The sequence below is a fragment of the Prosthecobacter sp. genome, from assembly GCF_020439865.1.
GTDB lineage: Bacteria > Verrucomicrobiota > Verrucomicrobiia > Verrucomicrobiales > Verrucomicrobiaceae > Prosthecobacter.
In genome coordinates, this window is sequence record NZ_JAGRPF010000051.1 from 1 (window position 1) to 57671 (window position 57671).

41 protein-coding genes and 1 tRNA gene (1 of these 42 running past the window's edge) are annotated in these 57671 nt (G+C 60.4%); 19 read left to right on the plus strand and 23 right to left on the minus strand.

What is annotated here, in order from left to right; translation table 11 throughout:
- On the minus strand, positions 1 to 502 hold a 502-nt coding region (locus KDL09_RS04685; RefSeq protein ID WP_345781071.1), incomplete at its 3' end, for a radical SAM protein.
- 46 nt (positions 503 to 548) lie between these two features.
- Positions 549 to 896 carry a VOC family protein gene (locus tag KDL09_RS04690; RefSeq protein WP_294382009.1) on the minus strand — a complete coding sequence of 116 codons (348 nt, stop codon included), beginning with the start codon at positions 894 to 896 and terminating at the stop codon, positions 549 to 551.
- Positions 897 to 985: 89 nt separating this feature from the next.
- On the opposite strand from KDL09_RS04690, the gene dacB reads away from it, so the two are divergent.
- On the plus strand, positions 986 to 2371 hold the full coding sequence (gene dacB, locus KDL09_RS04695) for a D-alanyl-D-alanine carboxypeptidase/D-alanyl-D-alanine-endopeptidase (protein WP_294382012.1): 1386 nt from the start codon (positions 986 to 988) through the stop codon (positions 2369 to 2371).
- A gap of 3 nt (positions 2372 to 2374) precedes the next feature.
- On the opposite strand, the gene KDL09_RS04700 is transcribed toward dacB, so the two are convergent.
- The 5 genes from KDL09_RS04700 to KDL09_RS04720 form a co-directional block, all read right to left on the minus strand.
- Entirely contained in the window at positions 2375 to 3007 is a 633-nt protein-coding gene (locus KDL09_RS04700) for a DUF1080 domain-containing protein (RefSeq protein ID WP_294382015.1), read from the minus strand.
- A 70-nt stretch (positions 3008 to 3077) separates the two neighbouring features.
- Complete coding sequence (locus tag KDL09_RS04705; RefSeq protein ID WP_294382017.1) at positions 3078 to 4586, minus strand: efflux transporter outer membrane subunit; 1509 nt, start codon at positions 4584 to 4586, stop codon at positions 3078 to 3080.
- A gap of 24 nt (positions 4587 to 4610) precedes the next feature.
- On the minus strand, positions 4611 to 7775 hold the full coding sequence (locus KDL09_RS04710; protein ID WP_294382019.1) for an efflux RND transporter permease subunit: 3165 nt from the start codon (positions 7773 to 7775) through the stop codon (positions 4611 to 4613).
- Between the two features lie 15 nt (positions 7776 to 7790).
- Positions 7791 to 8918 carry an efflux RND transporter periplasmic adaptor subunit gene (locus KDL09_RS04715; RefSeq protein ID WP_294382022.1) on the minus strand — a complete coding sequence of 376 codons (1128 nt, stop codon included), beginning with the start codon at positions 8916 to 8918 and terminating at the stop codon, positions 7791 to 7793.
- A gap of 701 nt (positions 8919 to 9619) precedes the next feature.
- Positions 9620 to 10618 carry a LacI family DNA-binding transcriptional regulator gene (locus KDL09_RS04720; protein ID WP_294382024.1) on the minus strand — a complete coding sequence of 333 codons (999 nt, stop codon included), beginning with the start codon at positions 10616 to 10618 and terminating at the stop codon, positions 9620 to 9622.
- An 85-nt stretch (positions 10619 to 10703) separates the two neighbouring features.
- Between KDL09_RS04720 and KDL09_RS04725 the strand changes: the two genes are divergently transcribed.
- Positions 10704 to 13037: an FAD-dependent oxidoreductase gene (locus KDL09_RS04725; protein ID WP_294382025.1), complete on the plus strand. Its 2334-nt coding sequence runs from the start codon at positions 10704 to 10706 to the stop codon at positions 13035 to 13037.
- A 70-nt stretch (positions 13038 to 13107) separates the two neighbouring features.
- Here the strand turns inward: KDL09_RS04725 and KDL09_RS04730 are convergent, their stop codons facing one another.
- The 5 genes from KDL09_RS04730 to KDL09_RS04750 all read right to left on the minus strand — a co-directional run bounded on the left by KDL09_RS04730 (position 13108) and on the right by KDL09_RS04750 (position 16692).
- Positions 13108 to 13962, minus strand: coding sequence for a metal ABC transporter permease (locus KDL09_RS04730; protein WP_294382027.1), 855 nt, complete (start codon positions 13960 to 13962; stop codon positions 13108 to 13110).
- Positions 13963 to 13968: 6 nt separating this feature from the next.
- Positions 13969 to 14766 carry a metal ABC transporter ATP-binding protein gene (locus KDL09_RS04735; protein ID WP_294382029.1) on the minus strand — a complete coding sequence of 266 codons (798 nt, stop codon included), beginning with the start codon at positions 14764 to 14766 and terminating at the stop codon, positions 13969 to 13971.
- On the minus strand, positions 14763 to 15188 hold the full coding sequence (locus tag KDL09_RS04740) for a hypothetical protein (RefSeq protein ID WP_294382032.1): 426 nt from the start codon (positions 15186 to 15188) through the stop codon (positions 14763 to 14765). Before KDL09_RS04740 ends, KDL09_RS04735 begins: the two co-directional genes overlap by 4 nt.
- A gap of 3 nt (positions 15189 to 15191) precedes the next feature.
- A complete protein-coding gene (locus tag KDL09_RS04745; RefSeq protein ID WP_294382035.1) occupies positions 15192 to 16106 on the minus strand; it encodes a metal ABC transporter substrate-binding protein in 915 nt (304 codons plus the stop codon).
- Between the two features lie 76 nt (positions 16107 to 16182).
- Positions 16183 to 16692 (minus strand): hypothetical protein, encoded by a 510-nt coding sequence (locus KDL09_RS04750; protein ID WP_294382038.1) that lies wholly within the window; start codon positions 16690 to 16692, stop codon positions 16183 to 16185.
- A 61-nt stretch (positions 16693 to 16753) separates the two neighbouring features.
- Here KDL09_RS04750 and KDL09_RS04755 point away from each other — a divergent pair, with 61 nt between their 5' ends.
- Entirely contained in the window at positions 16754 to 18187 is a 1434-nt protein-coding gene (locus KDL09_RS04755) for a protein adenylyltransferase SelO (RefSeq protein ID WP_294382041.1), read from the plus strand.
- 9 nt (positions 18188 to 18196) lie between these two features.
- Here the strand turns inward: KDL09_RS04755 and KDL09_RS04760 are convergent, their stop codons facing one another.
- From KDL09_RS04760 to KDL09_RS04770, 3 genes are read right to left on the minus strand one after another with little or no spacing between them, the layout of a single operon-like run.
- Entirely contained in the window at positions 18197 to 21274 is a 3078-nt protein-coding gene (locus tag KDL09_RS04760) for an error-prone DNA polymerase (RefSeq protein ID WP_294382044.1), read from the minus strand.
- Positions 21267 to 22715 (minus strand): DNA polymerase Y family protein, encoded by a 1449-nt coding sequence (locus KDL09_RS04765; RefSeq protein WP_294382046.1) that lies wholly within the window; start codon positions 22713 to 22715, stop codon positions 21267 to 21269. Before KDL09_RS04765 ends, KDL09_RS04760 begins: the two co-directional genes overlap by 8 nt.
- A 24-nt stretch (positions 22716 to 22739) precedes the next feature.
- Entirely contained in the window at positions 22740 to 23165 is a 426-nt protein-coding gene (locus KDL09_RS04770) for a hypothetical protein (protein WP_294382049.1), read from the minus strand.
- A 383-nt stretch (positions 23166 to 23548) separates the two neighbouring features.
- On the opposite strand from KDL09_RS04770, the gene KDL09_RS04775 reads away from it, so the two are divergent.
- From KDL09_RS04775 to KDL09_RS04785, 3 genes are all read left to right on the plus strand, one after another.
- Positions 23549 to 25465: a TonB-dependent receptor gene (locus KDL09_RS04775; protein ID WP_294382052.1), complete on the plus strand. Its 1917-nt coding sequence runs from the start codon at positions 23549 to 23551 to the stop codon at positions 25463 to 25465.
- 314 nt (positions 25466 to 25779) lie between these two features.
- Positions 25780 to 27177, plus strand: coding sequence for a sugar transferase (locus KDL09_RS04780; protein ID WP_294382056.1), 1398 nt, complete (start codon positions 25780 to 25782; stop codon positions 27175 to 27177).
- A gap of 64 nt (positions 27178 to 27241) precedes the next feature.
- Positions 27242 to 28159, plus strand: coding sequence for a glycosyltransferase family 2 protein (locus tag KDL09_RS04785; protein WP_294382058.1), 918 nt, complete (start codon positions 27242 to 27244; stop codon positions 28157 to 28159).
- Positions 28160 to 28165: 6 nt separating this feature from the next.
- On the opposite strand, the gene KDL09_RS04790 is transcribed toward KDL09_RS04785, so the two are convergent.
- From KDL09_RS04790 to KDL09_RS04800, 3 genes are all read right to left on the minus strand, one after another.
- Positions 28166 to 29326: a KamA family radical SAM protein gene (locus KDL09_RS04790; RefSeq protein ID WP_294382059.1), complete on the minus strand. Its 1161-nt coding sequence runs from the start codon at positions 29324 to 29326 to the stop codon at positions 28166 to 28168.
- Between the two features lie 183 nt (positions 29327 to 29509).
- Complete coding sequence (locus KDL09_RS04795; RefSeq protein ID WP_294382060.1) at positions 29510 to 30016, minus strand: hypothetical protein; 507 nt, start codon at positions 30014 to 30016, stop codon at positions 29510 to 29512.
- 88 nt (positions 30017 to 30104) lie between these two features.
- Positions 30105 to 31025 carry a fibronectin type III domain-containing protein gene (locus KDL09_RS04800; protein ID WP_294382063.1) on the minus strand — a complete coding sequence of 307 codons (921 nt, stop codon included), beginning with the start codon at positions 31023 to 31025 and terminating at the stop codon, positions 30105 to 30107.
- Between the two features lie 949 nt (positions 31026 to 31974).
- Here KDL09_RS04800 and KDL09_RS04805 point away from each other — a divergent pair.
- The gene (locus KDL09_RS04805) at positions 31975 to 32184 is read left to right on the plus strand and encodes a hypothetical protein (RefSeq protein ID WP_294382065.1); all 210 of its coding nucleotides are present in this window, start codon (positions 31975 to 31977) and stop codon (positions 32182 to 32184) included.
- 73 nt (positions 32185 to 32257) lie between these two features.
- Here KDL09_RS04805 and KDL09_RS04810 read toward each other — a convergent pair whose 3' ends face one another.
- Positions 32258 to 35899 carry a DNA methyltransferase gene (locus KDL09_RS04810; RefSeq protein WP_294382068.1) on the minus strand — a complete coding sequence of 1214 codons (3642 nt, stop codon included), beginning with the start codon at positions 35897 to 35899 and terminating at the stop codon, positions 32258 to 32260.
- A gap of 128 nt (positions 35900 to 36027) precedes the next feature.
- On the opposite strand from KDL09_RS04810, the gene KDL09_RS04815 reads away from it, so the two are divergent.
- The 6 genes from KDL09_RS04815 to nagB all read left to right on the plus strand — a co-directional run bounded on the left by KDL09_RS04815 (position 36028) and on the right by nagB (position 43639).
- A complete protein-coding gene (locus KDL09_RS04815) occupies positions 36028 to 36672 on the plus strand; it encodes a hypothetical protein (protein WP_294382072.1) in 645 nt (214 codons plus the stop codon).
- On the plus strand, positions 36669 to 37415 hold the full coding sequence (locus KDL09_RS04820) for a hypothetical protein (RefSeq protein ID WP_294382075.1): 747 nt from the start codon (positions 36669 to 36671) through the stop codon (positions 37413 to 37415). Before KDL09_RS04815 ends, KDL09_RS04820 begins: the two co-directional genes overlap by 4 nt.
- Positions 37416 to 37549: 134 nt before the next feature.
- Entirely contained in the window at positions 37550 to 40237 is a 2688-nt protein-coding gene (locus KDL09_RS04825; RefSeq protein ID WP_294382078.1) for an AsmA-like C-terminal region-containing protein, read from the plus strand.
- A 69-nt stretch (positions 40238 to 40306) separates the two neighbouring features.
- The gene (locus KDL09_RS04830; protein WP_294382082.1) at positions 40307 to 40657 is read left to right on the plus strand and encodes a VOC family protein; all 351 of its coding nucleotides are present in this window, start codon (positions 40307 to 40309) and stop codon (positions 40655 to 40657) included.
- Positions 40658 to 40714: 57 nt separating this feature from the next.
- Positions 40715 to 41617, plus strand: a complete 903-nt coding sequence (lipA, locus tag KDL09_RS04835) for a lipoyl synthase (RefSeq protein WP_294382085.1) — start codon at positions 40715 to 40717, stop codon at positions 41615 to 41617.
- A 135-nt stretch (positions 41618 to 41752) separates the two neighbouring features.
- Positions 41753 to 43639 (plus strand): glucosamine-6-phosphate deaminase, encoded by a 1887-nt coding sequence (gene nagB / locus KDL09_RS04840; protein ID WP_294382087.1) that lies wholly within the window; start codon positions 41753 to 41755, stop codon positions 43637 to 43639.
- A gap of 20 nt (positions 43640 to 43659) precedes the next feature.
- On the opposite strand, the gene KDL09_RS04845 is transcribed toward nagB, so the two are convergent.
- Positions 43660 to 44139: a transcriptional repressor gene (locus KDL09_RS04845; protein WP_294382090.1), complete on the minus strand. Its 480-nt coding sequence runs from the start codon at positions 44137 to 44139 to the stop codon at positions 43660 to 43662.
- Between the two features lie 295 nt (positions 44140 to 44434).
- Between KDL09_RS04845 and KDL09_RS04850 the strand changes: the two genes are divergently transcribed.
- The 4 genes from KDL09_RS04850 to KDL09_RS04865 all read left to right on the plus strand — a co-directional run bounded on the left by KDL09_RS04850 (position 44435) and on the right by KDL09_RS04865 (position 49254).
- Entirely contained in the window at positions 44435 to 45037 is a 603-nt protein-coding gene (locus KDL09_RS04850; protein ID WP_294382092.1) for a hypothetical protein, read from the plus strand.
- A gap of 33 nt (positions 45038 to 45070) precedes the next feature.
- Positions 45071 to 47074: an ATP-binding protein gene (locus tag KDL09_RS04855; protein WP_294382095.1), complete on the plus strand. Its 2004-nt coding sequence runs from the start codon at positions 45071 to 45073 to the stop codon at positions 47072 to 47074.
- Positions 47075 to 47173: 99 nt separating this feature from the next.
- Positions 47174 to 48532 carry a 30S ribosomal protein S12 methylthiotransferase RimO gene (gene rimO, locus KDL09_RS04860; protein WP_294382097.1) on the plus strand — a complete coding sequence of 453 codons (1359 nt, stop codon included), beginning with the start codon at positions 47174 to 47176 and terminating at the stop codon, positions 48530 to 48532.
- A gap of 32 nt (positions 48533 to 48564) precedes the next feature.
- Positions 48565 to 49254, plus strand: a complete 690-nt coding sequence (locus KDL09_RS04865) for a PIG-L family deacetylase (RefSeq protein ID WP_294382099.1) — start codon at positions 48565 to 48567, stop codon at positions 49252 to 49254.
- Positions 49255 to 49276: 22 nt separating this feature from the next.
- Here the strand turns inward: KDL09_RS04865 and KDL09_RS04870 are convergent.
- The 3 genes from KDL09_RS04870 to KDL09_RS04880 form a co-directional block, all read right to left on the minus strand.
- Positions 49277 to 49352: transfer RNA gene (locus tag KDL09_RS04870), tRNA-Lys, on the minus strand.
- Between the two features lie 75 nt (positions 49353 to 49427).
- Positions 49428 to 50474, minus strand: a complete 1047-nt coding sequence (locus tag KDL09_RS04875; RefSeq protein WP_294382101.1) for an alpha/beta hydrolase fold domain-containing protein — start codon at positions 50472 to 50474, stop codon at positions 49428 to 49430.
- Between the two features lie 32 nt (positions 50475 to 50506).
- Complete coding sequence (locus KDL09_RS04880) at positions 50507 to 53584, minus strand: hypothetical protein (protein ID WP_294382103.1); 3078 nt, start codon at positions 53582 to 53584, stop codon at positions 50507 to 50509.
- Between the two features lie 618 nt (positions 53585 to 54202).
- Between KDL09_RS04880 and KDL09_RS04885 the strand changes: the two genes are divergently transcribed.
- Complete coding sequence (locus KDL09_RS04885; RefSeq protein WP_294382105.1) at positions 54203 to 56590, plus strand: hypothetical protein; 2388 nt, start codon at positions 54203 to 54205, stop codon at positions 56588 to 56590.
- A protein-coding gene (locus KDL09_RS04890; protein WP_294382107.1) for an autotransporter-associated beta strand repeat-containing protein crosses the window boundary here: on the plus strand, positions 56547 to 57671 show its 5' portion. Its footprint extends 10530 nt past the window's final position; only the first 1125 of its 11655 coding nucleotides appear in the window; the start codon lies at positions 56547 to 56549; the stop codon falls past the right edge of the window. The genes KDL09_RS04885 and KDL09_RS04890 overlap by 44 nt, the downstream gene beginning before the upstream one ends.

A 57671-nucleotide genomic window follows, 5' to 3' on the forward strand; every position in this document is an offset into this window, starting at 1 on the left:
CGTAGGTCTCCTGATAGACGACGAGGCCTTCTGCACCCGCCTTGACCATACGCTCATACTCCGGCGCCTCCATGGGTCCGACCTCGATGCCGATCGTCGGCACCAAGTCACGCAGCGCACGGATGCACTCCTCGAGATAACCTTCGCTGACAAAGCGCGGATGCTCGCCCGCCACGAGCAGGATGTTGCGGAAGCCCTGCTCGACGAGATGCTTTGCCTCGGCGATGACCTGATCCACCGTCAGCGTCACGCGCAGGATCGCGTTGTTGTCGCGCGAGAAGCCGCAGTAGCTGCAGTTGTTCACGCATTCGTTCGAGACATACAGCGGCGCGAACAGCCGCATCGTCTTCCCAAAATTTCGCCGCGTGATGATCTGCGACTCGCGCGCCATCGCCTCGATCTGCGCCGGTGCCTTGGGCTCCAGCAACGCCGCAAACCGCTCCATCAGCGGCGATTTGCGCGCCGGGAGGGCATCAAGCGTGGGAATGAAGGAGGTTTGCATCGGGGCTGCTTTGAATAATCCGCAATCCGGCCTCTGCAATCCACAATCACCCAACATACTGAGTGATGAACACCTCGTTCCCCTCGGCATCGCGGAAGACACCCAGCAGGATCGGTTCGCCTTCGCGCTGCTGGGGGGATTGCAGGATCTTGGCGCCTGCCCTGGCGATCTTGTCCGCCATCGCCAGCACGTCCCCGTATTGAAAGCTGAGTCCCGTCGGATTTCGCGAGCCGTCGTGGCCTCCATGCAGGGCGATGATGGCATCGCCGTGACGAAGTTCAGTCCAGAAATCGCTCACAAAAATCTCGTCGAGGCCGATCACATCACGGTAAAAAGCCACGGCACGCTTCATGTCGGCGGCCATCAGCATGAACTTCACTTTCTCGGGTTTCATGGCGGCGAATTAGAGCCGTTCACCGAAGTTCCGCAATTCCCGGCTTTCGCCGGGCTTGGTCCTATGTCGTTTCCGGTTACAATCAGCCCATGCTGAAAAACATCATTCTCATGCTGCTGGCCTCCGCCCTGGCCGCTTTGCTGCTGCTGCGTCGCGAGGTTGTGCCCGTGCCTGCGCCCCCGGAGCCACCAGCACCGCGTTTTCCTGAACTGGCGTCGTTGCTGAACGAAGCGCGTGCGAATCCGGCGCTCGCCGGAGCTGCCGTCGGCTTCTGCCTCATCGACTCGAAAGGCGAGGTGGTGGAGGAGGACCATGCGGAGACGGCCTTCATCCCTGCGTCCAGTCTCAAAACACTCACCACCGCCACCGCACTTGAGATCCTTGGCCCGGACTTTCATTTCTCGACCACGCTCAAAGCCACCGCGCCCATCGAAGCGGGTGTTCTCCGTGGTGATCTCGTCATCGTTGGTGGAGGTGATCCGATGCTGTCGATGGAAGACTTGGAGACGTGGGCGAAAGAACTGAAGAAGCGCGGCCTGCGCATGGTCACCGGTCGTGTGCGTGGTGATGCCCGCATCTTCTCCGGCAGTCTCTACGGCGACTTTTGGAACTGGGGCGATATCGGCAACGGCTACGGCAGCGGCGTGGCCGGTCTCAATCTGAATCACAACCGATACGCGCTCGCTTTTCGCGCAGGCGAAACAGTCGGCTCACCGGCAACACTGCTGGGCATCAGTGTCGACGTGCCGGAGGTCGATTGGAGCAACGAAGTCACCACCGGCGCCAAGGATTCCGGTGATGGTGTCGTCATTCATGGCGGTGAGAAAACGAACGCGATTCACCTGCGCGGCACCGTGCCGCTGGGTGCGGAGAAGTTTGGGGTGAACGGCGCCGTGCCTGATCCCGTGCGCTTTGCCACGCATCAGTTCAGTCAAATACTGGCTGCCCAAGGTGTTCAAATCGGCGGGGGCAAGGTCAGCGAGGCCGAACCCAAGCACGAACTCATCAAACACGATTCGCCGCCGCTGATTGAAATCATCAAAAGCATCCACGCCACTTCCGACAACCAAGAAACCGAATGCGTCTATCGCATGCTCGGCGTGAAGGCTGGCAAAGCGCCCGATGTGGTGATTCGTGAGCATTGGAAACCTCGCGGCCTCGATTTCATCGGGCTGCGCATGGAAGACGGCTGCGGCCTCGCACGTGCCGATTTCATTCGCCCGCTCGATCTCGCCCGTCTGCAGTTTCTCGCCGGAACCGGGCCGCAGGGTGCTGCGTACAAGGACTCGCTGCTCGCGAAAGACGGCCTGCGCTGGAAAGGCGGTGCCATGTCCGGCATCCGCACCTACACCGGCTTCGCGCAGAGCAAATCCGGTGGGGAATTCTGCTACGCGCTCATGGTGAACCATTACCTTGATGGCAAGACAGTCTCCGAATTTAGCCAGCGCGTGATGGATGCGATGACGGGGCTGTGAGGACTACTTCAGTTCCTGAATTCGCAGGTTGCGGAACTTGTAGGTCTGCCCTTTCTCGCCGTGATGCTGGATGGCGATCACGCCGCTGGCGTCGACGTCGTCTTCCACGCCGGTCGTCAGCACGCCGTTGACGAAAATCTTGAGGCTCTTGCCGCGGCACTCGATGCGGTAGGTGTTCCAGTCATTGCGCTTGAATGCATCGCCCGCACGGGCACGGAAGGCGTCTTCGCTCTCCTTGTTGCCCTTGATCGGGCTGATGAACCACATGCGGCGGCCTTCATCATACAAACCGCCGCTCCACTTGCGCTTCGGGTCGCCGTCCACCTCGGCCTGATAGCCGAAGACCTTGTTCTTCTCAACATGCGCACGGAACATGAAGCCGCTGTTCGCCTGGCCTTCGGGCAGCAGGATGTCGGCTTCAAAAATGAAGTCGCCGTAGGTCTTCTCGGTCACGACAAAGAACTTCTTCTCGCCCGTTAGGTGAATCTCGCCGTTCACGACTTCGATTTGTCCCCAGTCATACGGATTCTTCCAGCCTGCCATCGTCTTGCCATCAAACAATGACACCCAGTCCTCCGCGAGGGCAGGAATGGAAACGGCGAGGGCGAGAGCGGCGAGGAGGAGATGCTTTTTCATGTTGGAAGCTGGATCAAAGCCACACATGAGGCTGCGTCAATGTATCCTGTGTCGCTTGCTTTACTTGATCCTAGGTTCCGCCACGAAGGGTTCCGGCAACCTTCGGGATGGCCATTTTGGTGGAGTTTCCTGAGCCGCTGTCACGATTGTAGCCGCCGCCCAGAGCTTTGTATGCCTTCACATAGGCGCTGAGCTGCTGCTGCTTGAGTTCAATGAGATCGAGTTTCGATTCGAGCGCGTCACGCTGGGTGAACAGCACTTCGGTGTAGTCCGCCCGGGCGTTGTTGAAGAGCTGCCCGGCGATCGAGATGGAGTCATAGAGCGCCTGCACCTGCTGGCTCTTGAGGTTGAAGCTCTGGCTGTAGTTTCTGATTTGAGCCATCTGGTTCACGACCTCGACGTAAGCCTTGAGGACAGTCTGCTGGTAGGTGTAGATCGCTCCCACCTGGCGCGCGGTAGCGCCGTTGTAGGCTGCTTTGATGGCGCTCCTGTTGATCAGCGGAGCCATCACGTTCGAAGCGGCACCATAGATGACGGATGCCGGCGCATTGAATGCGGATCCCAGAGTGAAGGAGTTCAAGCCGAGTGCAGCGGATATATTGAGAGACGGGTAGAAACGCGCGGCGGCGGCTTTTACCTCCAGACCGGCTGCCACCAGTTCCATTTCCGCCTGACGGACGTCAGGTCTGTTCCGCAACAACTCCGCCGGCAGTCCTGCATGTACACCGGTCAACATCAGGTTGTCGAAACCCGAGGTGCTGCGTTTGACCCGCTGAGGATAGCGACCGGCGAGGTAATTGAGCTTGTTTTCCGTCACGATGATCTGCTGCTGAATCTTATAGAGACGGCTTCGGTTCTTCAGCACTTCGGCTTCGAATCGTTTCACTGCGAGTTCAGTCACACGCCCGCCCGCCTTCTGCAGTCTCACCGCTTCAAGCGCGCTTTGCTGGACCTCAATCATGGATTTGAGAATGGCCAGCTGGTTGTCCAGTGCGAGCAGCTCGTAATAAGAGTTGGCGATCTCCGCGACGATGTTCGTCACCATGAAGTTCCGCCCTTGCTGGGTGGCAAGGTAACGCAGAATCGCCGCGTCCCGCTCATTGCGGAGCTTTCGCCAGATATCCACCTCCCACTCGAAATCTGCACCTAGTGCAAAATTGGGAAGAGGAGAAGGGATCTTGCCGCCCGGCTTGATCTCATTGTTGATGTTGTCTTCGACTGCTCCGTCACGCGTGTAGCGTCCCACCTTGTCCAGGCCGGCGCTGCTGCCGAAGGTGAGGAATGGGAAAATGGCCCCCTTGCGTCCCAGCACCTCGCTCTTGGACACTGCGATCTCCTGCAGGAGGATGTTCAGCTCCTGGTTGTTCTCCAATGCGGTGCCGATGAGGGAGGTCAGGTTGGGATCTTTGAAGTACTCCCGCCAGCCTACCAATGCGGTGTTCTTCGAAGCTTCGGCGATGGGGTACTTGGCAGGCAGGGGCGGGTCACTCATCGGCAGGCCGCCTCGTTTGAGTGAAACACACCCCTGGACCGTCAGGAACAGGCACATGGCACCTGCTGTCAGAAAACTCTTTTTCATGGATTTGATCTTCATTTTAAAGTGTCAGTCGTACTCTCCTCGTTCACTCAGCGGTGTTTCGGACTCGTCAGGGAGGAGTTTCCCTCGGGAGGCGATTGTTCCGAAAATGTAATACAGTCCGGGAACCACCAGCAGGCCCATCATCGTTCCCAGGAACATGCCGCCGGCCGCCGAGGCACCGATGGTTTTGTTGGCGATGGCTCCTGCACCGTGCGCGCGAAGCAGCGGAACCATGCCGGCGATGAACGCAAACGAGGTCATCAGAATCGGCCGGAGCCTCACCCGGGCGCCTTCGATGGCCGCCTCGAGGATGCTGAGCCCCTCTTGATGCCTTTGCTGGGCAAATTCGACGATCAGGATCGCGTTTTTGCCCAGGAGGCCCACAAGCATGATGATGCCCACCTGCGCGTAGATGTCGTTGTTCAATCCCATGCCTTTCAAAAGGAGGAAGGAACCCATCACACCGATGGGCAGCGAGAGAATTACAGCCATGGGCAGGGTGAAGCTTTCGTACTGGCCCACCAGCACCATGTAAACGAAGGCCAGAACGATGATGAAGATGTAAATGGATTCGTTCCCGCGCGCGACTTCGTCAAAAGACAGGCCGAGCCAGCCGATGCCAAAGCCGCGCGGCAGGACTTCCTTCGCCGCAGCCTCGATCGCCTTGATCGCATCGCCGCTGCTGTAGCCGTCAGCGGGAGCACACTGAATGGTCGGAGCCGGGTAGACATTGTATCGGGTGATCTCATTCAGGCCCTGCTTTGGCACCAGTTTCATGAAGGCTGAATAGGGAACCATCTCGCCCCTGTCGTTGGCGACATACAGATCCTGGAGATCCTTCGGCAGTTTGCGGTACTTGGGCTCGGCCTGCACATACAGCTTGAAGAACTGGCCGAACTTGATGAAGCCCTGCTCGTAGGTGCTTCCGATCATGATGCCAAGATTGTCCATCGCCTTGCCGATGGAGACGCCTTTTTGCATCGCCACCTTGTTGTCGATGATGATCTCCTGCTGTGGATAGGCTGAGCTGAAGAACGTGAACACACCGCGCAGCTCCTTGCGCTTGAGCAGCGCCTCCATGAACTCGTTGGTCACCACCTGCAGCCGGTCGTAGTCGCCGGTGTTGGTCTTGTCCAGCATTCGGAACGAAATGCCGCCGGCCGCGCCGTAGCCGGGCACTGCCGGAGGTTCGTAGAACTCGAGGTTCACACCGGCGATCTCTTTGCACTTCTCCTCCAGTTCAGCGATGATTTCAGGCGCTGTTTTTTTGCGCTCCGACCAGTTCTTGAGGTTGATCAGACAGGTGCCGGCGTTGGAACCACGGCCTTCGGTCAGCACTTCGTAACCTGCGAGGGACGTCACAGACGTCACGCCCTCGATCTGCTTGGCGATCTTCTCCAGTTCGACGGACTTTTGATACGTTCTCTCCAGGGTTGATCCGGGAGGAGTCTGTAGAATCGCATAGATCATGCCCTGGTCTTCCGCCGGGATGAATCCGGCGGCGAGCTGCTGGTTGATGAAATAGATGGCCGCCGCCGCCGCTCCCAAAACGCCGAACGTCAGGATTCGGCGATGAACGATCCGTTTGAGAAGCGCGACGTAAATGTCGGTGACTTTCTCGAACACGATGTTGAAGCCATGGAGCAACCACCCGATCGGCCCTTTGGGGCTGTGATGATGGTCCGGCTTTCTCAGGATCATGGCGCACAAGACCGGCGTGAGTGAGAGTGCCATGACGCCCGATAGTACAATCGCCACCGCCATGGTGATGGAGAACTGTCTGTAGAAGACACCCACAGGACCGCTCATGAAGGTAACTGGAACGAACACGGCGGTCATGACGAGCGTGATCGCGATTACGGCACCGGAGATTTCGTGCAGCACCATCTGTGTCGCACGATACGGCGACATGTCGGTTCCATGCATCTTGGCGTGCACGGCCTCTACCACGACGATGGGGTCGTCCACCACGATGCCGATGGCCAGCACCAGCGCGAAGAGCGTGATCAGATTGATGGTCACGCCGAACTGCTGCATCAGGAAGAAGGCGCCCACCAACGAGACCGGCACGGCGAGGGTCGGAATGAGAGTGGAACGCCAGTCTCCCAGGAACACGAACACCACCAGAGCCACGAGGACGAATGCCTCGATCAGCGTGTGGAGCACCTGCTCAATGGATGCGTCGAGGAAGTTCGACACGTCATAACTGATCTCGTAGTCCATGCCCGGAGGGAACATGTCCTTTTTGAACTCCCCGAGTTTCTCCTTGAGCTCCTTGATGACCTCGTGGGCGTTGGTGCCAAAGCTCTGTTTGATCACGATGGCGGCGGAAGGATGACCGTCGATATCTGAATAAAGATCATAGAACTCACTGCCGAGTTCGACTGAGGCCACGTCTTTGAGGCGCAGCAGCTCCCCTTTCTCAGTCGCCCGCAGAATGACGTTTTCATACTGCTCGGCCTCATTGTATCGTCCTATGTAAGTCAGCACATATTCCAATGACTGCGAGGTCTTGCTGTCTGCTCGTCCTATTCGTCCGGGAGATCCGATCATGCTCTGCTCCTTGAGCGCCTCCATGACCTCCTCTGTGGCGACGTTGTAGGCGCGCATGCGGTCCGGCTTGAGCCAGATTCGCATCGCGTACTGACGTGTGCCCAGGATCTTGACGAATCCGACCCCGCGGGTGCGCTGCAGCTCCGGCACAAGGTTGATGTACCCGTAGTTGAACAGGAACTTCATGTCCGCGTTTTTGTCCGTGCTGTAGAGGTTCACGAACATCAGCATGTTCGGAGTGAGGTTCATCACGATGATGCCCTCCCGCTGAACCAGCGGGGGAAGGCGGCTCATCACCTGGTTGACGCGGTTCATCACGTTCACCGTCGCCTGGTTGGGATCGGTGCCCATGTGGAAGATGACCTGAATGGTCGCCTCGCCCGCGCTGGTGGCGTCGGAGGTCATGTATTTCATGTCCGGCACCCCGTTGATGGAGCGCTCGAGCGGAATCAGGCACGACTCTTCGAGCACTTTCGCGCTCGCGCCGGGGTAGTCCAGAGTCACCATGACCACCACGGGGGCCACGTCAGGGAACTGGGAGATGGGCAGCGTGACGATCGAAAGCGTGCCCAGGAACAGGATGATCAGCGAGATCACGATGGCCAGTGCAGGCCTGTGCAGGATCTTCGTAAACATGGTCAGATGGGATGGTTATTCCGCCCGGAGCTTCAGGTGCTTGATGGCTTCCGCCGGTTCCTCAAATTCATACTGGGCCTTCTCGCCGTTTCGGGCGTGCCTCAATCCTTCCAGGACGATCTTGTCGTTCTCGTTCAGACCGTCGCTGACGATGAAAAGATCTTCCAGTTCCTCCTCAATCTGGATGCGCTGCTGCGACACGATGTCGTCCTTGTCCACGACGAACACATAGTGGTGGTCCAGGATTTCATAGGTGCACTTCTGCGGGATCAGCAGCGCACCTTTGACCAATTTTTTCATCTGAATGTTGCCGGTCTCGCCGTGTCTGAGAAGACCTTCGGGATTCGGGAAATCGGCCCGGAACATGATGGTGCCGGTCTGGTTGTTAAACTCCGCCTCGATCGCGTTGATTTTTCCCCGGTGCCTGAACGTCGCGCCGTTGGCCATGACGAGTTCGACGGCCTTTCTTTCCTCAGGCTGTTCTTGGGAGACATAGTCCAGATACTCGGCCTCAGGGACGTTGAAGTAGACCCACATCTCGCTGTTGTCGGACAAGGTGGTCAGCAGGTCGCCTTCTTCCACCAGGCTACCCTGCCGCACGAGCAGGCGGTCAAGCAGTCCGGAAAACGGAGCTTTGATGTTGGTGAAGCCCAGATGTGTTTGGGCCAGGTTCACCTCCGCCTGGGCCTTCTCCAGTTCGGCCTTTGCGATCGCCAGTTCCTGCTCGGAAACCACCTTGCTGTCCGCCAGTCGTTTTGTGTTCAGGTATTTCACTTCGGCGACACGGGCCTCAGCTTCCGCCTTTCTCAACTCGGCCTGGTAAACAAGCGGCAGAATCTTGAACATCGGCGCGCCTTCCTTGATTCGTTGGCCTTCTTTGACGTGGGTTGCGTCCAGATAGCCACGTTCCAAGGCTCGAATCTCAATGTTTTGGATGGAATGGATCTGGCACACGTAGTCACGCGTGACGATCGTGTCCTTTTTCAGTGGTCGGGTCACGATCAGCTTTGACTCTTCCTCGTCGTGCTCATGCACCTCCGCATGTCCCTCATGACATCCGCTCAGTAAAACAGCGGACAGCATGCCGGTGAGCATCAACAGTTTCCAATTGGCGGAGTTCGGTGTTTCGGTCTTTTTCATCATGGTAAGATCACGCTTTCGCGCGGTTGAGGACGCTGTTGCTGCAAAGATCAAATGCCGACGATTCGGCGAGGTGATTGACGGGCCGCTTAAGTTTGCGGTTCATCAGTGCTCGGGTGAGCAATTCTTCAGCGGCAGTTGTCCGGACAGGACTGCTGTCACTTGAGCGAGGGTGATGTGGGGCTTTCATGCGGTTTTATTCAGCACACCCTTCATCATTCGTGTGATGAATGACGCAGTAGTCTTGTGCATGCCTTATATTCGCTTGTGCTTGCAGCCGGCCATGTCCCCTCTGCGGGGTAAATTGCGTTGTGCCCTGAGGGGGGTGAGGCGCACATGTGTGGATTGATGTGTTCAATGTGGCTGAAAAGAAGGCAAAGGTTCCCCTCATCAGTTGCGGTCTTCGTTGCATCCTTCACGGCGCCTTCGGCTTTCGTTCGTGTGATTGCGAAGACGACCGGCATGATGGGGCGCTTCTTGAGGGTGTTTGCAGGACCATTGATCTGGTGGCAGCTGCATTCGATCCAATGCATATTTTGGCGGAAATCGTTCGTTTGGATCAAAGTGTTCTCGTGAGGCATTCGACGTGTCGCTTGATCACGTCAGCATTCCTCCCCTTTGCTGCGAGAGGATCACGAAACAGCCCTGGAAGTCACCCAAACCACAGAAATACTAGCCGCCTCGGCTGGGTTCGGCACTCATGGTCAATCGTGGGCTGTCCGCCACACGCCTTCGGTCATGACAATCTTGGGCGAGTCAGGAACGCCTCGCTCGTTTTGCTGATACTGCGTCACGAGGAGATCGACGGCGGCGGCGCCGAGAACGCCGGCCTTCTGGTCGATTCCGGCAACCTTCGGTTCGTCGGAGCGCCAGGCCAGCGTGATGTGGCGCGGTCGGCGGTTCTTGGGCACTGCTTCGAGCCAGTTTTTAACTACGTGACCTGCGTCGATCACCACGTCAGGTTTCGCGACATCCAGCCATTTGAGGAAGTCCGCGCGTGAGGTGGTTTTGCGCAGGGCCAGCAGTTTGCCCGGATCAGTCATGGGGTGATGCGCCAGAAAGCTGGCCGACCACGCGCGGAACATGCGTTCGTTGATTGTGCTGCCGCAGTAGAAGCCGATGCGTTTGTATCTCTGCTTCTTCAGCATGCGCAGCGCTGTCATCATGCCGAGGTAATGATGGTGATGAACGCGATGAAGTTGCGGGCGCGCAAAGCCGAGGCCGATGACGACGCTGCTGAATTTTTCCCAGGCCATCGAGACATGACCGCGGCTGCGTGACACCAGCGGCGAAAGGATGAAGCCGGGAACGCCGCGTGCTTCGAGAATGCCGGACAGGCGGCGCGCCGTCATTCCTCGTGATTCCAGATGAAACTCCTCAAGCTGGAAGCCGAGTTTTTTCGCCTGTCGGTGCGCCCCGAGCACGAGTTGCTGCGACCACGATGACTTCGCAATTTCTCCCGGCTCACGTTCCGCCCAGATAAAGGCGAGCGTGCGAGGTGAGGCGGCCTTGCGCACGCGCCGCATGTGCGTCATGAGCTTGGCGATTTCGGGATCCGGCTGGTAACCGAGCTGGGCGGCTGTTTTGACGATTCGGTCCCGCAATTCGCCCGACACGTGCTTCCCGCCGCGCAACGCGCGGGAGACGGTCATCTTTGAGACGCCCAGCTCACGGGCGATGTCGGCCAGGGTGGGGCGGGACATGGCTGTTACCGTAACAGAAGCGAATTGATTGCGCCAACAGCCTGTGTTCGTTTATGGCTGCCCGTCTCACCCAACCCCGACCGTCATGAAACACGTCCTTTTTGCCTCCCTCCTCGCCATCTCTGCTGCCGGCGCGCAGCCGAAGTGGATCGAAGCCGAATCCTTTGCCAATCCCGGCGGCTGGGTGCTGGACACGCAGTTCATCGACATCATGGGATCGCCCTACCTGATGGCACACGGCATGGGCAAGCCGGTGAAGGACGCGGAAACGGAAGTCGAACTGCCGGCAGGCGAATACACGCTCTGGGCGCGTGTGAAGAACTGGGTGGGACCATGGGATGCAAAAGGGACGCCGGGACGTTTTGAGATTCTCGTGAACGGCGAAACGCTGAAGCACGAGTTTGGTGTCACCGGCAAAGACTGGCAGTGGGAGAAGGCGGGACCGGTGAAGGTGTCCGGCAAAACGAAGATCGCGCTGCATGACCTCACGGGCTTCGATGGTCGCGTCGATGCGCTCATTTTGAGCAGCGATGCCGGATTCACGCCGTCGAATGATGTTGCAGCGACGAACAAGATGCGCCGCGAGCTGCTCGGCCTGCCGGACAAGGCGCCGGAGACGAGCGAGTATGATCTCGTCGTCGTCGGTGGTGGTTATTCCGGCATGGGCGCGGCGATCTCGGGAGCACGTCAGGGATTGAAGGTGGCTTTCATTCAGGATCGCCCCGTGCTGGGCGGCAATGGATCGAGCGAGATTCAGGTCTGGGCACAGGGCGGCACGCGTCGCGGCCTGTATCCGCATCTGGGCGAGATCGTGGAGGAGTTCGCCGACCGCGCCAGCAACAGCCCGGCGGCGGATCCGCAGGAGTTCAATGACAAGCTCAAGGAGGACACCGTGCGTGCGGAGAAGACGACGGACCTTTTCCTCAACACGCATGTCTATGGCGTGGAGATGGCCAAGGACGGCAAGAACATCCGCAGCGTGATCGGTTTGAACACGAAGACCGGCACGGAGACGCGGTTCGTCGGCAAGCTGTTCGTGGATTGCACCGGTCACGGCACCGTGGGCGCGCTGGCGGGGGCGGAGTTCATGATGGAGGAAAAAGGTCGCATGGGCATGAGCAACATGTGGGTCATGAAGAACCTGCACAAACCTGTCTCATGGCCGAAGACGCCTTGGGCGCTGCCTCTCACGTTGGAAGACTTCCCGGAACCGAAGGCGATGGCTCCTGTCGGCAAAAAGAATGCGGCGAACCAGTCCGGCTTCGATCTCGGCTACAATCCGGTGCCAAATCCCGAGGAGTACGTTCACGGTGAGTGGTTCTGGGAAAGCGGCTTCGACAAGCACCCGATCAATGATCTCGAACTCATCCGCGATCACAACTTCCGCGCAGTCTATGGCGCGGTGTCGGCGTTGAAGACGCTCAAAGCCGACAAGTATGCCGATTACGATCTCACCTGGCTCGCGTTCATTGGCGGCCCGCGTGAAAGCCGCCGCATCGTCGGTGACATGATCCTCAACGGCGAGGACATGGTGAAAGGTGTCATCTATCCGGACGGCTGCGTGCCGACGACTTGGGATCAGGACCTTCATTACCCGAAGGAGCAGTATGCGAAGAACTTCCCTGACAATCCCTTCATCAGCCGCGCTGAATTCGGCAAGCACACGGATCGCAAGAACGGCTATCCGGTGCCCTACCGCTGCTTCTACTCGAAGGACATCGGCAACCTCTTCATGGCCGGTCGCACGATCAGCGTGGAGCGTCATGCGCTTGGCTCGACTCGCGTCATGCGTACATGCGGCATGATGGGAGAGGTCGTCGGCAAGGCTGCCTGGATTTGCGTGCGCCATCACACCACACCGCGCGGTGTTTATGAGCAGTATCTCGACATCCTGAAGGACCTCATGAGCCAGCCCGGCGCGATGCGTCGCGACACCCTCGAAGGCAATCTCTACATGCCCGCTAATGCGAAGAAGTTGCCCGAAGTGGCGCAGGACGGTATCAATCCCGCGAAGCTCGTAGGCATCGTCATTGACGACAAAGAGGCGGAACTGAACGGCAAGTGGGCCCACGGTGAAGGCCTGAAGCCTTTTGTCGGCGAATACTACAGCTATGGCAGTGAAAAGGGCGCCAGCGCTCGCTTTGCCTTCAGCGTGAAGCAGAGCGGCAACTACGAGGTCCGCATCTTCTTCCAGCCGCATGAAAATCGCGCGAAGGCTGCGCCGGTGACCGTGTTGAGCGCCGACGGTGAGAAGACGCAGACGGTGGACCAGACGAAGAAGGCTCCGCTGCCTCAGGGCGCTTACAGCCTCGGCACTTTCAAGTTCAATGCAGGCGAAGAAGCCGCGGTCATCTTCCGCACCACCGGTGCGGGTGGCAATGTGCATCTCGACGCAGTGCAGGTGCTTCCTGCGAAGTGATCAAGGAGCGGGGGACTCTGTCCCCCAGTTTGAAAACCAGAAGGGGGACGGAGTCCCCCAATCCTTGGTGTTACGCCACACTTCCTCGTTTGCTGAACAGGCCGTATTTTGGACTGAAGATGTAGGCGAGGAGGAAGAAAGAGCCGAGCACGATGACGATCGTGGAACTGGGGCTCCAGCCGAGCGGATAGGCGAGGAAGAAGGCGATCATGGAGCCGAGGGCACCCAGGATGCCGCCGCCCCAGAAAAGGGCGCGGGCGTTGTTGGTCAGCAGATACATCGTGGCGGCCGGGGCCACCATGAGGCCGACACTGAGGATGCAACCGACTGCCTGCAAGGATGACACGAGCACCAGGATCGTGACGGCGAAGGTGGCGTAGTTCAGCAGTCGAACCGGAACACCAAGGCTGGCGGCAATGTTGGGCTCGAAGAGGTAGATAATCAGCGGTCGTTGCAGCGCGGTGAGCGTGATAACGGCGATGGCGCTGATACCGAAGGCGATCCACAAATCCGAGTCGGCCATGCCGATGATGCTGCCGAAAAGCCACTCATCGAGTTTCTGACGCACGTTCAAACCTCGCAGGATCTGCAGGCCGACCGCGAAGGCTGTGGTGTAGAGCACGCCCATGGCGGTGTCCTGATCCAGTCGCGACGTGCGTGAGAGGAAGATCGAGCCGAGACCGACGATGAGCGCGGCGAAGATGGCACCGACAAGCGCGCTCCATTGCGAAAGACCGGCGATCAGGACGGCGACGGCGAGGCCGGGAAGCAGCGAGTGCGAGATGGTACCGATCTTGAGCGCCGACTTGCGTAGCACGACGAAGGCGCTGACGAATCCGTTGGCGAAGCCGATCATCAAGCATGCGAGCAGCGCGCGCTTGGCGATGGGTTCAGCGAGGAAGTCGGTGATCGTGGGCAGCGGCATGCGGGTCTAGTTTCGGATTGCCTGATCCGGGTTGTCGTAGGCGCTGGCGACGTTCGCGGGCGTGAATGCCTCGGCGACAGGGCCGAACACGATTTGATGACGGCGAATGAGCAGGACGTCGTCGAAGTTGCCCTTGACCGTCTGTAGATCGTGATGGCTGGCGATGAGGAGTCGGCCTTCGGCGGTAAGTTCCTTGAACAGGCGGCTCAGATTTTCCTGCGCCGGTTTGTCGAGACCGGTGAAGGGTTCGTCCAAAAGCAAAACGTGAGCTTCCTGGGCGAGCGCACGCGCGATGAAGGCGCGCTGCTGCTGGCCGCCGGAGAGCGCGCTGATCTGGCGGTCCTGAAGATCGCGCAGTTCCATGCTGGTGAGTGCACGCTCGACGATGTCGGCATCGTGGCGCGAATACTGGCGCCACCAGCCGAGGTTCGGATAGCGTCCCATTTCGACGAGACCGCGCACGGTGATGGGAAAGTTCCAGTCGATGTCGCCCCGTTGCGGCAGGTAGGCGATTTCATGGCTGCTGCGGGTGAGCGGTTTGCCACGCCAGAGGATCTTGCCGCTGTCGCCGGCGATGAGCCCTGCGAGAGATTTGAGCAGCGTGCTTTTGCCGGCGCCGTTCGGGCCGATCAATGCCATGCTGCGTCCGCACTCAGTGGCAAAATTGATTTTTTCCAGCGCCCGCACCTCCTGATACTGCACACCGAGATCGATGACCTCGAGGCGATGGTGTTGCGTATGCTTGCAGCCGCCGCCCCAGCAGACGTGCTCCTTGGTATGGTCATGGGAGGCTGCGGCACTCATTTCCAGGAGAAGGTGATGACTTCGTCGAAGGTTCCTGCTGAAGACCAGCGCGTCTCGCTGCGTGAATCAAGGCCATCGGGTTCGATCTCGAGCGTGACGGCGGTGTCGGGCGTGTTGTCCGGCCACGTCGCGTTCAGGAAGACGTCAAAACCCTCCTTGGGTGAAGCAACCTTCGCGTCGATTTCCATGGGAGACTCGCCAATCTCGGTGATCAGTTCCTTATCGTCGATTTTGAGGCTGAGCCGGGTGGGACGATGGGCATAGCGCAGACGCAGGAGCGCCTTCACCGTCAGTTCCTCCTTCTTCTCCGGTCTGGCGACCGGTTTGACCGGCGCATTACCCGTCAGATGACTCAACGGCACGGCCAGCACGATGAACGTTAGCACGAGCAGAAAGATCTGAATGGGAGGAAATCCGCGCATGGTTCAGTTCGCGGAGGCCGGGGCCAGGGCGGCGACGATGGCGCGCACATTGTGGGCGAGCATGGTCTCAAAGGTGTGCGCGTTCTTCGCCGTGCCGTCGGCGATGAGCGGGTCGCCGATCTTCACGCCTGTGCTGCGGGCGATTTCGGCGAGCACCTTGGGATTGGCCTGATCTTCGGGGAAGATGGCCTTGATGCCATGCTCGCGGATTTCCTCGATCGTTTCGGCGATGTGGCTGGATGAAGCGTCATCATTGCGGCCGATGCCGAGCACGGACATGGATTCAAAGCCGAACTCCTTGCAGAAGTAGCCGAAGGCGGCGTGCGCGGTGACGAGCTTGCGATCCTTGCGGTCGATTTTGGCGACTTCCTTCTGGGCCCATTTTTTGAGTTCGTCGAAGCGCTTGGAGGCCGCTTTGGCTCCGGCTTCGTAAGCAGCTTCGTTGGCGGGATCGGCGGCGCTGAGTACATCGGACATGATGCGTGCGGCGCGCTTCATGTTTTCGGCGCTGTGCCACCAATGCGGGTCGAACTCGCCGTGGTGATGATCGTGCTCGGCATGGTCGTGCTCCTCATGGCAGACGAAGGGGATGGAAGGAATTTTTTCGCCGACCTCGACGAGTTTGACACCGCTGCCGAGGCTGTCGCGCAGCTTGTCGAGGTAGGTTTCGAGTTCCTTGCCGGAGGCGAGCAGCAGTTTGGAGCCGCGCATCGCCGCGATGTCCTTGGGCGCGGGCTCGAAGTGATGGATGTCGCCGCCGGGTTTGAGAATGTCGATGACCTCGACGTTCGCACCCCCGACCTGCCGAGCCAGATCTGACACGATGGGGTGCAGCGAAGCGACTTTGAGCGGGGCGGCCTGAAGTACGGCGTGGCCGAGTGAGAACAGCAGCGCAAGAACTGCGAGGGTGGTTTTCATGGCGGTGACTGGTTGGGGACCAGTAGCCGTCAACCGTTGTTGTTGCAACTTGATTGCGAATTTGGCCTTCAGCGGGTTACTTTCGCCTACTTGTCTTCTTTTCCAGTTTCAGCCCCGCCTCAATGATCTGGCTGCGCAGCTTTTCCAAGCAGGCCTTCCAAGTGGCCGGGCTGATCGGGAGGTAGCGCTCGGTGCCGTCGGGGAAGCGTTTGGTCTCAAAGATGTTGCTCGGCTGCTGGATGAGGTCGTCGTAGAGGCCGTGGATGAAAAAGGTGCGCGCGTCGGCGCCGTCCGGCCATGGACTGGGCTGGCCTTCGGCCTCGCGAATGGCGGCCTCGATGGCGCTGAGAATTTCGACGGGATTGAGCGTGATTTTGAGCGGCGCGCCGGATTGCAAGTAATCGGCGATGGCGATCTGCACCTTGGCGATGACGGTCTGAATCTGACGCAGGTCGGCAGTCGCTTCGCCAGCGATGAGTTGCTTCAACTCAAGCTTGGCGCGCGTGGCTTTCTTGGGACGTTTCGTGGCCATCCCCAGCAGTTTGCACCGAATGTCCGCCAGGCCAAGAGCGGGACAGCATTTCATGATGAAATTCGCAACCGCGAGGATGGCGGCAGCGCATCTCTGGGGTAAGTGCTCTCCTTTCATGCCCGCTTCTTCTGACCCCTCTTCTCCGCCAACCGGTTGGCGCTTCGATCACTCGTATGCGCGGCTGCCGCAGGCGTTTCATGTGCGGATCGATCCGACACCGGTGCCTGAACCGAAGATGGTGGTATTGAATCGCCCGTTGGCGGAATCGTTGGGTTTGAATGCCGATGCCTTGGACGATGCGGCGGTCTTTGCAGGCAACGAACTGCCGCCCGGTGCCGAACCGCTGGCGCAGGCTTATGCAGGCCATCAATACGCTCACTTCACGATGTTGGGAGATGGGCGCGCGATCCTGCTAGGCGAACAAATCACGCCAAACGGCGAACGGTTTGACATCCAGCTTAAAGGGCCTGGGCCAACGCCGTTCTCGCGTCGTGGTGACGGTCGCGCTGCATTAGGGCCGATGCTGCGCGAATACATCATCAGCGAGGCGATGCACGCGCTGGGCATCCCGACGACGCGCAGCCTTGCTGTGGCAGCGACCGGTGAAAAAGTCTGGCGGCAGGATGGGGGACTGCCCGGTGCCGTGCTGACGCGTGTGGCGGCCAGTCACATCCGCGTGGGCACTTTCGAGTATGCGGCGGCCCGGGGAGAGAAGGAGGTGCTCAAGGCGCTCGCGGATCACACGAGGCAGCGTCACTACCCGGAGATCGATGATGGATACGACGCCTTGTTTGAAGCTGTGATGGAACGCCAGGCCCCGCTGCTCGCGAAATGGATGCACGTAGGCTTCATCCATGGCGTGATGAACACGGACAACATGGCGCTCAGCGGCGAGACGATCGACTATGGCCCCTGCGCCTTCATGGACGCCTATGATCCGGCCACGGTGTTCAGCTCGATTGATCGCAACGGACGCTACGCGTATGGTAACCAGCCACACATCGCGCAGTGGAATCTCGCACGGCTTGCCGAGGCCATGCTGCCGTTGTTCCATGATGATGAAAAGCAGGCCGTCGAAATCGCCAACGGCCTGATTTCGAAATTCGAGGGCCGGTTCAAACATCACTGGCTTGCTGGCATGCGTGCCAAACTGGGACTCTTCACGGAAGAAGCCGATGACACGGAGTTGATCCAATCCCTGCTTGAGTGGATGCGGGATACGAAGGCCGACTTCACCAACACTTTTCGCGATCTGACGAATGGTCGCCTAGAACCGATGGAATGGCATCAGCGCTGGTCCGAGCGGCTCAAACGACAGCCGCAATCACCCGAGGAAGTGACTGAGCTGATGCGACGCAGCAATCCCGCCTTCATCCCGCGGAATCACAAGGTCGAGGAAGCGCTGAGCGCCGCCTCAGATCATGGCGATCTGAATCCCATGCAGCGTTTGCTGACGGTGCTCGCCGATCCCTTCGATCACGCGCAGGACATGCCTGAATACAGCCAGCCTTCGGAGCAGGAATCGTATCAAACGTTTTGTGGAACCTGAGCGACTCAGTCACCCGAAGTCATGTGACTTGACGCTTACACGACGTGTTTCGTCGTAGCGGTAGGCGATGATAGTTTGGGCGAGCACAGTCGTGGTGCCGTCCACGCGCTGGAGTTTGCCCGTGATCTTCAAAAATGGCTCCTGGGTGATGACAAGACGGCGTTTTTCGAAGAGTTCACTCGGTACGAAGGCGTTCGCGATGCCAGTTTCATCTTCGAGACTGATGAAGCAGTGCCCCTTCGCCGTGCCGGGGCGCTGGCGGCAGATGACCATTCCGATGATCGTCACACGCGGGCCGTTGCGCATGGTATTCAAGCCTGCGGCTGTCACCGCACAAGGAATCTGTGAGCGGACGAGTGCCATGGGATGTGGTCCAACGGTGAGCGTGGTGGTTTGATAATCGCTCTCCAGTCGGTCGCCGGGGGTCATCATCGTCAAGGGGGGCTCGCATGAGCCTTCGAGGCCGTTGAGAAGGTCGTCATGCAGCGGTGCTTCGACTTCCCACAGAGCACTGCGACGATGATGGCCGAGAGCATTGAGCGCTCCGGCCTGCGCAAGCACGCGGCGTTCGTCCTTGGCAAGGGCGCATCGCTTCAGGAAGTCGTTCGTGTGTTTCCATGCCGCCTTTTTTCTTTGCTCGATGATTTGTGTCAATGAGGCACGACTCACACCACGCAGTTGATTCAAGCCAAGTCGAAGCGTTTCATCGTCTATGACGGTGCATTCGATCTCGGAGGCGACGACGCACACGGGAAGGATGCGCAGGCCGTGCTGCTTCGCATCACGCACGAGCGTGGCGCTGGAGTAGAAGCCCATCGGTTGGCAATTGAGCAGAGAAGCATAGAACTCTGCGGCACGATGCACTTTGAGCCACACGCTGGCGTAGGCGAGCAGGGCGAAGCTGATGGCATGACTTTCCGGGAAACCGTAGAGGGCAAAGCTGCGAATGCTTTTCACGATGCGATCCTGAATGGCGGGATCGACGCTTTTGCGAGTCATCGCGGCGGTGAGTTTGTCGAGCGCCTTCGTCATGCGCTCCTCGCTGCGGTGAAAGCTCATCGCGCGGCGAAGTTCCTCCGCTTCGCTGCCGGAAAAGTCGGCGATGATCATGGCCATCTTGAGCACCTGCTCCTGAAACAGTGGCACACCGAGCGTGCGACCGAGCACAGGCTCGAAGTCGGGATGGATGTAGTCGATGGGCTCCTTGCCGCTGCGGCGGTTCAGGTATGGGTGCACCATCTTGCCGACGATGGGGCCGGGCCGGATGATGGCGACTTCGACGACGAGATCGTAGAAGCACGCCGGCTTCATGCGCGGCAACGTGGCCATCTGTGCGCGGCTTTCGATCTGGAAAACGCCCACGGTGTCCGCCCGCTGCATCATCTCGAAGGTGGCGGGATCATCCTTCGGGAGTTGAGCGAGATCGACAGGTCTGCCGCGTGAGGCGCTGACTTCGATCGTCTTTTCTATCGCCGCCATCATGCCGAGGCCTAGCAGGTCCACCTTGATGATGCCAAGATCCTCGCAGTCGTCCTTGTCCCACTGCACGACGACGCGTCCCGGCATACTCGCCGGCTCCAGAGGAACTATTTTGTCCAAACCTGCGGTGCAGAGAACCATTCCGCCGCTGTGCTGTCCCAGATGGCGCGGCAGGCCATAGGCGAGGTGGTAGAGCTTGATCAACGCAGGCAGGCGTGGGTGTCCTTGTGGCAGACCGGCGCGGCGGATTTGCTCATCGAGCTTCAGAGTGTGCGGGAAGTCTCCGTTCGCATAGAGATCGCTGAAACGCTCGATGACGTCTTGTGGGAGGTGCAGCACCTTGCCCATCTCGCGCATGGCGCTGCGGCCGCGGTAGGTGATGACATTTGCCGTCATCGCGGCTCCATGCGGTGCGAAGCGGCGATACACTTCCTGGATGACGCGTTCACGCTGATCGCCGCTCGGAAGATCGAGATCGATGTCCGGCCATGAACTGCGGCCTTCGCTCAGGAAGCGCTCAAACAGCAGACGTTGAGCGATGGGATCGACATTCGTAATGCCGAGGCTGTAACACACCGCGCTGTTCGCCGCACTGCCGCGGCCCTGCACGAGAATGCCGTTCTGTTTGGCCCAGCGAACAATGTCCCAGACGACGAGGAAGTAGCCGCTGAAACCGAGCTTGGAAATGAGCGCGAGTTCGTGGTCCAGCTGCCGCCGCACCTCGGGTGTGATTTTTTGATAACGTTCACGTGCGCCGATGTCGGTGCGTTCGCGCAGGAAGCTGTCCTGCGAATGTTCCGGTGACGTGGGATACTGTGGGAACTCATAGCCGAGGTTTTCGAGACTGAACTCGACGCTCCCGGCCACACGCAGCGTGTTTGTGATGGCATCCGGCATGTCCGCAAACAGTTCGCGCATCTGCGCAGCGGATTTCAGGCAGCGCTCGGAGTTTGGTGCGAGAAGGAGACCTGCTTCATCAAGGATGGTGTGATGTCGCAACGCGGTGAAGGCATCCTGCAGCATGCGTCCATCAGGTTTCGCATAGAGTGGCGCGTTAGAGGCGATCACGGGCAGATTTGCAGCCTGCGCGAGATCACAGAGCCTGCGCACGCGGATGTTTTCGCGAGGAACGCGGTGGCGTGAGATTTCGACGAAGACGTGCTGTGCTCCGAACAAGAGCTTGAGCTTCTCCAAGCTCTCCAGAGGTTCGTCTTGATTCAAAATGCCATCTTCATCACCGGTGAGTACGGTGAGACCGTTGGCGAATTTTTCCAGCGCAGACCACGAGACGCGGCTTTCGCCCTTCGCGGCGCTCAAATGTGCCTGTGTGAGGATCTGGCAGAGGTTTTGATAACCGGTCCGCGTGCGCACGATCACGGGCAGCACGCAGCCGCATTCCATCGTGAGTTCGCAGCCGACGATCGCCTGAAGGCCAAGTTCTTTTGCTTTATGATGTGCGCGTGCGGAGCCGTAAACGCCGTCGCGATCGGTGCATGCGAGATGTGTCATGCCCAGTTCGACTGCGCGTGTGACCATCTCCTCGGGTGACGAGGCACCCCGCAGGAAAGAGAAGGCGCTGCGGGCGTGAAGTTCGACAAAGTCAGGCATACATGCCCTCCACACGCCATGAGTGATGATCGCGCACGAGCCGGTAAAGCGTGCCGTCCTCCGTGGACGCATCCCAAATTTCATGCTGCCAAGCCTGCTGGACATCCCACCACTCGCCGGAGAGAAACCATGGGCCGCTGGCGGCGATGAGCGGCATGGTTTCATGATCTAGATGCAGTGTCACCGGACGCTGATCATGCCAGAAAAGCCGCACCGGCTTTGGCGGTCGAAAGCGCAGCAGGGGAGGGCTCTTTTGCAATTCAGGAACGGGTGTTGCGGGAGCTTCGAGGAAATTCACCACGCGAAACGCATCCGTCCGACGCGACGGCAGCAACTCGGTGCGACCGACACGTCCTTTGCCGAGCAGTGCTTCTATGGCGGAGAGTGTTTCGGCGAAACGGTTCGGGTCGCGCAGGCCTTGATCGAAAAGGCTGCCCTGGCTGGCGGAAGCACGCACGGGTGTGATTTCCAATGCGACGAAGACAACCGGGGCGGCGGCCTTGAGGCTTTCGAGCGAGGTTTCGAGAAGACGCAGCAGGACGGCTTCATCGCGAGTGGGTTCTGCGATGCGCAGATGCCGCTCATGCATGCTGCGATCATCAAAACGCAGATGCAGCAGCAATGCGCCCGCAACACGCCACATGCCGGCGAGACGTGTGCAAAGTCGCCCAATCATTCCGCGCAGGAGGTGCATGAGCGGTTCCAGGCATTCGATGGGTGATTCGATTTCGGCTTCTTCGCGGAACAACACCGGCGGGCGGACGAGACGCAGCAGGCGGTCTTTGCCACCATGAGCGAGGTCGTGCAGCGCGAGACCTTCGGTTCCGAGACGGCGGGTAATTTCACTCTTTGGCAGAGCCACGAATTGTCCCAGCGTGCTCATCCCCCACAGGTGCAGCAGGTGAAGGAGATCAGGATTTTGGCAAAGAATCGTTAGAGGCAGTTCACGCAGCGCTTCTTTGCCATCGTGAATCACGCGCACAGGATCGGCGATGTGTGCGGCGAGCACGGCGAGATCGGCTTTCTCCGCGAGACCGACGCGCGCTTCATTCGTGATGGAGATGACGTCGTGGTGCATCTGCAAGCCGAGATCATTCCAGGCGTCACGCAGGCGACTGTGCGTGAGATCCAGCACACACAGGCCGGGCCTGGTGGATTCGTAATCGGGCGTCCAGCTTTCGGCGAGGTGAAGAAGGCGGGATTGCAATTCCTGCTCCGCCTTTTCATCGCGATAAAGCAACCGCAGCCGCGGGCAGCGTGCCTGCGCTTGGGAAACTGTCATACCAATCCGCGCGCCTTCATTTTCGGCTGATGCCGAGACGTCGAGCAGTCTGGCATCATCAGGACTGTCACGTTGCAGTGCCAGGACGGCGGTGCGCTCGTGCTGGATCACACGCAGCGCCTGCAGGACAAATCTTGGAAGCCACCAAGCGGCAAACATGATAAGGCACGGGTGAAAGCTGCGTCATGCTGCAAGTCCGATGGATGCGGGAGAATGTCTGCCATCCGACATCCAGCGTTGCGCTGCACACGCGACGATTTTGCATGGCGAAAACACCGCCACCGCAGCACCACCACGCTCGGCGAGCATGCGTAGGCGGTGCCAGACGCTGGAGGGCAGCGCGAAAAGCTCACGTTGCGGCAGCAGTCGCAGATCTATGAGTACGATCGGCAGATTGCCGTCCCGTAGGAGCAGATCGGCGGCGCGAATCGCCTCACTGGCCTTGCTGCAGCGGATCCAGAGCAGGCGCAGGAGGTCCGCAGCATTGAGACTGGCAGGCTCGAAAGCATCCGCACCATCAATGAGGGCGGCTTTTTGCCCATGAAGGAACTGCTGTATTACCAAGCTGGTGGCCAAGCCCACGATTTCCACGAGCCTGCCGGGGACCAAGGCGGGGCAGGAGCTTGCGAGCTTAGAATGGTGAAAAACAGGAGCTGCATTGGGAAAGCGTTCGTGAAGGAGTGCTCGAAGTTGAAGTGTAGATACTTTCACGTGTTCATAAGAACACTTAAAATAAGAAGAGTCAATGAGGGTGGAGGTTCGAATTGCGTATTAAATACAAATTAATTGCAAGAGTAATATTGTTGCAATAAAGAGCAGCAATGCTTTTCACGGATGACCTTCTAAATCGTCGCTTGGTTTTGTTGCTGGTTGTTTTTGGCCTGAATTCGGCCAAAACAGCCGCCCAAGAACATCGAGACTTCCTCCTTCATCAGAACGAGGAAGGGATCGTGATGGATGAGATGGTCATCTCAGCACCTCTTGCCCCCCCCTTGGATCAGTCAGCGTCGGCCTTGAGCGGGCAGGATCTGAATCTCGCCATTGAGCCGACCTTGGGACAGACGCTGGCGCAGATGCCGGGCGTGAGCAGTTCGTATTTTGGTCCTGCGGCGAGCCGACCGATCATCCGAGGTCAGGATGGCGACCGTGTGCGTGTTTTGCAGAACGGACTGAACACACTCGATGCCTCGGCGGCCAGCCCTGATCACGCCTTGAGTTTTGAACCGGCCAATTTGAAGTCGGTTGAAGTGGTTCGTGGTCCGGCGACGCTGCTTTATGGCTCCAATGCCATCGGGGGAGTGGTGAACGCAATCGACGGACGCATCGTAGATGAAAAGCTGGATGGTACGATCCGTGGTTCGATGGGCGGGCGCCATACCTCGGTGGACAACGGTTATCAGACCAATGTGATGCTCGAAGGGGGCTGGGAGGGGTTGGCATTTCATGTGGAGGCCTTCACGCGAGCAGCCGAGGATTTTCGCATCCCGGGCAATGCGCGGACGGTGGGTGAGCAGGAGCTTAATCCGCTGCCAGCCGGCACTCCGGAACCGAACAAGGTCATGCCGAACAGCAATCTACGGACAGAGGGTGTGTCCGGTGGTCTGAGCTATGTTTGGGATGAAGGCTTCTTTGGATTCTCCTGGACGGAATATCACAACAACTATGCCTCACCCGCCGACAGCGATGTATTCATCGACATGAGCCAGACGCGCCTGGATGTGCGTGGTGCGTTTTACCGACCGCTGCCGCGCATCAAGGAGATCAGCTACCGGTTTGCCTGGTCGGACTACGAGCACACGGAGTTCGAGAGCGGCATGGACAACACCGAATTCAAAAATGACGGCTATGATGCACGCGTGGAGGTGAAGCATGAAAAGATCGCAGGTATGGAGGGCGTGGTGGGTCTCCAGTCCGAACGCAGCGATTTTTTCGTTGGTGGCGCGGAGGCTTTCATGCCGCCGACGATCACCGCCTCGAACGCGATGTTCTTCTTTGAAGAAGTCACACGAGGAACGTTGAGCTTCCAGTTCAGCGGACGGTATGATCACGTCGGTGTGGAGTCCCGGAGCAATCCTGTTTTCGGTCCGGCACAAACACGTACGTTCGAAAATCTGAGCGGCTCCGTTGGCTTTGTTTACACGCCGAATGATGAGTATTCCGCCGCCTTCACGATCACCCACGCGGAGCGTGCGCCGACGAGCCAGGAGCTTTTTGCCAATGGCAGGCATGTGGCCACCGATTCGTTTCTGGTGGGAGATGCCGGTTTGGGAGCGGAGAGTTCGCTCGGGTTCGATTTGAACCTGCGCAAGCGCACGGGCTGGGTCACGGGGAGCCTGAGCGGCTATCACACGCGGTATCGTGACTTCATCGGCCAGTTTCCCACCGGAGTCATGATCGACACCGATGGAGACCTGATCGGAGACACACCGGAACAACGCTACCGGGCCACGCAGGCGCAGTTTCTGGGAGCTGAACTGGAGACGACATTTCACCTGCTGCATCCCATCACGTCGGAAGAGCAGCAGGCGTCCACCAATCTGCACTGGCAGGTCAAGGCGGACGTCGTGCGTGCGCGCGATGCCAGCACCGGCCGTTCGCTGCCGCGCATTCCTCCGTTTCACCTGACGAACGCGCTGATCTTCGAGCATGGGTCGTTCGGGGCCCGTTTGGAAGGCATCTACGCCGCCCCTCAGGACCGGCTGGCCGCCAATGAGTTTCGCACGCCCAGCTACTTTCTGGTCAACCTGAGCCTGACCTATCGGATCATCCAAGGCCGGACGACCATGGATCTCTATGTCAAAGGCATGAACCTCACCAATGAGGATGCACGTGAGCACGCGTCTTTCCTCAAAGAACGCGTGCCTCTTCCTGGCCGCGGTTTGGTGGCGGGTCTGAAGTGGAGTTTTTGAAGCCAACACAAACCCCCTCTTCGTGGAGATCGGAATTGGCCAGATGAGGCAGAGAAGTTCCACTTCTGGGCAACCGCTACGATGTGGCCGATAGGATCTACTTTCTCACTTTTGATTGTCTTGATTGAATATTTTGATCAAATCCAAGATAATTTTCATACTATTATATTGCGATCGGGTGATAATTGCTATAATTTAGAGCATCGAATAAACTGTTCGCCATGGAAGCCGCAAATGTTGATCCAGCCATCCTAAACCCAAGTTCTGCGTTCCAAGCGCTGGAAGCCCGACGCACATGGCGTGAAAAGGAGTTTTTGTCCCCCCATTTCTGGGTGCTGGTCAGCATCTTGGGGGACTTGGTGATGGCCATTCTTGCGGCCTATGCGGCCTACTGGCTGCGGTTCCACACGTTCCTGCGAGATTTCGGCAACTTTGACGCCATGACGTTCCGCCAATACGGCGGTCACATGGCATTGGGCAGCCTTTCGCTGGTCCTGGTTTTGGGATGGCAGGGCATTTACCATCAGAATATCCTCCTGCGCAGCCGCTGGGTGGCTTCCAAAATCGCCAAGGGTATTCTGGTTTGGACGGCTGGATTCCTGGCCATCACCCTGACATTGAACCTGCAGCCCAGCATCTCCCGCGTGTATGTGGCGCTCAACGGTGCCACCGCACTGCTGCTGATTTTGGGCTGGCGGATGATTTTCATGCAATACCTGCGTGCTCCGGGGCGCATCGAAGCCCTGCAGCAGCGCACGTTGTTTGTCGGCTGGAACGCGGAGGCGGTCACTCTGTGGAATACCATGAAGCGTGACCAGGCCTGTGCCTTTGATCTCATGGGCTGGGTCAGCACCGGCGGTGCGGAGGAGAGCAGACCGGCGGAGGATGTGCTTCCCTGCCTGGGAGATCTTCAAAGTGTGGAGCGTCTCGTCAGCACTCACGCCGTGGACATGATCGTCGTGGCGGATCTCCACGGCCCTCGTGAGCAGATGGTCGCGCTCGCCAACCTCTGCGAGCGTGAAATGATCCAGTACAAGGTGATCCCCTCCTGCTTTCAGGTGTTTGTCTCCGGCCTCACGCTCGAAACCATCGCCGGCACGCCGGTGCTGGGCGTCACGCGCCTCCCGCTGGATGACACGTTCAATGTGATTCTCAAGCGCGCGCTCGACGTCGTCGGTGCCTCCATCGGTCTTCTGCTCAGCGCTCCGATCATCGCGATTTTCAGCGCCATCGTCTGGCTGGAGTCCCGCGGTCCTGTCTTCTACCGCCAGCGCCGCTGGGGATTCAACGGTGTGCCCTTCGACATCATCAAGATCCGCTCCATGAAACTGAACGCCGAACAGGCCACGGGCGCAAAGTGGTGCGTGAAGGACGATCCGCGTCGTCTCAAGATCGGCGCCTTCATGCGCAAGTGGAACATCGACGAGCTGCCGCAGTTCTGGAACGTGCTCAGCGGAGAGATGAGCCTTGTTGGCCCGCGTCCGGAGCGCCCCGAACTCATCGCGGGCTTCAAGCATCAGATCCCGCATTACAACGCCCGCCATCATTCCAAGCCCGGCATGACCGGCTGGGCGCAGGTGAACGGGCTCCGTGGTGACACCGATCTCGGCGAGCGCATCCAGTGCGACCTCTGGTACCTCGAAAACTGGAGCCTCTGGCTCGACCTGCAGATCATGCTGCTCACCTTCTTCAAGCGCGACAATGCGTATTGAGGGGTAGGATTGCAGAAATTCGAGGTGGCATCCGGCCACGGCTCAGGCATCCGTCATACATCCCATGCCGCTGTTCACGGTCTACACGCCCACCTTCAATCGCGCACACACCCTGCATCGTGTGTTCGAAAGCCTGCAGGCGCAGACTTGCCGCGACTTTGAGTGGCTGGTGATTGATGACGGCTCCACCGATGACACCGCCGCCCTGATGGCCCGTTATCAAAGCGACGCCGCCTTTCCTGTGCGGTATTTGCAGGAGCCGCATCGCGGCGCGCATCACGCGCACAATCTCTCCCTGCGTGAATCCCATGGCGAACTCTGGCTCAAGCTCGACTCCGATGACGGCTGCCTGCCCGATGCGCTCGAACGTTTGAAGCATCATTGGGAAAATCTCCCCGCCGCGCAGCGCGATTCGTTCTCCGGCATCACCAGTCTTTGCCGTGATCAAAACGGCGCGCTCGTCGGTTCGCGTTTCCCGTCCGATCCGCTCGACTGCTCCGCCGCCGAACTCGAGTACCGTCACAAGGTGCGCGGGGAGAAGTGGGGCTGTCTGCGGCTCGATGTCCTGCGCCAGTTTCCCTATCCCGAGGATGTGCCGGGCAACTTCATTCCCGAGTCCTACATCTGGTGCCAGATCTCGCGGCGCTGGAAGACGCGCCACATCAACGAGGAACTGCGCATCTACTGGACGGACGCACCCTCCCTCGTGCATGGCCGCTCGAATCCGCGCACGAACGCCGCCGGCCACCGGCTCATGTTCAAGATGGTGCTCGATCTCGAGAGCGGCTGGTTCTTCACCGCGCCGCTGCGTTTGTTGCGTGCCGCCGTGCAGTACAGCCGCTTCGCCTGGCTCAGCGGTGTGGGCGTGTTGCGTCAGTTGGGCGATCTGCGTTCCCTGGGTGGCCGTCTGCTCTGGCTGATGGCGCTGCCCGGAGGCTGGCTTCTCTGGCTGCGTGACTGCGCGCAGTTTCCGCTGCCATGAGGCGGATCACCGCCGCACCAGCGCCGGTTCCGGATACTCAAAGGTCCTGCCCTCGTAGTTGCGGATCACCACGCGCTGCTCGTCGCGCACCAGCACGTAGTCGGGATTCAGCGGCACCTTGCCGCCGCCGCCCGGCGCGTCGATGACGAACTGCGGGATGGCATAGCCCGTGGTGTGGCCGCGCATCTGCTCGATGATCTCGATGCCGTCCGCCACGCTCGTGCGCAGATGGGAGCTGCCCTGGATCAAGTCGCACTGGTAGAGATAATACGGGCGCACGCGGCACATCAGCAGCTTGTGCATCAGGCTCTTCATCACGTCCGCGTTGTCGTTCACGCCGCGCAGCAGCACGCTTTGATTTCCCAGCGGCACGCCGTGGTTCGCCAGCAGCGCCAGACCGTCACGCACTTCCGTGGTCAGTTCGCGCGGATGATTGGTGTGGATGCTCAGCCACAGCGGATGATGTTTTTGCAGCATGCGGCAGAGCTCCGGCGTGATGCGCTGCGGCAGGAAGATCGGCACGCGGCTGCCGATCCGGATGAACTCGATGTGCTTGATCGCACGCAGGCGTGTCAGCAGCCCGTCGAGCTTCGCATCGGAGAAGAGCAGGGGATCCCCGCCGGAGAGCAGCACGTCGCGCACCTCCGTGTGGCGTTCCAGATAGCGGAACGCCGCTTCAAACTCCGTGTGCAGCTCCTGCTCGCCCACGCCGGACACCACGCGGCTGCGCGTGCAGTAGCGGCAGTAGCTCGCGCAGCGGTCCGTCACCAGAAACAGCACGCGGTCCGGATAGCGGTGCACCAGTCCTGGCACCGGCATGTGGCTGTCCTCACCGCAGGGGTCGGCCATTTCATCCGGGTCCTCCCACGTCTCCTCGATGCGCGGGATCACCTGCCGGCGGATCGGGCAGCCCGGGTCCTCGGGGTCGATCAGGTTGAAATAATGCGGCGTGATCGCCATCGCCAGCTTGTTGCCGGAGAGCAGCACGCCCGCGCGCTCCTCCTCCGTCAGCGTGAGATGTTCTTCGAGCTGCTTGAGCGTCGTGATCCGGTTGCGGAGCTGCCAGGCGGCGTTGTTCCAGTCTTCGGCGGGGATGTTTTTGTCGGACCAAAAGCCAGGAGCAGAGGAGCGGAACTCTTTCTCAGGCAGCGTGGGGGTGTCGTGCATGTGCTGCGGGTCGGTGGGGCGGAGGTTAGGCGCGGGCGGGTTCGAATGTCAAACGTCCCCTGCACCTCTTTGGGTGCATTCGTCCCGGCCCTCCCCCGGTAGGGACGCGCTGCGCCGCGTCCCACTTCTTGGGTGTCACGTTCCCTCTGGGACTCAATTCTTCGGACCCGACACAGCGGGTCCCTACCGTCTGAGCGCATTGATCAGCTCATCGAGCTTGTCCGCCAAGGCCTGCACTTCGTTCTGCGTCGGCGGACTGCTGGCCACCAATCCCAGCGTCGCCACCCCGTTGGTGTTGCTGCTCGTGCCGGAGATCGCGTTGCTCAGGTCCATGTTGCTGATCTCACCCATCGGCCCCTGCGGTCCTTCCGGTCCCGGCGGACCGTCGTTGCCCTGCGGCCCGGCCGGTCCTTCCGGACCCTGCTGGCCCTCACTGCCCTGAGGACCGGCGCTGCCATCCGCTCCGGTGTCCCCCTGCGGGAGGCCAAAGGTGAAGTGCAGCGTGTCGCCGCTCACCGTCACACTCACCGCCGCCGGAGTTCCCGGCGGCAGCGTGTTCACACCGTCCACCGTCGCGCTGCCGGTGGACTGGATGGCGTCGATCAGCGTTTTGAGGCCGCTGAACTGCTCGCGGAAGCGGTCCGCGTCGATGTTCTGGCCGTTCTGCGGCCATTGGGGATCGTAAGGCATGGCGTTTTGAAAATGGGGAAAGTTGGAGAAGAGGAGACTTGGAGAAGAGGAGCGCGGACACTCCTGTCCGCGCTCCCTTCATTGCCGATCAAGGAACGACCACCTCCACCACCGGCCCCGGCGCACTTTCACCCGCGCCGTTCACGGAGGTCACGCGCACCCGCACGGTGCTGCCGCTGGGCAGGCCGCTGAGCGTCGCATCGCTGTCCGTCACCGTTTCCTCGGCATGGAAATCACTGTCCGTGCCCACGATGAAGATCCACACGCGGTAATGGTCCGCGCGCAGCGCATCATCCCAGTCCACATGCAGGATGCCCGCGCCGCCGGGCGTGGCGGTGGTGAAGCTCGGCGCCTCCGGCGTGGACTCGTCCGCCGGGCGGTTCAGGCCAAAGGCATGCCAGAGCGGATCATCCGGCCCCAGCAGCGTGTCCAGTTCCGTGATCACCCCGCGCAGGCGCTTGCGCAGGTTCGCCTCCGCCGTGTCCCGTGCCGACTTCGCCTGCCCGGCCTCCGTCACCTTCTGGTCCAGCGCCGTGCGCGCATCGCTCACCGTCGTGTGCAGCGTGGCCGCCTGCGCCGCCGTCACCCCCATGTCCGTGCTTTCGTGGGCGGGCGTGCCGGTCAGGTAGGTGTTCAGGCTGTTGAGCAGATTGAAGCGCTCATCCTGCGTGCCCGGCACGCCCGTGGAATTGTTCGGCCAGCCCGCCGCGCCCCACTCCGTGTTGTAGCTTTCGCCAAAGAACATCGACAGCCGCTTGCGGGCGTTGAGGAGGAAGCCGCGCGCCGTGGTGTCCGCCGCCGTCAGCGTGGCGCTGGCCGTCTTCCGCGCCACCTGCGCCGTGCCGTAGGCCGCCTCCGCCGCGCGCGCCGCGTCCAGCGCCGGCCGCACCACCGCCTCCATGTTCTGCTTGATGCCGACGCCGGCTTCGTGGGTGTGCAGACCGTCGCAGATGTCATCGCCGAGGGCGAAAAGGCGGTCACGTTTGTCGGGCAGTTCGTTCGAGGCCATGGACTTTCGTTTGTGGGTGGTGCGCGGCGCGTCCTGCGCTCCGAAGCGTGAGCCGTCTCCGAAAAAAGCTTGTCCGAATCTGGCCACGGGGATCAGGAGGGAAAGGAGTGCCGCAAGGTGGTTGGAATTCCTCCCCTCGTCAGGCACGGCGCCCGATGAAATAAAGGACGAATTCACCTACGAATAAAAAATCACGCGGATAATCACAAGGCTTTTGGTATAGGTCGTTTCTTCGTTTTTACCTAAACGGATCACGTGGCACCGCTGAACGCTTCCCGCAGTCCCCTGCCGGGACTCCCGCGGCTCCAGCCCCCTCGTTTCCAGCCCTGCCGCCGTCGCGGCTGCCCTAAAATCTTCGTTTCCAGTCCTGCCGCGTTCCCGGCTGCCCTAAAATCTTCGTTTCCAGCCCTGCCGCGTTCCCGGCTGCCCTAAAATCTTCGTTTCCAGCCCTGCCGAGTCCCCGGCTGCTCCAAAATCTTCGTCTCCAGCCCTGCCGCGTCCCCGGCTGGCCCAAAATCTTCGTTTCCAGCCCTGCCGAGTCCCCGGCTGGCCCAAAATCTTCGTTTCCAGCCCTGCCGAGTCCCCGGCTGCTCCAAAATCTTCGTCTCCAGCCCTGCCGCGTCCCCGGCTGGCCTAAAATCTTCGGCTCCGGCACCTTCGTCACCGCATCCTGCAGCGTGCCGCAGGTATCGCAGCAGGTCGTCGAAGGAACAGGCTCTCCAGCACACTCGACGCCGGGGGCGGCGGCGTGCTCCTCCGGCGGGAGGCCATGGATGAGCAACGGGAGCGTCGGGACGGGTGCGCATGATGCGCATGATGCGCATCATGCACGTGCGTCCCAGCGGTAAATGCAGACTCTCGCAACTGCCGCCAGACTCCTTTCCACCCCGCCACGAGGCCTGAGTTTTCCGAGCCACCACCTATTGATTCACCACCACCCCGCATCCTCATGAAAGCATTATCTGACTTCATCCTCACCTGTCTCAGGATCGTCACCTCCTGTCCCCCCGCCAACCTGCTGGCCCTGGGGGCGATGGTCACGATGCCGGTTCTTGCGGTCACGGCTCCGGCCGCAGCCGGAAGTTTGTCAGCCGTGGCGGCGGTGGCAAAATGGATCAGCCTGAAGCGAAATGAAAACAAACCCGCCGGCGGGGAATAGCTGTTTCCCGTTTCCTTTGGTGTTGTCGAAGTTTCGGAATGCTGCGGACCCGGAGGTCCGCGCTCCCGCAGAGCTAAGCCAGGTGGCCGAGGGCGCGGAGGGTGGCGAGGATGGCGGTGATTTGATCCGTGCGCTTTTTGTTCTTGCGGCCGAAGCAGGCGCTGAGGGTTTCGGCATCGGGGCCGGTGGCGGGCAGGAGCTTGCGCACGGCGGCGACCTGGGCGGGCAGTTCGGCGGGCCAGTCGAGCTGGGCGGCGGGGGCGGTGTCCGGCGTGTCGTCGTCTTCGCCGGTGAGGCCGATCTCGGACTGATGGCTGGCGGCGGTCGCGGCGGCGCCGGGGGCCTGGTAATCCGGGCGCAGCCAGCGGATGAGGCCGCGCTGCTCTTCGGCGGCACGCTCGTGGTTGAGGGCGACGAGGCGGGTGAGGATTTCCTGCTCGATGGCCTCGGCGTGGGCGTTTTTTTCCGCCAGGCGGTCGGCCAGCGGAAAGGGGCCTTCGAGATCGGGCACCCAGCCGTAAGCCTCCAGCACGGCGGCGTCGAGCTCGTCGTGGATCTGTTTGAGCACGGAGACAAGGCCCTGGTCGTGGGTCACGCGTTCCTTGGGCGTGAGGGCATCTCCGGCGCGGAGTTTTTCGAGGACGTTGTACATCCCGGTGAGGGTGAGGTCGGGATGCAGGGCCTGCTGGCGCTTGCGGTGCGCATCCAGCCGCTCCCCCAGCTCCCGGATGCGCTGCTTCAACGCGCCTTCTTCGAGGGCGGGGAATGGGAACTTGTTGAAGCAATAGGCGTGGTTGTAGTTCAGGTCATTTCCAACGCCCATGCGAACGCCCGTTCGCTCCGCCCACAGTCCGTGAACCGAACTGGACAAGACTGAGAGGTAGAAGATGTCGTCCAATGCGATGGCGACGATCTTCGCGTCGGGAACCGTGTTGCCAGCGAGGAATGTGAACAACCGATGCTTGGCGGTGCGACAGGTCGCGATGTAGCGGGGCAGTCCAGCAAGAGCAGGACGCATCTTTTCTCTGGGCTTAGCGAACTGCCACCAGCGGTTGCCGTAGTCTAAAGTGTCTTTGTTGTTGTCCTTTTTCGCGAGTCGCTCAGGGCGCACAGTGGTCATCACATGCTGGAACAACTCTGGGTAGAGTTTAGATGCGTCATCTTCCGAGAGGGGATAGAAGTCGATGATGAATTTGTTTTCCCACCGCTGAACGATGTCGCGACCAATCGCATAGGGTTTCACCACAGGGTGGGTTTCACCATCTTGGACTCTCAACGCGGGAAGGTCATCAGCGACCAAGCGGAATCCAAGCCCGAGTGGGGTAACGCCTTGGTTCGCAAGCCCTGAGTTTGCAAGAATATCCACGGTGCCTGAGACATCCGCTCCAAGCTGAAGGTTTGCTGCGATGCTACCGATGGCAGTGCTGAGTATTACCTCGTGTGCGTCGTCACCTGTCTCCCTCTCCTCCAAGACGGACGCCAATTCTCCTTCTGATTTTCCGGCAGCACCCACTGTTAGGGCAATGCGAACCGCAGCGCCATCGGTCGAATCGACCCATGGGTGATCGGAGATCGCATAGGCGAGATGCAGGGGCTTTTTCTCGTCTGTTAGAAATGCCTCGATAGCAGTACGGTTGAACGGCTGTGTGATCGAGTTGGTGGTGATGAAGCCGAAGCGCTTGCATTTGCCTTCGCTGGTGAGTTCAGCTGCTTTTTGCCACCAGAACATGACGAAGTCCCAACCATTTGATTTCGTCTTCTTCCACGCCTCGCGGAGAGCTTCAACGTAGCCGTCGCCGAGTCCGTCACGCATCCGCTTGTTTCCAAGGAAGGGAGGATTGCCGACGATGTAGTCGGCCTGGGGCCATTCGGCGCGGCGGGGGTTCTGGTAATCGTAGAGGGGAATGCGGGCGGATTCGTCGGGGACTTCTTTGCCGGTGATGGGGTGGGGCTTCGTGCTGTGGCCGTCCCAGATCGTGAGGGGCTCGCCGGTCTGGGGATCGAGGCGTGGGACGCGCTGGTCGTAGGCGAGGACGGCGTCCTGCTCGAAGATGCTGCGGTCCTTTGGCAGCAGGGGGCGGTCGCCCGTGTCGGCCTTGCCGGTGGTTTTATGCTGCCACTGGAAGTAGCCGATCCAGAGGACGAGCTGGGCGATGGCGACGGCCTGCTGATTGATCTCCAGGCCGATGAAGTGCTCCGGGCGGACGCGGAAGCCCTGCATCTCCAGGCTGGCATTGCCACCGAGGGCGGCGATGAGCTGGAGCACCTCTGACTCGAGGCGCTTCATGTGCTCCATGGTGACGTAGAGGAAATTCGCGGTGCCGCAGGCGGGGTCGAGCACGGTGAGGCCGCAGAGGTGGTGGTGGAAGGCGATGACCTGCGCGAGGGCGGTGGCGTCGTTCTTCTTGGCGTCCTTGCGGAGCTTCGCAGCCTCGGTGCCGAGCTGCTTGGCGGCGTCGTTCGCGCCTGCGGCGAGTTTGGCTTTGGCCTGAATGTCCAGCGCATCGGCCTGGGCCTCCCACTGGTCGGCCTCCTCCTGCAGGGTGGCGGCGGCGATGCGGACGGCGTCCCATTCCTCCCGCAGGGGGCCGATGATGGTGGGGCGGATGAGGCGCTCGACATAGGAGCGGGGGGTGAACTCGGCGCCGAGCTTGTGCCGCTCGCGGGGATCGAGCGCGCGGACGAGGAGGGTGCCGAAGATGGAGGGCTCGACGCCGGACCAGTCGGTGGCGGCGGCATCGGCGAGCATGTCGATCTGGGCGGCGGAGAGCGGGAGGGCGGTGGTGTCGGCAAAGAGGCCGCCATTGAAGTGGGCGATCTCTTTGAAGAGAAGCGCGGAGTAATGGGTGCCGGTGGCCATCTCCTTCCACAGGCCGGAGACGAGCACGGGAAAGCCGAGGGGATTTTCTTTGGCGCGGTCGAGCAGGGTCTTGAAGCCGTGCTCGGGCAGCAGGCCGACGTCCTCCGCGAACATGGTGAAGAGGCTGCGCTGGAGGAAGCCGGCGATGACCTGGGGCGCGTGGCCGTCGGCTTCGAGGGATTTTGCCAAAAGGGCGAGGCGTCCGGCGATGTCGCGGGTGACTTTGGCGGCGACCTTCGAGGGATCGAGCGAGAGGGGATCAAGCCAGACTTTGCGCAGTCGCTCTCTGATCTCCGGGCGGTGGAGATCGGCCAGGGTGATGCGGTAGGAGACGGGATCCGGGAAGCGCTCATACTGGCCGCCGGTGCAGGTGAACTCGGCGTAGAGGTCGATGCTGTGGCCGACATCGCAGACGATGAGGAAGGGCGGGCGGCCCTCCTCCGCCGGGAGGGCGGTGATGTAACCGCGTGCCTGGTGGTAGGCGCGCTCGAGGGCTTTATCAAAGGCGGCGGTGCCGCGCTTGCCATGGCCGGTCTTGGTGGCGGCGGGCTTGGCGAGGTCATCGGGCGTGGCGTCGGCCGTGAGGCCCTGCTTGGTTTCGTTGACGAAGCACCCGGCTTTGTAGAGGTCGATGTAGTTCGTGGTGCTGCTGCCGTCCGGGTGGGTGCGGGTGATGGCGCGGTCGAAGACGTAGAGGTTCCGCGTGGTGTCCGCAGCAGTGGGGTCCGGGCGCGGGACGCCGATGACATCGCAGAGCTCGGAGAGGAACATCTGGTAGTTCGCCCGCTCGGCGGCGCCGGAGGATTCCCAGCGGGAAATGAAGGCGGTGATCTGCGCAGGCGTGGCGTCGGGCATGGTGCGCTGCTTTTCGCGGAAACCGGGCGCGGGGTCAAGGACGGAGCGGCACGGTAGGGGGGAGACGGGGAGATGGGATCGGTGGCGCGTTGCGCTTGGCGCGCGGCGCGCTAGCCTGACCGGGCCTCATGCTGAACCTGCTCAAAGAAGTGCTGCACTCACCGGCGCTGGAGATCCTCCAGCGCCTGAAGTGCTCCACGGGCCTGACGGTGACGGAGCTGTGCACGGCGATGAAGATGAGCTACATGGGGGTGAAGCAGCACTGCGTGGAGATGGAGAAGGCGGGTCTGCTGGACACCTGGCGCCGGGCGAAGGGCTCGGGACGCCCGGAGAAGCTCTACCGCCTGACGCCGAAGGCGGACGGGCTCTTCCCCTGCGCGGGACCGGCGCTGACGCTGGACCTGCTGACGACGGCGGAGCGCGTCTATGGCGAGACGGCGCCGCCGAAGCTGCTGTTCACCTATTTCCAGGCGAAGTCCGAGGTGCTGGCGGCGAAGCTGGAGAAGGCGACGACGGTGGAGGAGCGGGCGAAGCTGCTGGCACGCCTGCGCACGGCGGACGGCTGCCTGAGCGCGTGCGAGACGGATGCGCAGGGCCGTCTCATCATGGTGGAGCACCACCGCCCGCTGCGGGAGCTGGCGGCGCGCTATGCGATCGTGGATGAACTGGAGTGCGAGATGATCGAGCGCCTGCTGGGCTGCGAGGTGCGACGTTCGGTGGAAGAAGTGTCCGGGCTGGTGCGTGTTACTTTTCAAATCAAGACTCGAGAATGACATCAGGGAACGAAGGCAGGACATTGGCATGGATCAGCAGGGCGGCGGTGACGGTGGCGGGCATGTGCCTGATCACGGCATGCGGGAGCGCGCTGGCCCCGCTGAAGCCGGCCTGGCAGCAGGATCCGAATCTCTACCATCACGGCGTGCCTGCGCGGCCCTCCCAGACGGCGACGACGCCGCACATGATCGCCCGCGTGGTCTATGCGGCACCGGACCAGATCGTGGACATGATCGAACGGCAGGGCGACGTGCCAGACCGGCAGAACGGTTTTGCCCGCATGGGGGATGGCACGGTGGACCTGGCCTTTCAGGACGTGGCCACGGGGAAGTGGCTGGAGTCGCACCTTTGCGGCGGCATTCTGTTTGTGGCCGGGCTGCCGAACCAGGCCTACCGCATGGTTTTGAAAAACCGCTCGCCGATGCCGCTGGAGATCGGCGTGGGGGTGGACGGGAAGGATGTGCAGACGGGAGGCGCCGCCTCGCTGCGCCGCGGCAGTCTGCGTCTGGAGAAGAAGGGCACGCTGACGTTGGATCACAACTCGCAGGGCGCGCTGCTCTTCAAGCGGGTGGAGGGGCATGGGGCGTTGTTTGACACCAGCCCGCAGGGCCGCACGGGACTGATTCAGATCGCGGTGTTTCTGGCGGCGGATGCGCCGAGCATCGGACCGGAGAAACTGCGCGCCAGCCAGATCGCGCCGTTTGGGCTGTTCCCGATCGGAGCGCCGGAGCAGTATCGGTAAAGCGGCGGGGTTCCTTGTTCTTGGTTCTTGGTTGTTGGTTGGCTCGTTCGCGCCTCACGGTCTTCTCATTGCGCAGACGGGCCTGCTTGTTGCTTGTGAGTGCGGGTGCGCCGGTTAACTTGGCGATGTTCTTCATGTTTCGCTTTTTGCGTCGTCTTCTGCTGTTCGTGACCGCCAGCTTTGTTCTGGCGGGCGGCGTTTATCTGAGCACGGAGTCGTTTCGGGAGCGCTGGCACGGGTTCGTCACCGGGGAACTGGCGCAGCATGGTGTGTTTCTGGATTTCGATCATCTGACGATCAATCCCTTCGGCGGGCTGGTGGCGCGCGGCGTGAAGGTGTTCAACGACAGCAGCAAGAAGCTGCTGATCGCTTCGGTGGACCGGCTGAATCTCGACGTGGACTTCGGCTCGCTGATCGAGGCACGGGTGCAGATCGACGCCCTGGAGCTGCTGCACGCGAATGTGGCGCTGCCGGTGGACCCGGAACATCCCGAGATGACGGTGGTGGAGATGAGGGATCTCAGCGCGCGCGCCTTTCTGCAGGGGCGGCAGCTCGACATCCGGCATGCGGAGGGACTGCTTTCCGGTGGGCTGCACATCTCGATCAGCGGCGTGGTGGAACTGCCGGAGCCAAAGCGGGATCAGGCAGGGCCAAGCGCGCAGGAGCGCCTGAGCATGATGCGGGAGCACCGTGCGCAGATCCAGCGCGGGCTGGACTGGCTGGCGCGTTTTCGTGCGCCCCATGCGCCGACCTTGAGCGTGAAGGTGTCTGGCGCACTGGACAAGCCGCAGGAACTCAAGGCGGAGCTGCTGTTTCAGGCGCAGGGGCTGGCGTTTGAAGACTATCTCTGGAAGGAGCTCGTCGCGGAGGCGGAGTACGACGGCGGATTCATCGACCTGAGGCGGCTGCACCTGCAGGACCATCTCGGCACGCTCGACGGAACCGCTACTTGGCACATGGGCGGGGAGAAACTGCGCTTCCGCCTGACATCCAGCGCCGATCTTCCCGGTCTGGCGCGCGCTTTCTTCGACATCGATCAACTGCGCGAGGTGGTGTTCTACGAGGCGCCGCAGCTCGCGCTGGAGGGCAGCCTCTACGTGGGCAAGGACAAGCCGGAGGGCTTCATTCCCGCCGAGGTCACCGGTCGGCTGGACTGCGGGCGTTTCGGCAGCCGCGGGGAGATTTTCAATTCGCTCAGCCTGAGCCTCGGCGCCAATCCAGAGGGCATCTTCGTGCGCGATGCGCTGCTGAAGCACAAGACCGGCACGCTGGGGCTCGATGTGATGAACCACCGTGAGCTGGGCTTCAAATACAACCTCACGCTGCGGATGGATCCGAATGTGTTCCTGCCCTTCGTGCAGCAGCAGAAGACCCGCGAGATCATTCAGCGCTTTGGTTTTGATGACACCTCGTTCATCGACGTGCATCTGGCCTGCGCCGGGCCGTCGCCCAAGCTGCACGACTGCCCGAGTTCCGGTCACGGGGTGCTGCGAAATTTCAGTTACAAAGGCGTGCCGTTTGAATCCGTCGAACTGGATCTCGCGCTGTTCGGGGACATTCAGAACTATTCCAATGTGCGTCTTCGCCGCGCTGACGGACCCGCTGAGGCAGAGCTGGTGTTTGTGAACGACGACGATGACGCAAAGTGGCTGCGCCTGGTCAACGTGCGTGCCGAGGCCGACGCGGCGGGCATCGTGCGCGCCTTTGCGCCGAAGGCTGCGGACCAGATTGCGCGCTACCGCTTTTCCACCGGCACGGAGGTCACCGTGAACGGCACCCTCGGCTACAAGAACAATCCGCAGTTCAACAACTACAAGGTGGCGTTCAAAAACGCGGTGGGCGGCGCGCACTACGTGCTGTGGAACGAGGACTACCCCATCAACGCACCCTACGGGGATGTCCGCATCGTGGGCGACGTGCTGAACTTTGACATCCGGGGGCGGCTCTTCGGCGACACGCTGCGTGCGAAGGGTGCGGTGAATCTGGCGCCGAATGTGACGAACTACGATGTGGAAGTGCAGGCGGGCCGCTTCCCCTACGAGGTGTTTGGCGAAAAGTTGCCATTCGAGGACGTGCGGGCCGATGTCCGAAATCGGGATGGCAATGTGCGGTTTGACATCGCCGCCGACGTGCTCGGTGGCGCCATCACCCTGAAGGGCGGGCTGAACGAAGACCGCGAGCCCAATCCCTATGAGGGCGAGCTGCGCATGAGTTCCATCAGCTTCCAGCGTTTCGCGCAGGTCTATTCTCCTGGCAACGAAAGTGAAGGGGACATCACCGGACATTTCAAATTCACCGGCCGCATGAACGACTGGAAGGCGCTGAAGGGCGGCGGTGCGCTCACCATTCTCAATGGCAACCTGCTGGCGCTGCCGGTTCTCGGGCCGCTCACACCCATCATCGGCGCCATCCTGCCCTCACCGATCAAGGGCTACAACGTCGCCAAAAAAGCGGACTGCACCTTCGAGGTCGCTGACGGCTTCGTCGTCAGTGAAAACATTGAGGCCGAGTCCGGCGCATACCGCATCTTCACCCGCGGGAACATCGACTTCATCCGTGACGACATCGACTTCAACGCCGAGGTGCGCCTGCGCGGCCTCGGCATCCTGCTTTTTCCTGTCACGCAGCTCCTCGCCTACAAGGGCTCCGGAACGGTGGGAGATGCCAAATGGTCCCCGCGCATTTTCGGCGGCGGGAACAAAGACGAACGCAAGCCGCCCACCAAGGAAGAACTGCGAGAAGCCCAGAAAATTGGCGGCAATCCCTCCCAGCGGATGAGTGAACCGCCGCCGCCGAAACGAAAGCCGCTGTTTGGCAAATAGGGCGGGGGGAACGTGCTTTCGTCAGGATTCGCTGTCTTGCCGGCCTGTCGTGTGGCACAGGGCCTGCCTATGAAAGTGGAACGACTCAAGTATGTGATCTGGGCGGCGGACATGAACCGTGCCGTGAACTTTTACGCCACCGTCTTTGGCGGCACGATCCTCAAGCAGAACGACATCATCAGCGAAGTCTCCATCTGCGGCGGTGTCATCGGCATTCACGGCGGAGGCGAAGGCGCCCGCACCTGGACCGGTCTCAGCTTTCAGGTGCCCGATGTGATCGAAGGCGCGCGTGAAATCGTCGCCGCCGGCGGCCAGCTCACCCGCGAGCCCGAGCCTGAAAACGGTGAACCACCCCATCTGGCCATGTGCGTGGACCCCGAAGGCAATGAGATCATGCTCACACGCAAACGGGCGCATTGAGGGGGTGGCCAAACGCGTTGCAATCGCCCTCGTTTAGGCCATTCATTCTGCCCCCCCATGACCCCCAAGATCGACCCTGCCCTGCATCGCGACAAAAAACCGGACTGGATCCGCGTGACCCTGCCGCGTGACCCGAAGTTTTGGAGCACCAAGGGGCTGATCACGGACCTGAAACTGCACACGGTGTGCGAAGAGGCCCAGTGCCCGAACCGCTGGGAGTGCTGGAGCCAGGGCTCGGCGACGTTCATGATCGCCGGCGATCGCTGCACACGTGCCTGCGGCTTCTGCGCGGTGAAGACGGCCAAGCCGTTCGCCCTGGAGGCCGACGAGCCGCAGCGCGTCGCCGAGGCGACAAAGCGCATGGGATTGAACCACATCGTGATCACCGCGGTGGCGCGTGACGACGTCAAGGACGGCGGCGCGGATCATTTTGCGCGGACGATCGAAGCCGTGCGCGAGGCGGTGCCGACGATCACGATCGAGATTTTAGTGCCCGACTTCAACGGCAAGGACGATGCGCTCGAAGTGGTGATGAAGGCGAAGCCTCATATCTTCAATCACAACCTCGAAACCGTGGAGCGCCTGACGCCGCTGGTGCGCAGCCGGGCGATGTATCACCGCAGCCTGCATGTGCTGAAGCGTGCCAAGGAGATGGCCGCAGAGCTCGGCACGAAGTGCGCGACGAAGAGCGGCCTGATGCTCGGCCTCGGTGAGACGGAAACCGAACTGTTCCAGGCGATGGACGATCTGCGCGAGCATGACGTGACCGTTTTGACGCTGGGCCAGTATCTGCGCCCTTCCGCGCAGCACCTGCCGGTGATCGAATACATCCACCCGGACACGTTTGAGAACTACAAGCAGATCGCGCTGAAGAAAGGCTTCCGTCATGTGGCGAGCGCGCCTTTGGTGCGCAGCTCGTATCATGCGTCGGACTTCAAGCCGGAACTGGATCTGGAGTGACTAAGTCTTTGGGCCTCGGCTGAATTGATTCAGCGGAGCATTAGGCGTTGTTGAATGGAAGTGGCATGATGGGCCGGAATGCGGGTTGCGTGGATAATAATCCGCTCCTTCTTCGTATTTCCCCAACCTAACGTCATGTCTATCCGACCTCCCGCTGAAGCCTACGAGAAAGTTCCGACCGTCATTTTCCCCGATTCCGCGCAAGCTGCCAAAAAGCTGGCGCAGGAGGTGAAGCAGCTGATCGAAGAGAAGAACAAGGCGGGGAAACCCGCCGTGCTGGGCATGGCCACGGGATCGACGCCGGTGCCTTTTTATCGCGAGCTGATCCGTCTGCACAAGGAGGAGGGGCTGAGCTTCAAGAACGTCATCACTTTCAACCTCGATGAGTACTACGGTCTGAGCGCCGATCATCCGGAGAGCTATTCGATGTTCATGGCGGAGCAGCTTTTCGATCACATCGACATTCCAAAGGCGAACATCAATCTGCCGAGCGGAACGGTGCCGGGGGATCAGGTGTTCGCGCATTGCCGCCAATATGAAGAAAAGATCCAAGCCTCGGGTGGGATCGATCTGCAGATCCTCGGCATCGGCCGAACGGGCCACATCGGCTTCAACGAACCGGGTTCGAGCCGCGACTCGCAGACCCGCCGCATCACTTTGGACCGCGTGACGCGCCAGGACGCGGCGAGCGACTTCCGCGGTGAGCAAAACGTGCCGCATTTCGCGATCACGATGGGCGTAGGTTCCATCCTGCGGGCGAAGAAGCTGGTGCTGATGGCCTGGGGAGAGAACAAGGCTGTGATGGTGGCCAAGGCTGTCGAAGGTCCGATGACGGAGGCGATTTCTGCCTCGTTCCTTCAAGATCATCCGGATGCACGGTTCTTCATCGACACGGGTGCCTCCCGCGAACTGACGCGGATCAAGCTGCCGTGGCTCGTTGGTCCCACCTCATGGACGCCGCGTGAGACGCGTCGGGCGATGGTGTGGCAGGCGTTCAAGATCCAGCGGCCGATTTTGAAGCTTATTGATGAGCACTACAATGAGAATGGCCTGTCCGACCTGCTTTCCGAGCAGGGACCCGCCTACCAGCTCAACATCCGCATCTTCAACCAGCTCCAGCACACGATCACCGGATGGCCAGGCGGCAAGCCGGACGAGGATGATACTTATCGCCCAGAGCGTGCGCGTCCGTATCCGAAGCGCTGTCTGGTGTTCAGTCCCGAGCCGCAGGATGCCATTACCGGCATGGGTGGGACGATCGACCGCCTCGTTGAGCAGGGGCATGATGTTCGATTGATCGCGCTGACCTCTGGCAGCCTGCGGGTGCCGGACAGCGAGGCGGACAAGTTTGCTGAAACGCTTTTGGAACTGGCCTCCAATGCGGCCAAACCAGATGCATGGGGACCACAGGTGGCTTATGCACGCGAAGCGCTGGCTCTCTTGGAGGAGAAAGGTGAGTTTGGTGAGGATCCGCCCGTGATCAGGCAGTTGAAGGGACTCATTCTGCGCGGCGAACTGCGTGACGCCGCTCATACGGTGGGTCTGGCGAATGACCGCGTTACATTCCTGGACCTGCCGTTCTACGAGCATGGCCGTTACCGCCGGTTCGTGAGCACGTCGGAAGACACTCTCGCGCTCACGCGTCTGTTGCAGGACCACAAGCCTCATCAAATCTACGTCACGGGCGATGCGGCAGACCCGTCGAGCGTTTCCGGCATCTGCTTCCGCCTGCTGGTGGCGGCGTTGCAGGCCTGCGCAGGTGAAGAGTTTGCCGGTTCCTGCAGTGTGTGGCTCTATCGCGGCAAAGAGCGTCCGCTGGAGCCGCACGAGATCGATATGGCCATTCCGATGAGCCCGCTGCAAATCGAGCGCAAGGCGAACGCCCTGTCACGCTATGGTGCCCTGTCTTCGTTGGAAAAAGAGGCGCCGGAAACGAACCGGGAGAACGCGCGTCTCTATGACGCGCTGGGTCTCGCGGAGTATGAGGCGATCGAGACGTTCCAGCGCTGGCGCAGATCCTGAGCAGGGAGGCGTGAACCGCTTCAGCCAGCGGTCGCGAGCTTTGCATCCCGATACTTGCATTTGCCGAGGCGGCTCAGTTCGTCGCAGTGAGCTTCGATGCGCATGCTCTTCATGCTGGGCTGGAATCCGAGGCGGCGTGTAATGCAGTCATGCAGCAGAGCGGTGTGCTCGTCTTCAAATTCGACCACGCGGTCGCAGTCCAGGCAGATCAGGTGATTGTGCTGGGGCTTGTCGAGGAAGTTGGGATCGTAGTAGGTCTGATCGCGACCTAGATCGACCTCGCGTAGCAGCCCGCATTCCACCAGCAGCGTCAGGGTCCGGTAAACGGTGGCCCGCGACACGGTGCTGTCGAGTTTGCGGGCTTTCTCCAGCAGCTCCTCGGCTTTGAAGTGATCATCTGTGGCAAAGGCTGCCTCCACGATGACATCCCGTTGCTTGGTGCGGCGCAGGCCTTGACTGGCCAGATGTGCGTCCAAGCGTTGAGTAATGCGTTCGTCCATGTGCGAACGAGGTTAGCCACGGCTTCCCCGTGACGCAAGGCGGCGCTTGGGTCAGAATGGATTAGCAGTCCATGGTTTAAGACAACGGAGCGGAAAAGGGACTTGGAAACAAAGGCCATGTTACACGTAAATAGTTGATAAACAAAAGATTAGACGGTGTTGAACGAGTGATGCCGAGTGATGAAAACCGCTCGAAACGACTGTAGAAACAAACTGTCTATTCAAATTATTTTAAAATAATTATGGATTTTATTGTTAATATTGATAAAATTACTACCATTGCCTGATTCCAAACATGCCTTTACCGTTTTCATTTTCCACACAACGCCAAAGCTCTGAGGTCGAAAAGCCTGCAGGAATGGTGCCAGTTGGTGTATCCGAGAGGGTGATGGATCTCGCACCTGGGCAGGTCAGCACCGAGCCCTTGCTGGGGACTCCTGGAAACAGCTTTACCCCACCGCTGGCTGAAAATGGCCCTCGGGTAGCCGTGGAATCTCTTCGGGTGACTGCCAGCCAGTTGCCTCCCTCTGCTTCGCCGAATCAGCGTCGCTCCACCGGTCGGGACTCGGTTTCCTCTGATCTGGTGTCAATGGCGACACAATTCGTTCCTAAACCAGCGTCTGCGGCGGCTCAGATGGAAAACTCCACCAGTTCCGACTGGTCGGTGCAGATCGAACAGCTGCGCAATGATATTTTCGGCATCGCCATGAGCGTCAGTGCCTTAAGTGACCGCATTGACCGCCTGGAGCAACGAGTTCCTCAGGGCGGTCAGTCAACCCAGGAGGGTCTTGCGATCCTGCGCGGCGAAATCGAAGCCTGGTTGGAGAATCACCTCAATTCTGCCGTCGAGCACTGCATGCATCGAATTGTCAGCCGCACTCATTCTGCCGCCAATTGACCCCTTTTTCCAACCTCACTCCCTCGACATGTTATGAACTCCCTGCGACTACGCATTCTGTTCCCGCTCTGGCTGTTTGGCTTCTTGCCGGCCATGGGAGCCACCCGCATGATGGGCCAGCCTCTGGACTGGTTCTTCGGCCTCACGGGTGTTCTGCTTGGCGGTGGCGTCTTCCTTGCCGCTTATCTGATCTCCGGCTGGCTGCTCAAACCGACCACGGCGGTGATGAAGGGCACCACGGCCGTCCTGCGCGGTGTGCCTCCTGACGCCCAGTCCGCCGAATGGCTGCCGGAAGATTTCTGGAAGCTGCGCTGCGACATCAACATGATTTTTGCCAAACAGCGTCAGGCGCTCAATGCTGCCGAGCAGCACGCCTGCCAGAACGCACAGCGCCTGCTCAATGCCGAGCGCCTGCTGCGGGAGGCCTTTACCGCTCTTCAAGGCCTGTTCGCCGCGAGTGACGAGGGGGTTTTGGTGGTCGACGCCCAAGGTTCCATCATCGCCTCCAATTCAAAGCTGGATGACTTCCTCGGCAGCGCGGTGGAAGAAATTGCCGGTCGGGACGCCTCGCGCGTTCTCAATGCCCTGAAGGAGCGTTTTCAGGAAAAGGCGGCCATCTCCACCTGGATCGAAAACACCACCGGCAATCTTGAGTCACAGGACGAAATACCTCCGCTGGCGACGACCGACGGCCGGGTCTTTTCCCTGCGCTCGAGCCCAATGCGTACGGATGCCGGCGAGGTGATCGGACGTATCTGGATCGTTAAAGACCGCTCCGAACTGAGGGTGCTGGAAAACCAGCTGCGTGAATCGCAGAAGATGGGAACCATCGGCCAGCTCGCCGGCGGCATCGCCCACGACTTCAACAACCTCCTCACCGCTATTCGCGGCAATCTCACTCTCGCTGAACTCACGCCCGCCACCAACCAGGCCGGCGTTCGGGACAAGCTGCAAAACGCCAATCATGCCACCACGCGCGCCGCCGAGCTCGTCAAATCGCTCCTCGGTTACTCACGTCGCAGCACCGGCACCTCTATTCGCAAGGTCACCAACCTCAAGCGTCTGCTCGCGGACGTGCAGAATCTCCTCAAGCACAGTGTCGATCCGCGTGTCACGATTCAGATGCGCGGCGGCATGGACGCCTCCTACGTCAACGCCGATGCCACACAGATCGAGCAGGTGATGCTGAATCTCTGCCTCAATGCCCGCGACGCGCTGCCAGCGGACAAAGGCGTCATCGAAATCGCCGTCGAGAACGTCACTCATCGCAATCCTTCGGATGCCGTTGGCACTGACGCCTCCGATTTTGTGATGCTCGTGGTTCGGGACAACGGTCACGGCATTTCCGAAGAGCACCGTCATCGTGTCTTTGAGGCGTTCTTCACAACCAAAAAGGGTGGCTTGGGGACGGGACTTGGCCTCTCCACGGCTCAGGACATCGTGCGTGAGCATGGCGGCTGGATCGAATTTGACAGTGAAGTCGGACGTGGCAGCGAATTCCGTGTGTTCGTTCCTCGGGTGCTCAATCCCGACAAGGTCGAAGATGAGGACACGGTCGACCATGGCCCGGCGATCAACGCTCCAGCGGGCGGTCAGACCACCATCCTGGTCGTCGATGACGAGGCTCCGGTGCGTTCGATCGCCTTGAACATGCTCGGCTTCCTCGGATACCGGGTTCTCGAAGCCTGCGACGGTCAGCAGGCGCTCGACATTCTGCTGCGCAGCAATGAAAAGGTCGATGCCGTGCTGCTCGACATCTACATGCCCAAGCTCTCCGGCCGCGACACCTTCAAAGAACTGCGTGCCGTCGGCAACGATGTGCCCGTCGTCGTCTGCAGCGGCTTTGTCATCGATCCGGACGAGTTCATGATCCTCAGCCAGGGACACCCGCCGCCCGTGGACATTATGCTCAAGCCCTACTCGCTCGACGGCTTGAGCAAATCGCTCGCCAAAGCGGTGAAGAAGCCGGAACAAGACCCCGCCTTCGACCTCACCGCCAGCCGCTCGTCGCCACCTACCGCGGCCATGGCGGCCTGATCTCCACGTGCCCGACCAAGATCGCCCCCGGAGCAACCGCTTTCGGGGGCGATCTTTCTTCTTTCCGCAAGCCGCAAAGGGGTTAGACTCCGCGCCCCCATGATCAAAGTCGGCCTCGTCTCCCTCGGTTGCGCGAAAAACCTCATCGACTCGGAAATCATGATCGGCCACCTCCAGCAGGCGGGCATGGTCATGACGCCTGAGCCCGATCTCGCGGACGTGCTCATCGTGAACACCTGCTCGTTCATCGACATGGCCAAAAAGGAGAGCGTTGGCGCTGTGCATGACGCTGTGGACGGACGCGCGGGCTCGAAGAAACGCACGCGGCAGAAGATCATCGTCGCCGGCTGCCTCTCGCAGCGCTTCTCGCAGGAACTCCCTGGCCTCATGCCGGAGGTGGACGCCTTCATTGGGCTCGACCAGATCACGCAGGTCGCTCCCATCATTCAGAACCTCGTCGGCACCAAGGATCACGAGCAGGAAAACCTCGTCACCAAGCAGCCGCAGTACATTCCCGACTACGACACGCCGCGCTTCCGCCTCACGCCGAAGCACATGGCCTACATCAAGATCGCCGAAGGCTGCAACCATCCCTGTTCCTTCTGCATCATCCCGCGCATCCGCGGCCGCCACCGCAGCCGCACGCAGGAGAGCATCGTCAAAGAGGCGCGCCAGCTCGTCGCCAGCGGCGTGAAGGAGATCAACCTCATCTCTCAGGACACCACCTACTTTGGCATGGACAAGTGGGAAGGGGAGCGCCCCAAGCCGCGCAGCGGCGTCGATTCCAGCAAGGGCGAATCCCTCTCTACGCTTATCCGTGAGCTCAACAAGATCGAAGGCGACTTCTGGATACGCCTCCTCTACACGCATCCCGCGCATTGGAGTGACGACCTCATTCAGGCGATCGCCGAGTCGCCGAAAGTCGCGCGCTACATCGACATGCCGCTGCAGCACATCAGCGACAACATGCTCAATCTCATGAAGCGCGAGACCGACGGCGCTTACATCCGCGATCTCATCAAGCGCATTCGCGCCGGCATCCCCGGTATTGCCATCCGCACCACCTTCATCGTCGGCTTCCCCGGCGAGACCGAGGCTGACTTCAACGAACTGCTCCAGTTCATCGAAGACACCAAGTTCGAGCGTGCCGGCGTGTTCAACTACTCCAAGGAGGAAGGCACCCGCGCCGCGAAGATGGAGGACCAGATCCATCACATGACCCGCAAAGCCCGCTGGAACGAGGCCATGCGCGCCATCCAGCGCAGCATCGAAGGCTTCAACACCACCCAGGTTGGCCGCAAGGTGCGCGTCCTCGTCGAAGAGCCTGGTGTCGCCCGCAGCGAGATGGACGCCCCCGACATCGACACCACCGTCTTCGTCAACAAGAAGCTTCCCGTCGGCTCCTTCGCTGAAGTTACCGTCAAGGAATGGCGCGGCTACGATCTCGTGGCCGCATAAAAGCAACCGGTGACTGCGTACTGGTCTCCACCATGACACGCACCCTCCTCGCCATCGGCGCGCATTATGACGACTGCCCTTTCGGCATCCCCGGCACGCTGTTGCGCGCGGTGCAGAAGCATCAGCGTGTGGTCATCCTGAGTTTGATTGGGGACTACACGAACTGGCCGCCGGTGAAGGGCAGGGAACAGGGTCTGCTGGATCTCTCGAAGCAGCTGGCCGCCGAGCGCGGCATCGAAATGCGCTTTCTGGGATGGAAGAGCCTAGGCTTCGAGCCGTCGCTCGAGACCAAGCGCGCCGTGGCCGAGGTGGTGGCCGATGTGCAACCGGACACCGCCTTCATGCTCTGGCCGCGTGATCGCCACCCGGACCATGAGGCCGCCAGCGCCATCTGCCACGCCGCGCTGTATCAGCCGGCGCGTCTGCTGGGCCGCGATGCCGTGAAGTCGCCCTCACGCGTTTATTGGTATGACAACGGGCCGGGGCACACCATCGGCTTTGAGCCGGACACGTATGTGGATGTTTCCTCAGAATGGCCCGCAGCGAGCGAATGGCTGGGCCGCCTCATGGCCTACGTGCGCAAGGAAGACTACGATCCGGCGAAAAATGATGCCGCGATGGACACCAAGACGGTGCTGGCCCGCTATCGTGGTCTCGCCTGCGGTGCCGGATACGCGGAAGCGCTCAAGAGCGTGCGTCCGGTGGTCAATCCCGACCTGTAAAACAACCATCTCACTTTTGGAGTGGTACCCCCGGTAGGATTCGAACCTACGACAAATTGATTAAGAGTCAACTGCTCTACCAACTGAGCTACGGAGGCATGTTTGGGAACCAAACGGCGTTGGAGGGCGCGAGTTTTAATCGAGTCTGCGTCCTGTGCAAGCGCGTTTTGCCTTCAGTGGGAAACTTTCAGGTGCTGCAGGAGGAACTGGACGGCGTCGGGCTTCGGTTCGGGAGCGTCCTGAGCGACGATGCAGAGCACATGGTCGGCAGTGCATTCCTTTTGAACTTCCCGAGCATGCTGGATGCAGTGCAGCCATTCGCCGCGGTTCGTGGGCGCTGAAACCACCTGCGGATTGCTCAGGAAAAGCGGCGGATCATCTGCGGAGATCCATGCCAGCATGTCGCATTCCTTCAGCACGGATTTGCCTCTGTCCGTGGCGAGATCGGCTACGGATGGGAGGTGATAAAACAGGGCTCCCTCGGCTTCGCTGGTGTTGAACTCGGGTTTCACCGGTCCCAGAAACGATTCCCAGCGCGTGAGGTCGTAGGTGGCCTGGGTGGCATTGCACACGGCGCAAGTGAGGCGGGTGGATTCGCGCAGCACGGGATCTTCGGCCTTCGGATCAGCCATGTCATCATGCGTGGCCAGCCAGAGGGAGGTTCCCGCTCCGGCGGAGCCACCCATGGAGGCGAAGCGTGTTTTATCGAGCTTCCACTCGCCGGCTTTCGACCGCACAAACTGCACGGCCCGCGCGCATTGCCGCAGAATGTCCTGGATCGGCATGCTGTCGAGGAAAGGGTAGTTCACCGCCACGCACGACACGCCGCTGGCGAGGAGCTGGTCCGTTTGCTTGTCGGATGCCCAGCGGCTCTTGTCACCGTTGCGGAAACCTCCGCCGTGAATCATGAACACCACCGGCGTCGGCTGCTCCGACTTGGCGAGGTAGAGATCGATCTTGTTCCGTTCATGCGGACCGTAGGCGATGTCAGCGAAGTCGGGCTTCAACGCATTGGCCTTTGGCTTCGCGGCCTCCGCCGGCTTCTTCTTCATCTTCTGCAGGAACGCCCTGCCTTCTTCGAGCGTGAGGATGCCGTCCTTGTTCGTGTCCGCCTCCGGAAAACGCTTCAGGCCTTCGCGGAGCTGGTCATTGTTCTCCGAAGTGACCTGAGCGAAGAGAGACGATGCAAGGGTGAGTGCGAAAAACAGAATGCGGCGCATGGCGGGGAGGTGGTCAAAACTCAATTTCGTCCTCAAGGTAGCGGCGAAATGCGAATTTTGTGAAACTCGGTTTTGCCCTTGGACCACCAGTCGCCGCCGCGGAACTGCAGCGTGCTAACCTCGCGGTCAATCTTCGGACCATCGCAGATTTTTTCACCATCGACGAATAGCTCGGTCTTCTCCGCCAAGGCCTTCACCGTGATGTGATACGGCTTGTTGCGTTCATAGGTGAACAACTTCTCGCCTTTGACCTGAGGATAAAGTCCGAAGGTGGTCTTGTAGGCCTCGTTGGCAAATTTGACGTTGCCCATGACAAGGCGCGGGCGCAGTCCTTCGAGGACCTTGATGTCGAAGTCGATCTGGAAGGGCGGCGTGCGGTTGAATTCGTAATACATGGTGCTGTCGCCACCGCCGATCAGCTGTTCAGCCGTGCGTGTCCATTCGCCGGCGATTCGCTGCCACTTGATCTGGTTGGAAGCGGCCAGCGGCTCTTCGGGACTGTTGTTCCGCGGCGCCTCAAGCTCGGCTTCGACATAGAGCGTCACCTCCTTGGCTTCCTGGGGATCTTGAGCGTTGGCCTGCAGTTTGAGCGCCTTCGTTTTCCACGCGTCACGCGCCGTGGCCAGTCTGGCGCTCAAGCTGGCGCGATATCCGCGAAGCAAGGTGGCCAGCGATTCCTCGTCCTCAGCGGGAACCGGCATGTCTTCCAGTTTGATGCCCTCACCGCGCTTTAACTGCACGCCGAAAGCGGCGGTCTTTTCGGATTCTCCGGCTCTTCCCGCCTGTTGGAGCTGCTTCGCCAGTGTTTCAGCTTCGACCAGTGCACGCTCATTGAGATCTGCGATGGTGCGCAGACGTTCTGCGTCGAAGCCGGATCGCAGTGCTGTCAGACTGGCCGGAGTCGTGTCTTCCTTGTCGATTTCTTCGGGGGGATCCAGACTGCGGATCTTGATGTGGCGAATGTGCGTGTGGGATTTCTCATCGAAGAAGTGATTGAAAAAGCCGATGACGGAATCTTCGGGCATTTCGAAAGGATCGCTTCCCTCGTAGGCGACGCGATGACCGACGACGATGTCACGGTGGTTGAGCCGGTAGGTCACGGCGCCGTTGCGGCAGACGATGTGAAATTTGTAGACTTGTCCGTTGATCGGCGGTGTGACGCGTGGTGCAGGTGTGGTGTAAAATTTTCGCAGCATCGAGGAGACGGCGATCAGATTGGAGTCGCTCCATTGGGCGCAGGAGATCCAGTCTTCAGTCTGTGCGCGGGGCTGGCTGTGATAGCCGAGAATGATGCAGAGGCCCTGGGCCTTCGGGATGTCCTTGACCTCATACTCTCCCATCAACTCGAAGTTGGATCCGGTGCGTCCGTTGTGCAGCATGAAAGCCTGCGCATCGATGCCGTTGTTGATGAGCGTGCCTTCTTTCGTGCCGCTCCAGGAGCCGCTGAGACGATGCCATTCCGCCATGTCAGGCAGGGCTTGAATGGGCACCCACTCACCCGTGGCGAGCGCCTTTTCGAACTTACACGCGGCGATGCGCTCCATCAGCACGCCTGGAGGCTCGCCCTGAAAGCGCGCCGCGATGTCCTGATAGCCCTGCAGCGCATCACTCACCTTGCGCAGCATGTACATCTCCTCCGCCGCATCCCACTCGTTGTTGAATCCAAATGCATACAGCGCGGACTGTCCGCGCACTTCGGCTTCATTGGCCATCAGCAGCAGCCTGCGCCGTGTCTGCCGCGGAAACGGTTCCGGCACCTTCTGAAAAGTGTCGTACGCAGTTTCGTAATCGCCCACCGCCCATGCCATCACACCCAGATCGGCGAGACGCCAGGGACGCTGCCAGCCACGATACACATAGTCGGATTCTGCCTGCGCCCGGCTGGCCGCCACCACGGTCTTCTTCATCGGCGGCTGCGAGAGGACGGCACGCAGGTCCTCGGTGTCCTCTTTGAGGTAGTCCAGTGTGCGGTGCATTATGCTGGTGATGGCGGTCTCGTGATGGCCTGTCAGAGCGCAGGCACAGTAGAAAGCCTTCATCTGCTCCACGCTGCCGCCCCAGCGCGGGCGCAGCGCCCACAGCAGGTTGTAGTAGGCCGGGTAGTAGTCGAACTGGGCGCCGATCGCGCGGTCGAACCACAGGCGCAGCGTGTCTCCCTGCCTGCCGTTTCCGCATTTGACGATCTCGACCATTTTGGAAGCGGGCGCGGCACGGCCGGGGCGCAGTTCCCAGGCTTTGAGATAATGATCCCGCGCCTTGATCTGATGTTCTTCGAACTGTTTCCAACCCTCCGCCTTGACCGTGTTTGCGTAACCGGTGCCGCGATAGGTCCAGGCGATTTTGTGCTCCAGGTCGCCTTGCAGCATCTCGCGCAGCCACGGGGTGAACTGCGGTGTGTTGCAGAGCTTCTCGAGCTCATCGGCGTGTTCTTTGACGTTGGTGCTGCTGAACACGAACTCCAAATCTTTGAACAGCAACTCGTCATCCTGCGGCCGGTACACATTTGTGTCCGTCGCGCACTTCAGCATGTGCTTGAAGCGCTCGAGGTCAATCTTCGAGGTGACATCCGCAGGCGGACGTCTCATGATGTCCTTGTCCTCCTTTAAAATGTTCGAGGCCACCACGGCGGGGTAGTCTTTGAGCAGCTTGTGACGTTTGGCCTTCGACAAGTAATCGCGTGCGTCGCTGTAGGCTTCACGGTCCTGCCAGACAGCCCATCCGGCGAACCAGTACACAAGCGGCTCATCGACCTTCGCATTGATGAGGGCCACTCCTTCCTTGGCCATCGCTTCCCATGGCCGTTTGGGATCCACATCCGGATGACCGGCATGCACCATCAGGGCCTGCCTGACGAAGCTGCGCGCGGCGGCGGCCTGAGCGGGCCACTTCTCCAGGTGTTTTTCGAACGGTGGCAGGATCACACGCTGCATCCAGCCCCAGCGTTCGCGTCCTTCATCGGATTCGAAACGCGTGCCCGGTTTGATCTCGATGGGGGCGAAGTTCTGCGCCGCCATGAATTCACGGGCCTCCTTTTGCCAATCATCTGCCGCGACGGCGAGGCATGGAAAAAATGCCGCGATGCACAGCAGGGGCGTGAGGTTCAGTTTCATGACCGGAGATGACATCAAGAAGCCCTGCTGCTGTCCAGATGATTTTCTCCCGCCGCGTTCCGGCCTGCGTCGGTCACTTCTTCATGTGCTTTTCGAATGTTGGCAGAAGAGTTCGCTGCATTCAGACCCGGCGTTGTCGACTCAGGTCTGTTGGGAATCGCGTGCCCGGTTTGATCTCGATGAGGGGCGAAGTCGTGTTCCTTCGGAGAATTCCCGTGCCGCCTTTTGTCAGTCGTTTTCGGCGGGGTGGGGATCAGATTGGCCTTTGATACAAGCAGCGGTGGCAGGGACAACCTTATACGCTGTCATGACAACAGCCATACAGCCTGGGCTCGGGCTTGTTTTTGAGCCTCTCATGGCTGGTGGGGGATGAGCCTGAGAATCAATGAGTCAACTGCCCGCAGGTTCGGCTCTAAGCTCAAATCCGAGATGTAATCTAAACCGCAGACTTATGACGCGGCGAGGCGGCAAAAGGTACCCTCGGAAGAAGTGGGATCAGCCATCCAGCCTCCACGGCGGGCGTCCCAATACCGCCACAATCCGACACGCCTGAGCCCAGATTTAAACACGCCAAAGCTCCGCCCTCCAATGCGCTGGGCCCACTCAACCACACCTGACATGACGACGACACCATCTGACACCTCGACGAAACGCTCCCACAGGTTTCATCTGCCATTCCGCGTGCTGCTGGCCGCGTTGCTGGCTGTCGGGGTGCCTGAGCTCAATGCCCAGACGGCGGGCCAGAACGGTGACTGGAACGTGAATGCCAACGGGAACTGGAGTACCGCATCCAACTGGACGGCCTTGGATGCCGGAACGAGCTATCCAAGCGGCGTGGGTGCCACGGCGTTGATCATTCAAAACATCTCGGCCACGCGCACCATCACCCTCGACATCGATCCGACACTCGGTACGCTGGTCTTGGGAGACACCAACAACACCAGCGCCTTTGTCATTGGCTCGGCGCCTGGTGCCGGGACCATCATCTTCGACAATGGTGGGGCGGGAGCCCTTCTCAATCACAACTCGGGAACCAGCGGACTCAGTCCCAGTGGCAGCGACCGCATCGATGCGAACATCACCATCGCGGACACTGCGGGCCTCACCATCGATGCCGACCGGAACCTTGAGTTCCGCGGTGCCTGGAATGGTGGTGGCAATGATTTGACGCTGACCAACACGAATGGCAGCAGCCGGTTGAACGATCCGCGTTTTTACTGGAATGCCTCAAGCACCTACCTCGGCGTTCTCTCCAACGTCGATGTCCTGAACATCATCTACGGCGAGGCACGCTTTGATGGCCTCGCAGGCACGGCCAATTCGCAGTTGATCGGAGCCAACACGATCAATCTGGGCAACGGTACGCTGCAGTCCGATTCGGATGTCTTTCCGCGTCTCTTTCTCGTCAACACGGAGACCACGCAGACCGCCACGCTCAATGTGAACGGTGGCTGGCTGGTCAGCGATCTCGGGACGCTGGCGACGCTCAACGGCGATGGCATCGACATCTGGAGCGGGAACATCAATTTCACGGGCGCGGCGGCCACCAATCTCTTCGATGTGAATGACGCAGGCACGCCGGAGGTGCATTATGTCTCCGGCGTCATCGGCGGCACGGGTGGTTTCAGCAAGATCAACACCGGAACTCTGAACATCCTCTCGGACAGCGACATTGCCGGCAACATCTATATCCAGCGTGCAGGTGAGGGCGAAGCGGCGCTCGTGTCCAAGGGAGGCATCACGTTGTCCGGTGCGGCAGGTGCGCTCTCGGGTGCCAATTCGATTGTGCTCAGCCGTGATGGCAGTCTCTATCTCGACAACTCCTCGAACGTTCTGGACGAGGGAAGCAACGGCGTGGGCCGCGTTGGCAATTCCACTCAGATCGAACTGCGCGCCACGGGCCGACTGCGCATCATTGGCAACAGCGCCGTCGCAGTGAACGAAGACCTGGGGCCGCTGCTGCAGGCGACCGGTTCGGGCAAGGTGAACTTCGATCTCGACAACACCACGCCTCAGCTCACCACCTTGACCTTCGATTCCTACACGCGCAGCGCCGGTTCGATCACGCAGTTCCAGGTGCTGGACAACACTCCGGGCGCCTTTGGTTCTCAGCTTGGCGGCAATGCCCGGCTCTTCATCACCGATGCCGGTGCAACCGCCGTGCTCAAAGGCGGCGGCGGCGCGGATCTTTCAACGAACAAGACCATCCTGGTGGGAGCCTTCGGCGGCGTTAACAACATCTCGAATCACTTCATGGCTTTTGACGCCGACAACACGACAGAGCTCCGGCCGCTGACCTGGGACGGAACGCAGGCGGGTTCCGAATACTGGCTCTCCCGGGACAACACAGCCGCAGGCGCGCACGCCATCACGCTTGCGAACCTCGGCTCGCTCGACCAGAACGTGAACATCAACTTCAATGCTGACGTGACCAATGGCGCGCCAGACGGGGATGTGGACTGGTATGGCATCCGACCGATCAACATTCAGGAAAACCTGGCGATGAACTCGCTGCGTTTCGGCACCAACACGCCCACCTCCACGTCAAACACCCAGAATACCAATGAAATTGGTTCGGCGCTGGTGCTCAAGGCCGGAACGCATGTCTATTTGGGCGATTCTCTCGCGGCGAACACCGGTTTGTCAGGGAACACCGATGGATCGGGCATGATCCTCTTCGGTCGCGACGTGAACGGCACCTCTCCCGGAAGCAATCAATACATTGCCGGTGGCGTGCTCGAATTCGGCAGCCGTGAGGCCATCATCGTGAACGAGAGCGGCAACAGTGCGTTCATCCGCTCAACCATCAACGGCAGCGGCGGTCTCACCAAGGCCGGGGGGAACACCATCTACCTCGACAACTCGAACACCTACACTGGCGACACTAACATCGCGGAGGGCATCCTCGTGCTGCGTGATCAGAACGGGCTGGGTGACTCCACTCAGGTCAGGGTCGAAGGAGATGGCCGGCTCTCTCTATTTGGAGCTTGGCACCAACGTCATTAACTCCGCGACGACTGCCACACCGCCGGATCTGTTCATTGGCATCAACAGCGTTTCGACAACCGTTCTCTACAGCAACGGCCAGAACAATACCTGGGGAGGCGATGTTATCATCGACACGGTGGACAACGCCGGCAACTGGGTCTTCACCCCCTATATCGGAACAAATTCCCTGGCGACGCTCAATATCAACGGCGACATCTACAGCAATGAGGTGCTCAACCCCATCAGCACCGACATTGTCTTGAACGACGCGCGTCTGATCTCCACCGGTGGTCAGAACTCCAACGGGGGTGTCATCAATTTCAACGGTCAGTTCCGTGACAGCTCGACTGGCGGCATCAATGCCGTTGTGACCAGCGACAACGAGAACCAGCTCCTGCGTTTCCAGATGCGCGGCAGCAACGAACTGGTGGTCAATGTCCGCCAGCAGTGGGATGCTGCCGGGCGCATCATGATCGAGCAGGGCATCCTGCGCTACGAAGGAGATGGCAACTTCTACACCGATGCCGCAGCATTCACTGACACCGCCAACGGCCAGAGCGGTCTCGACATGAGCGGCAGCGCAGGCTCCTCTTCAAACAACAACAACTCGACCATTAACACCGCCTTCATCCTCACCAAGGACGGCCAGGTGCTCAACATCGGCCGCATCGACATCGGTGGTGATGGCACCAACAACTTCAACGGCAAAGGTAACATCACCCTCGCCGGCACCAACACATCCGGCACGGTCACCTTCGGCAACGGCACGGATCGCATTGTTTACCAGGGCGCGACCTCCGCCAACGCCTACCGCCGTGACCTCACCGCGTATCAGGCCGGTGGAGGCACCATGGAGTTTAATTTCCGTCTGGATGACACCGACGTGGATGCGCTCACTTCGTTCACCAAAATCGGGCGAGGTGTGGTGAACTACAACAGCGCAGGGACAACGGACGGCGATGTCGAGATCCTCTACATGTCGGGCGGTCTCCTGCGTCTGACCAACTATGGCGTGGCCACGGGCAGGCGTTTCGACACCGGTGCCAAGCTCGTTCTCGCGGGTGGTGGCATTGAAATGGACACGACTTCCGCCATCGCC

What these genes read in the sequence shown, in the direction of transcription:
- KDL09_RS04690 (WP_294382009.1), bottom strand. Translation starts at nt 896, where the DNA reads ATGAAACCCGAGAAAGTGAAGTTCATGCTGATGGCCGCCGACATGAAG.
- dacB (WP_294382012.1), top strand. Translation starts at nt 986, where the DNA reads ATGCTGAAAAACATCATTCTCATGCTGCTGGCCTCCGCCCTGGCCGCT.
- KDL09_RS04700 (WP_294382015.1), bottom strand. Translation starts at nt 3,007, where the DNA reads ATGAAAAAGCATCTCCTCCTCGCCGCTCTCGCCCTCGCCGTTTCCATT.
- KDL09_RS04705 (WP_294382017.1), bottom strand. Translation starts at nt 4,586, where the DNA reads ATGAAAAAGAGTTTTCTGACAGCAGGTGCCATGTGCCTGTTCCTGACG.
- KDL09_RS04710 (WP_294382019.1), bottom strand. Translation starts at nt 7,775, where the DNA reads ATGTTTACGAAGATCCTGCACAGGCCTGCACTGGCCATCGTGATCTCG.
- KDL09_RS04715 (WP_294382022.1), bottom strand. Translation starts at nt 8,918, where the DNA reads ATGATGAAAAAGACCGAAACACCGAACTCCGCCAATTGGAAACTGTTG.
- KDL09_RS04720 (WP_294382024.1), bottom strand. Translation starts at nt 10,618, where the DNA reads ATGTCCCGCCCCACCCTGGCCGACATCGCCCGTGAGCTGGGCGTCTCA.
- KDL09_RS04725 (WP_294382025.1), top strand. Translation starts at nt 10,704, where the DNA reads ATGAAACACGTCCTTTTTGCCTCCCTCCTCGCCATCTCTGCTGCCGGC.
- KDL09_RS04730 (WP_294382027.1), bottom strand. Translation starts at nt 13,962, where the DNA reads ATGCCGCTGCCCACGATCACCGACTTCCTCGCTGAACCCATCGCCAAG.
- KDL09_RS04735 (WP_294382029.1), bottom strand. Translation starts at nt 14,766, where the DNA reads ATGAGTGCCGCAGCCTCCCATGACCATACCAAGGAGCACGTCTGCTGG.
- KDL09_RS04740 (WP_294382032.1), bottom strand. Translation starts at nt 15,188, where the DNA reads ATGCGCGGATTTCCTCCCATTCAGATCTTTCTGCTCGTGCTAACGTTC.
- KDL09_RS04745 (WP_294382035.1), bottom strand. Translation starts at nt 16,106, where the DNA reads ATGAAAACCACCCTCGCAGTTCTTGCGCTGCTGTTCTCACTCGGCCAC.
- KDL09_RS04750 (WP_294382038.1), bottom strand. Translation starts at nt 16,692, where the DNA reads ATGAAATGCTGTCCCGCTCTTGGCCTGGCGGACATTCGGTGCAAACTG.
- KDL09_RS04755 (WP_294382041.1), top strand. Translation starts at nt 16,754, where the DNA reads ATGCCCGCTTCTTCTGACCCCTCTTCTCCGCCAACCGGTTGGCGCTTC.
- KDL09_RS04760 (WP_294382044.1), bottom strand. Translation starts at nt 21,274, where the DNA reads ATGCCTGACTTTGTCGAACTTCACGCCCGCAGCGCCTTCTCTTTCCTG.
- KDL09_RS04765 (WP_294382046.1), bottom strand. Translation starts at nt 22,715, where the DNA reads ATGTTTGCCGCTTGGTGGCTTCCAAGATTTGTCCTGCAGGCGCTGCGT.
- KDL09_RS04785 (WP_294382058.1), top strand. Translation starts at nt 27,242, where the DNA reads ATGCCGCTGTTCACGGTCTACACGCCCACCTTCAATCGCGCACACACC.
- KDL09_RS04790 (WP_294382059.1), bottom strand. Translation starts at nt 29,326, where the DNA reads ATGCACGACACCCCCACGCTGCCTGAGAAAGAGTTCCGCTCCTCTGCT.
- KDL09_RS04795 (WP_294382060.1), bottom strand. Translation starts at nt 30,016, where the DNA reads ATGCCTTACGATCCCCAATGGCCGCAGAACGGCCAGAACATCGACGCG.
- KDL09_RS04800 (WP_294382063.1), bottom strand. Translation starts at nt 31,025, where the DNA reads ATGGCCTCGAACGAACTGCCCGACAAACGTGACCGCCTTTTCGCCCTC.
- KDL09_RS04805 (WP_294382065.1), top strand. Translation starts at nt 31,975, where the DNA reads ATGAAAGCATTATCTGACTTCATCCTCACCTGTCTCAGGATCGTCACC.
- KDL09_RS04810 (WP_294382068.1), bottom strand. Translation starts at nt 35,899, where the DNA reads ATGCCCGACGCCACGCCTGCGCAGATCACCGCCTTCATTTCCCGCTGG.
- KDL09_RS04815 (WP_294382072.1), top strand. Translation starts at nt 36,028, where the DNA reads ATGCTGAACCTGCTCAAAGAAGTGCTGCACTCACCGGCGCTGGAGATC.
- KDL09_RS04820 (WP_294382075.1), top strand. Translation starts at nt 36,669, where the DNA reads ATGACATCAGGGAACGAAGGCAGGACATTGGCATGGATCAGCAGGGCG.
- KDL09_RS04825 (WP_294382078.1), top strand. Translation starts at nt 37,550, where the DNA reads ATGTTTCGCTTTTTGCGTCGTCTTCTGCTGTTCGTGACCGCCAGCTTT.
- KDL09_RS04830 (WP_294382082.1), top strand. Translation starts at nt 40,307, where the DNA reads ATGAAAGTGGAACGACTCAAGTATGTGATCTGGGCGGCGGACATGAAC.
- lipA (WP_294382085.1), top strand. Translation starts at nt 40,715, where the DNA reads ATGACCCCCAAGATCGACCCTGCCCTGCATCGCGACAAAAAACCGGAC.
- nagB (WP_294382087.1), top strand. Translation starts at nt 41,753, where the DNA reads ATGTCTATCCGACCTCCCGCTGAAGCCTACGAGAAAGTTCCGACCGTC.
- KDL09_RS04845 (WP_294382090.1), bottom strand. Translation starts at nt 44,139, where the DNA reads ATGGACGAACGCATTACTCAACGCTTGGACGCACATCTGGCCAGTCAA.
- KDL09_RS04850 (WP_294382092.1), top strand. Translation starts at nt 44,435, where the DNA reads ATGCCTTTACCGTTTTCATTTTCCACACAACGCCAAAGCTCTGAGGTC.
- KDL09_RS04855 (WP_294382095.1), top strand. Translation starts at nt 45,071, where the DNA reads ATGAACTCCCTGCGACTACGCATTCTGTTCCCGCTCTGGCTGTTTGGC.
- rimO (WP_294382097.1), top strand. Translation starts at nt 47,174, where the DNA reads ATGATCAAAGTCGGCCTCGTCTCCCTCGGTTGCGCGAAAAACCTCATC.
- KDL09_RS04865 (WP_294382099.1), top strand. Translation starts at nt 48,565, where the DNA reads ATGACACGCACCCTCCTCGCCATCGGCGCGCATTATGACGACTGCCCT.
- KDL09_RS04875 (WP_294382101.1), bottom strand. Translation starts at nt 50,474, where the DNA reads ATGCGCCGCATTCTGTTTTTCGCACTCACCCTTGCATCGTCTCTCTTC.
- KDL09_RS04880 (WP_294382103.1), bottom strand. Translation starts at nt 53,584, where the DNA reads ATGAAACTGAACCTCACGCCCCTGCTGTGCATCGCGGCATTTTTTCCA.
- KDL09_RS04885 (WP_294382105.1), top strand. Translation starts at nt 54,203, where the DNA reads ATGACGACGACACCATCTGACACCTCGACGAAACGCTCCCACAGGTTT.